Below are 57,671 nucleotides of genomic sequence, written 5' to 3' on the forward strand. Positions count from 1 at the left end.
CCGGCAATTGTTGTATTCTTCGTATCACCCGGAATAGCAATCATATCAAGACCAACTGAACATACACAGGTCATTGCCTCAAGCTTCTCAAGAGTGAGAGCTCCGGCATTAACCGCATTGATCATTCCCTGATCTTCACTTACAGGAATAAATGCACCTGAAAGACCGCCTACATAAGATGAAGCCATTGCTCCACCCTTCTTCACCTGATCATTTAAAAGAGCAAGAGCTGCGGTTGTTCCGGGCGCTCCGGCATGCTCAACGCCAATCTCGTGAAGAATATCCGCAACACTGTCACCGATAGCAGGTGTAGGTGCAAGTGATAAATCAACGATACCAAAAGGGACGCCAAGTCTTTCGGATGCTTCCTTTGCAACAAGCTGTCCTACTCTCGTAACCTTGAATGCAGTCTTCTTAATGGTTTCGCAGAGAATCTCGAAGTTCTCTCCGCGAACCTTCTCAAGCGCAGTCTTAACAACGCCCGGTCCGCTGACACCAACGTTAATTATTCTGTCAGCCTCTGTCACTCCATGGAAAGCTCCCGCCATAAATGGATTATCATCAGGAGCATTACAGAACACTACAAGCTTTGTGCAGCCTGCACTGTCATTATCCTTTGTAGCTTCTGCGGTTTTCACAATAACATCGCCGAGAAGTCTTACGGCATCCATGTTAATGCCTGTCTTGGTTGAACCGACATTTACTGATGAACATACGACATCTGTCTCAGCAAGTGCCTTCGGAATTGACTCTATAAGAAGTCTGTCCGCAGTTGTCATTCCCTTGCTCACAAGCGCACTGTAACCACCGAGGAAATTAATTCCGACGGCCTTTGCCACCTTATCAAGAGTCTTGGCAATAGTTACAAAGTCATCTGAGGTCTTGCAGGCAGCAGCACCTATAAGAGCTATGGGTGTTACTGAAATTCTCTTATTTACGATCGGAATGCCGAATTCCTTGGCAATATCCTCACCGGTCTGAACAAGATCCTTGGCAGATCCGTATATCTTTTCGTAAATATTTTTATTGAGTGTATCCAAATCTGAGCTTATGCAATCTAAAAGGCTGATGCCCATGGTGATGGTTCTGACATCAAGATTTTCCTTTTCGATCATTTCATTAGTTTCTGATACTTCATTTATGCCTATCATATATCCGTTCCCCTTCGGTAATCAGTTGAAAAATCAAAGTCTGTGCATCGAATCAAAAATCTCTTCTCTCTGGCACTTAATAACAACGCCAATGCTTTCTCCAAGGCTCTCAAGAGAATCAGACATGTCCATGAAGTCAACCTGGCTGCCGGCCATGTCAACTATCATCATCATATTAAAATATCCGGATACAATAGTTTGGGAAATATCAAGAATGTTGATACCGTTATCTGCAAGATATGTGCATACCTTGGCAATGATACCAACTGTGTCCTTACCAACAACAGTAATAATAATCTTATTCATAATATTCTCTCCTCACTTTTCTCACACTTCAATAACAGTGGAAAGTTCATTTCTCGCTGCTACCATTATAGGAAAATCATTTCCGTGATATGGATTTTCACCCATTTCTATTTCAACCCGGACTGTCTCATAAGCCAGTTCAGGAAGATTATTTTCTTTACTCAGGTGTCCAAGAAGAATTCCTTTTAGATTATCATGCAGGATTCTGCAAAGAAGCTCCCCGCTCTTTTCATTGGACAAATGTCCCTTTTCCCCAAGTATTCTCTTTTTAAGCTGATACGGATAAGGTCCTGTCTGAAGCATTCTCACATCGTGATTGGCTTCAATAAGTACTGCATCCATTCCCCTAAGATTATCAACTATGTAGTCATTATAGCATCCAAGATCAGTGGCGATTCCGAATTTCTTATTACCACAGGATATTCTGTATCCCACAGGTTCCAATGCATCATGCATTATTGTCATTGGATTTATTATCATGTCCTTGACTGATACCTTTTCATCAGCCCTTATCTCATGAAACTCTGACGAGACCATTTCACCTTTTTTATCACTTGTACGTATTCCCTGGATTGTTCCCTTTGTAGCAAATACGGGAATATCATGTTTTTTTAGTATTGTGTGTAACCCGGCTATATGATCTGAATGTTCATGAGTGACAAAGATTGCATCAATGTCATCAAGTGACAAATCAAGCTTTGAAAGTCCTTCCACTATTCTTTTTTTACTGCATCCTGTGTCTACAAGGATGTGCGTGGTATCGGAACCTACGTAAATACTGTTCCCACTACTACCACTTGAGAGGCTGGCTAGTCTCATTTATGCAATCTCCGTTTCAATATTATAGATAAAGTGTGACGAAAATGTGTTTATTATATTAATAAAAAATTATATTATTTCCAATATACTTCGATTTTATCCCCTTCATGTATAGCCTGCATGTAGTCGGGAGTACCGCCATTAAGCGTAGTTACTATCGATCTGCCGTTAGGTTTACTGAGATCAAAGTCTATTACATCAAAGATATCTACAAAAATATAATCCGATTTTCCGTGAAGCACAATAGGCTCATTGTTAACTATTACATGAAGATCATGTGTAACCACACGTCTGGTGGGGGTTGTCTGCCTTACAGTAGTTGTTGTAGTTGTTCCTCCAGAGAAGCTAAGACTTCCATCTTCATTCTCCTCAAGGTCAAGATCAGCATCCGCATCATAGGAGGATTCTTCATTTTCCTGCTCAATAGCAACTTCATCCGCATCCGGGAAGTTAGCATAATATTCCATGATGGCATCTGTACCGTTTTTAAACTCAACCTTGAAGTTCTCGTATACAGGTGTGTCCCCATCTGCTTTTTCATTATTTACCGTAATAACAGAAAACTCAGTAAGATCAATATCAAGAAGCTGTGCAATTGCAGCAGCAGTCTCATAATCAAGAATCTTGATATCATCGCCGGATTTAATATCATACAGGCCGGTCTGGCGCTCACCGTTAACCTCAGCTGTTCTGGGAACATCGATGTTTTTACCGTCAACTGTGATGTTTAAGCTTTCCTTGAATTCAGGAATATCATTGATTTCACTCTTACCAGCTTTTCCTACGGTAGAGCTGGTAACCTCGATGATATCGTTAGCATGAATCTTGGTATGGATATCAGCAGGTGCGCCGTTAAGAGTAATAACAGCAGCTTCTCCGGGTTCACCACGAACCATTCTCTCCTGACCGTTAACTGTAAATCTGAGTTCCTCACCGCGCTTAGGGAAAAGATCCTCATTAGGGAAGTCCGCCTGCATTGCAGCATCAACTATTGCAAGCTTTCCGTTATCATAGATCTTGGTCTGCTGACCGTTAAAGGAAACAAATACAAAGTTGTTGGACTGTTCATAAAAGCTTATGCATATTCCAAGAGGTGTAACCATGAGTGAGTCATGCTCAATACCGTCATCCTCATTGAGGAAATGAATACTCTTCATTACCTCTTCACCGCGCAGAGCAACACGCTCCTCCGGAATCTTCATCTCCTTTGCAAGAGCCTTGGTATATCCCGGAACGCATCCGCCGCCACCAACTACAAATACAGCGCTTACAGGCTTATTGCCATTAAGCTGCTTAATCTGCTGTGTTACCATCTTGGACATTTTCTCTACAAGAGGCTTTATCATTTTGCCAATTTCTTTTGCAGAGATTGTCTTCTCAAGTCCCATGATATCAACATACTTAACCTGATCCATGTGGCTTGCATCTATCTTGATCTGATCTGCCGTGTTGAAATCAACAAGGCAGTGCTGGGCAATAATCTCAGTTATGGAATCACCGGCGATAGGAAGCATTCCGTAGGATGTAATGGTTCCGTCATCAGTGATACAAATATCGGAAGTTCCGGCACCGACGTCAACAAGAGCAAGATTGAGCATTCTATACTGCTGAGGAATTGCAACCATCATCGCAGCTATAGGCTCCAGAGTCATATTGGCAACCTTGAGGTCTGCTCTTTCACAGGCTTTATATAATCCGTCTACACAGTCATCCGGAAGGAATGTTGCAATGAGGTCAATAGCAACTCTTCCGGCATTATGTCCTTCAAGATTGGCAATCTGGTAATCATCCAGATAATAATGCATTACGGAATATCCAACCAGATAGAATTTCATGTCAGACTGATTCTGCGCAAGAAATTCCTGATATGCTTTTTCAACAGCCTTTGACTCAAGGTTATAGATTTCTTCCTGAGTGAGTTCTCTGTTGTCAGTGTACTCCTCCTCAAAATTCGTCTTCATTGTTCTGAGCACACGACCAGCGGCAGCTATACATACATCCGTCAGATGTATTTCTGTCTGCTTCTCAAGATTTTCCTTGACCTTTCTAATGGTTGCTCCAACTTTGCCGATATCGTGAATCTGTCCATCAAGCATGGCTCTGGTCTCATGCTTTTCCACGCACTGAGCTATAACATTGAATACCTCGTCCTGCATGTATCCAACTGTACCCACCACGCTTCTTGTTCCGATATCAAGACCGAATACTACATTTTTTTCTGATTGTTCTGCCATCGTTGCCATCAGTTTTCCCCCAGCTTTAAATCAATTTGACGTTTCGTTTCCTCTTCATCACCGCTATTATCGATTACAAAATCGGCAAATTTTCTAAATTCTTCGTCACTTAGCTGTCCATTTAAAATATCGTTTATCTTCTCGTCAGAATAGCCTCTGGATGCTTTAAGTCTCTGCCTTCTGACATCCTCCGTGGCGTATATATACCACAGTTCATCAACTATCCTGTCATATCCATTCTCTATGAGAAGCGCTGCTTCAATGAACAGATATTCAAGCTCTCCCAGCTCCCGTTCTCTCCTTATCTCTTCATGAATAAATTCATTCACGGCAGGATGTAATATATCATTTACCTGTTTTAAGAGCTTTTCATCGGAGAATATTTTTGCAGCCATTTTTTTCTTGTCAATTTCCTGATCGCTCCCTAGTATATCCGTTGATAAAAGCTTTACTATAGGTTCATAGCACGGTCTTCCGCGAAGCTTTATATCATTAGCGACATCATCAGAAAAAATAATTCTGCATTTGCACTTTTTTTCTATATATCCGAGGACTGTGCTCTTACCGGCTCCGACTCCGCCGGTAATTCCAATAATCTTAGTCACTTATTTTGCCTCAAACCAGTCAGCGCCTGTATGGCACTCTGCTTCAAGCGGAACAAGGAGATTTGCAGCCCCGGTCATTTCTTCCTCCAGTAAGCTGCTTATCTTTTCCACTTCATCATTAGCTGTCTCAATCAATAGTTCATCATGAATCTGAAGTATCATTCTGGATTTAAGTTCTTCTTTTCTGATGCGTCTCCATACGCGGATCATGGCTATTTTAATAATATCCGCTGCAGTTCCCTGAATCGGTGCATTCATTGCCACCCTTTCACCAAACTGTCTTTGCATGAAGTTGCCGGATTTGAGCTCCGGCATGGGGCGTCTTCTCTTAAAGAGAGTTATAGCATAGCCCTTCTCCTTTGCATCATTCACGGCTCTATCCTGGTATTCCTTAACCCCCGGATAAGTTGCCAGATAATCATCCATATACTTCTTCGCATCTGACCTCGATATGTTTAAATCCTCACTAAGCCCGAATGCGCTGATACCGTAAACTATTCCGAAGTTAACTGCTTTCGCGTTCCTTCTCTGAATATCCGTCACTTCCTCAAATGGAATTCCAAACACCTTGGAAGCGGTTATCCTGTGTATATCACGACCTTCATGATAGGCATCTATAAGTCCCTGATCTCCTGACATATGCGCCAGTATTCTAAGTTCTATCTGAGAATAATCCGCATCTGCAAATATATATCCGTTTTTGGGGACAAATACTTTTCTTATGGCTCTTCCAAGCTCTGTTCTCATGGGTATATTCTGAAGATTAGGCTCTGTTGAGCTTATTCTTCCTGTTGCTGTTATGGTCTGATTAAAACTGGTATGAATTCTCTCATCATCACTGATATAGTTTGCAAGACCATCAGCATAGGTACTCTTAAGCTTCGTAAGTCCTCTGTATTCAAGTATATCCTTAACGATAGGATTCTCAGCAGCAAGCTTTTCAAGGACATCAGCTGCTGTAGAATATCCGGTCTTTGTCTTTTTACCACCCTGGAGTCCTAATTTTTCAAACAGAATCTCGCCCAGCTGCTTGGGTGAATTGATATTAAAATCGGTAACCTCACCATTTGTAGCATTCTTTACAGTATCATGAATGCTTTTTTCAAGTTCATCAATCCTGCCTGAAAGCTTATCTCCGTAAACCTTAAGCTCATCACGCTTAACCAGGATGCCTTCATGCTCCATGTCATAGAGAATGTATGTAAGAGGCATCTCGATTTCATTCATGAGATCCAGCATATCTTCCTTCTCAAGACGACTCTCAAGTATTGGAGCTGCCTTGAAATTCACATAAGAAAGATAACCTGTATATTCCTTTCTTAGCCCGCTGTCTACTTCAGCAGGATTCTCCTTACCGAATATCTGAGCCTTTGATCTTATGGCAAGCTGCAAATATTCTGTAGAAATGTCCTCAGGAAGATAATCATTTTTAAGAGGATTTATAAGATATGCACCAATTAAAGTATCAAAGGATGCCTTTTTCCTCTCCTCATAATTATCTATTTCATAAGGCTTAAAATATCTGTATGCGTGCTTTATATCAAAAAATGAAAGTCTGCAGTCCCTTGAAAGCTCCTCCAGCTTCTCACCTAAAAAGCTCTCCGTCACACTGTCATCCGTTTCAAAATAAACAGCTTTTTTATCTGAAATACAGATAGCAAATCCGATCAGAGTCTTAGGTTCCTCAAAGGTCTCAAATAATGATAGCTGCTGACCTTCCTTAGGTTTTCTGCCACCTGCGGTTAAATCGCTTAGAATACCGATTCCTATAAATCTGTCATCATAGCCTTTTGCATAATCATGTGCATCTGTAAAGGCTTTTAAAACTTCAGCCTTTCCGGAAATTGTTTCTATCTCTAATTTGGTCTCTGTCTTTGTGACATCTCCCTCAAATCTTGATAACAGATTTCTGAAGTTCAGCCTTTTAAACATCTCATAGGCATCTCTGTTAAAGATATCCTCTATGCCGGCATTCTCAAATTCATAGTCAAACTCTGCATTTACATCAATTGTCGCAAGGACCTTACTTAAGTCGCAAAGCTCTCTGTTTGCAGCAAGAGATTCTCTTATTGATTTCTTGCTGATATTATCAAGATTTTCATAAATATTCTCAATTGAACCGTAGGTAGTCATAAGCTCAATCGCAGTTTTCTCACCTACCTTGGGAACTCCGGGAATATTATCCGAGGAATCACCCATAAGTGCCTTAAGCTCAATAAACTGTTGTGGATTAACCTTGTAGAGTTCCTCAACATCCTTCGCAAAATAGTTCTCTATCTCAGTTTTCCCTGCCTTTGTCTTAGGAATTCTGACACAGATATGCTCCGTTGCAATCTGCAGAAGGTCACGGTCTCCGGATACAAGACGTACCTCCATGCCTTCCCTTTCACCGCGTTTTGCAATGGTTCCGAGGATATCATCCGCTTCAAGTCCGGGCTTTTCCATGCGGCAGATTTTCATACTGTCAAGAACCTCCTTCATAAGAGGTACCTGTTCTCTAAGTTCTTCCGGCATGGGCTTTCTGGTGCCCTTATACTCTGCATATATTTTGTGTCTGAAGGTCGGCTCATGAACATCAAAAGCAACAGTCACATAATCAGGCTGTTCCTCGTCCATAAGTCTGAATAGAATATTCAGAAATCCATAAACGGCACCCGTATGAAGGCCTTCGGAATTCGTAAGATCCGGAAGCCCATAGAAAGCTCTATTCAATATACTGTGTCCGTCTATCAGAAGTAATTTCTTCCCCATTCTAAAAATGTCCCCAACTAACTGTATTATTTATTTCGCTATTAGCGAAGTCCTATTGCAAGTACAATCGCAGCAATAATCTCTGCCACAACAATAATCTGCAGAAAAAATGCCGCATTAAGTAATCTCTTCCTGACACGTAGTCTTAGCCAGGCGTCATTCATAGTAGTCTGTAACTCAGTTGCAAGATTAAAAGTACTACCGTCCTCAAGCCTCTGTATACCGGCTTCAATCAGGAACTGTATGGTAAGCTCTTCCTTGCAGCTCTTACATTTTTCCATATGATTCAAAAAAGCTTCAAGAGAATAATTATCCAGTTCATCATCCAAAAATCCCGGAATCATTCTCTGAAATTCCTTACAATCCATAGTATCCTCTATATTTTTATGCGGGGTTTAAAACCCAATATCTTGTATGGACATAATCCTTCTAAGCATACTACTAAGCAATATATAGCATACACCAAAATGGCAAATCCCACAACCTTGTATTGAGGACGCAAGAGGATAATATGTACCGTTCATAAACCTCGTTGCACGGCATAAAAAAGTGGCGCAAATATTTACGCCACTTTGGATTTTATTATTATGCGATTTTTTTCTTTTTGTTTTCGATCTCGCTTGCAATTTCCTCGATTTTCTCATCGGTGAGGATGTACTTCTTACTGAACCAGAAGATTGCAAAAAGGAGTCCTGCTATAGGTATTATTGTCATAGTCATACGAAGTCCCATTTTCTGCATTCCCGACACACCAAGTGAATAGTCAAGTGCAGCTTCTGTTTCTGCAGTATCATTGCTGAGTGCAAGAATCTGAAGTGAAAGTGCAGCAATGAAAGCTGAAACACCTGATGCAAGCTTTACAACGAAGGTCTGCATGGAGAATATAACAGACTCATCTCTTCTGCCATTTTTAAGTTCACCGTAATCTACAGTGTTTGCAAGGAATACTGTTGTTATAACAGAGAGCATTCCGTTTGCTGCAAAGATGAAAAATCCCGGTATGAACAGAAGGTATACGTTAGTCATTGATGTTGATGCAAGTGCAAGGAGTGAAATATATCCGGCAATAGCCATTCCCATGCTTATGTAATAAATCTTTATTGATGTAAAGAATCTTCTGAGGAACGGATAAAGGAGCATCATGGCAAGAATCTGCATTCCGCCACCGAAGGTTGAAAAGAGTGTATAAGCGCCTCTCCAGTCAACACCACCGAAATCGTATTTAAAGAAATAGATTACAAGGTTGGATGTGATATAAATCGAGCAGTTAACAATTACGATTGCAACAACCACTGCCATTGCCTGATCGTTTCTGATAAGTGCACCAAACATCTCCTTTATTGAAGGAGAATCCATATCCACTGTGGATTTTTCCTTTACATTAAGGCAGCAGATAACTGTAAAGAGAATGAACAATACTGCTACTCCAAGTGAGAAGTACGAAAATCCTACTCTCTCTACTTCTCTGTCTGTGATATCATTTCCGCCAAACATGCGTCCAAGTGCTGAAACAGACATAACCGTTACAATTGTAATGAGGGCTGAACCCACACCTGCACAGGAACGTGCAAGAGTTGTAAGTCCTTCTCTTTCTTTTCCGCCCTCAGTAAACGCAGGGATCATTGACCAGTAAGGAATATCCATCATGGTATATGTGACACCCCAGAGGATGTAGGTAACCGCAGCATAAACAATGAGTCCGCTTCCGGAAAGTGTTGGAGGTGCTGTAAACATCATATATAAAATAATGGCGTTTGTTACAGTTCCGATAAGAAGCCAGGGTCTGAATTTTCCGAATTTTGTCTTTGTTTTGGCAACTACCATTCCCATAATAGGATCATTAAAAGCATCAAAAATACGTGCAGCCATAAGAATAGCACCCATTGCAACCGCACTTACACCAAGAATATCCTGGAAATAGTACAAAATATAAGATGCTGAAAGCATGTAAACCATATCCTTACCAACAGCACCAAGTCCATAGGATGCCTTAGCCGCGCCTGAAAGTTTTTTCTTCTCGTTCATTTTTGTTCACACTCTCCTTAGTTCTCTTTTTTCATGCCCATAGCAAGCTCTACTACCTTGTATGCTCCGTCGTACAGGCCTGTTTTCTTATTTTCGATAATGTTCTCGCACATTTCATCAAGAAGCTGAGTATCAAGGAACTGATCCAGCATCTGAATTGTATGCGGGATATCTCTGCATTCAAGAGTTCCGTCTCCGACTTCAGCTGAGTGAATCGCTCCCCACATCTCATGCTTACCTACTCTCTTTATAAAGAGCTTGGGAACCGGATAAAAAGCAAGTTCACTTGGCTTTGTAACAAGTACGTCACAGCTTCTCATAAGAAGATTTGTACAATAAACCGCTTCAAAAATGTTCTCATGCCAAAAGCCGTGAATACCGGTAACATCCACACCCGGATCAAGCGCTTTTTCTGCAAAACTCTCGGTTTCCTTAAAATCTCCAAGATGTTCACAGATATGAGAATTCATTTCAGGTATCTCTTTTTTCAGATCCTCCCATACCTGTTTATAGTCGCCGACATTCACATAAAGAGCAGCTTCCTTAGCAGCGATCTTAGGAAGAAGATATTTGATTATTGCTGCAAAGATTTCCTTCTGGGCGCCTGCTCCTCCGATTGTAAGCAGAAATCTCATGGGCTTTTTATTCTTTCTTCTCTCAATTCTTGCTGCACAATCTGCTTCAATATTTGAAACAAGCTCATGGTCGATGTAGTGACCTGTATATACAAGGTCTTTCTGCGGCATAGGCTTGCATACTTCCTTTTTGTTCATTCCATTCAGGATTCTGTAACCCATATATGCATTTCTGCACTGGATTGTATGTACAGATCCTTCCGCAAAATGAAGCGCCATCGGCCAGTTGTCAGGAATCGCATTTACAACGTACTTCATTCCCGCATGTACAGCTGCCTGAGCAGGCCATACATGAGTACCGATAACAGGTATATCCTTTGGTACATTTTTATATACAGGTGCCATAAGCTCAGCATTTTTCTGGTCTGCGGCATTATAGGATAATGCCCTGAATCCCTCATAGTTCACAGGCTCCCACACAAGTTTATTAAAGATCGGGTTTTTGGAAAGTCTTGATCCAAGTGAATAAAGCTCATTCTGAGCACTTATTACCTTTGTACAGGTTGTATGAGGATAGGAATTCAAATCCATCCAGTATGGTGTATACCCCATATGTTTTGCACAGGATGCCATCGCCATACTGATTCTGTAATGACCAAATCCCATTCTGATATTTCCAACGATTATGCCGTTTTTTGTGTCAAAAGGGATGCTTCCGATATTAGCTGTACCTTCAGGTAAAACCTCTATATTCTGGACTCCCAGGCTTTCACCTATATAATCATTTTTTGAAACCTTTATGGGATAATTCGCCTTGGAATCATCACCGAATTTCTTAATGTTTTTTTCTTTTGTCCTAACAGCCTTGCGATATACACTTTCAGGCATTACATTTCCGAATATAACCTTGGATTTATCAGACATTATTTCCTACCTCTTCGTTTATTTTAAAGTTAATCTCTTTTCTTATTTTCTCTCCTGCCGCATCAAGCTTTATTATGAGCTTACCGGTTGAGCCCTGACGTCTCTTTGATCTTACGTATGTACCTGCCATTCCACCTCTTACAGGAATTGTTTTAGGTCCTATAATTTCAACTGCGCCTTCTGGCTTAAGTCTTACAGGCTCAGCAAAAAACGGAAGTACATTTCCATTTTGATCAACAACTCTGAATCTTACGGATGCCACATCATAGGACTTACCTTCATTTAGCTCTGTATGGCTTACGACTGTCTCAAGTGAAATGCCTTTAACCGTTTCCTTGGTAATCGTCTTTACTACTTTGCCATCCTTAATCGCCTCAAATTTGAAGGATGTTGCTTCACCGCCCCAGTCGCCTATGTATTTCTGATAAAGGTCCACAATATCCTTAACAGACATGTGGTGCAGCAGCATCATTTTTGCACCGGTAACCTTATCACCTACAGTAAGCTTATCCATTCCGTATCTGGCAGCAGTATTTAATGCATGCTTTACATTATCAGCAAAGCTCTTTGAAAACTTCTCATTCTCAAATAGCGTATCTCCAATGAAATCATCTACGAGAATAGGGCCTCTTTTTATATTTTTATATGGTGTATCCTTAGGGAAATACTCCTTTATAAATACATCATTTTTATACATTTTCACGGAATCCGCATTTGTGAAAAGCCATATGTCACCACGTATACATTCCGGATGCTCACCAATATCCATCGATGAAGAAAGCTCAAGAACATCGTGATCATCTCCCTGCATCTCATAGCTTAAGGATGCAAGCTTGGGATTCCTGAACATATCCATAACTCCGTGGTAGCAGATTCTGTCGCCGGATCCGAAATCCTTATGGGTGTTGTAATCAAACATGCACCATCCAAATCCGCCTGATATATCATTTTCACCTGCAATAGCATCCATAACACGAATATGACGAATAGCATGTTCTACTCTTGTATCTTCTGCATCAAAGGTTTTAGTAGGATACATATGTCCGTTGTACTCAGTTACAAGATATGCCTTATCCATATCAGGAGTTGCCTGCTTTTTCTTGATGCATCCCGGTGTCTTTCCATTGTGTGAAAAGTCGTTTAAGGTATATACATCCTCTAAAAGATGCATTTTTGTCGCAGCTCTTACCCCGCCTGTAGGTCTTGAAATATCAAGCTCGTGTGCAACTCTGTTTGTCTCTGAATAAAAATCATCGTCATCTGCGGATTCGTTAATTCTTACTCCCCACATAATAATTGAAGGATGATTTCTATACTGATATATCATCTCTTTTTCATTTTCTATGGCCTGTTTTTTCCAGGCCTCGTCACCGATGTGCTGCCAGCCGGGCATTTCGGTAAATACGAGAAGACCCATTTTGTCACAGGCACTTACAAAGTCCTGTGATTGAGGATAATGCGAGGTTCTTACCGCATTAAGGCACAGCTCCTCTTTTAATATCCTCGCATCCTCTATCTGCATTGAAGCAGGCATCGCATAGCCAACATAGGGATATGACTGGTGTCTGTTAAGCCCTCGTAAAATCAGTTTTCTTCCATTTAAGAAAAATCCGCTGCTCTTAAACGCGGCATTTCTGAATCCAAATACTTCACTCTTTTCGTCTATGAGCTTCTCATCCCTGTAAACCCTGACAACAAATTCGTAAAGCGCAGGATTTTTAATATCCCATAAAATAACCGGGAGTGTATGATAATCAAAACTGTTCTCAGAATTAGCCAGAGCCTTGTTAAGTTCTTTTTCCGCGGCATATTCGTCCTTGTAATCCTGTGGAGCCTCTCCTGCAATACGCCTTAAGGATTCAGTTATGACACATCCCTTAACGTCTCCTGCCAGCTTTATCCTTGCGTGTAGAAAGGCACCTATAGCCTTGGGTGTTATCTCGTTTTCCTTTGTTACATCAGAGAAAACGTCAGAAACTTCGGTATAAACAAAAACATCACTAACATATGTTTTGTCAGTTACTTCGATATAAACATCGCGGTAAATACCGCCGTAAGTCATGTAGTCAACGACAAAGCCAAAGGGCGGCACATTAAGACTTTCTCTGCTATCCAGTCTGACTGCAATAATATTTTCCCCGGAAAAATCAATCAGTTCCGTAATATCAAATTCAAAAGCAGTATAACCGCAGGAGTGAACTCCCAGCTTCTCACCATTAAAATAAACGATAGCTTCATGGGCAGCCCCCTCAAAATGAAGAACAATTCTCTTCCCCTTCCAGGTCTGATCTGCCTTGAATACTCTCCGATAGCCGCTAACCATCTGATAAATAGCGTCATCAAAATAATTAAAAGGTGTCTGCTTTACCGTATGAGGAATTCTCACAAGTTCCATTGATGTATCGCTATACCCCGCACGGATCATATCCTCATCAAATTCATTCTTAAATTTCCACTCATTATTTAGATATATTCTTTTTCTCATTCATTTTTCCTCAAAAAAGCGGAAACGCAAAATACTTTTCTACGTTTCCACTTGCTAAGTTTATCATTTATATAGTTTTACTGCAAGAAACGAACCATCCAAACTTCGTTTCCTTAATTTGTGCAAAAATACCATTATTAGATTATTGCGGTAATATATATGTCTTTCCTTCTGCTGAGATCAATAAAAGAATCGCCGCATTTCACAGTAGGGCGCGCCAAATACTCAGGATTGATATATATGACCTCACCCTCGAGATTATTGCTTAAGCGCACTTTATTTGCCAGAAATGTGTTGGCTATATGATTAAGAAAAGTAAGAATTACATCAGCATCATATTTGATAAGTCCATCAGCCTCAAATGCCTCTATTACCTTAAACGGGCTGACCGGTTCGTGATTTGCTCTTTTGGATGTAAGATCATCGTAAATATCTGCAACTGCAATTATTCTTGCGACAGGAACTATTTTTTCTCCCATTAAACCCAAAGGATAGCCTGAGCCATCATTTCTCTCATGATGCATAAGCACTGCATTTTTTATATGAGGGTCGATATCCTTATCCTTTAAAAGCTGATAACCAAGCCTGGTATGAGTTTTTAAGGTCTCATTTTCGCGTGGTGTAAGCGAACTTGTCTTAGTAAGAATAGACTGCGGAATAATAATTTTTCCGATGTCATGGACGAGACCTGCAGTCGTGATCATTTTGATCTCTTCATCACTTTTCCTCATCCATCTTGCAATCATATTGGAAATCAGGGCAACACTTATAGAATGCATGTAGATAGCATCATCGTAACCGCGCAGATTATGAATCATATCCATTATCCCGGCGCCTGTTTCATTCTGATCAAAAAGCGACAGAACAGGTGCTGCAAGACTTTGTGATTTAATAGCTTCATCAGAAGTGAAGGTCTTTTTCAAGGCAGTTTCAAGGAGCTTTGCATCTTTTTCAAGCGCTCTCTTGAAATCCTGAAATTCCCTGGATTCCTTCAGTCTTTTTCCAAAAGACTCTTTCTTGGAGCTTTTTATAGTCTTTTCTTTGGCATCATCATCATTTATGAAAACGTTGAAAATGTTGTAATTATGAAGTCTTCTTATAGCCTTCGGATCCAGCATAGTTCCTTTGGGAAGCACAAGCTGATCATCAAGCGTATAAACATTTTGCGCAAGTACCATTCCTTGCTGTATTTCATCAACAGAAATAAGCTTCATAATTTCAATCCTTTTTTATTGAAACATGTCAAAGTAAAAGAACTGCAACAAACAAAAAATCCCGGCAATCAAACACGTTAATGCTTGAATGTCAGGATTAATATCGTGCCGGCGGTGGGACTTGAACCCACACGCCCGTGAGGACAACAGATTTTGAGTCTGCATCGTCTGCCATTCCGACACGCCGGCCTATCTGCAAAAATCTGCGACTCACATATGTTAACATATCAAAAATGGATATTCAAGCATTAAATATGTTTTTAGCTATCCCATTCCTCATATTCGAAAGATACTTCTTTTCTTCCTGCCTTTTTCCCAATAAGATAGAATATGCCCGCAACAACTACTACACAGGCAAAAACAGAAAGCCCGATGATTATCATATTTTTCTTATCATTGTCGAGATGATCAAAGCGATCCGAAGCGAAGCAATAGGCATTTTTAGCCTTATTCCCTGTAAATGAAAGCACCTTCTCAGCGCTCTGCTTAATATCGTCTACATCTATGTCCTGAAATTTATTTCCGAATAAGCTACACATAATATGCCCCCTTTTGTGGATCAGTCCACGTTTTCTTGTATAAATGATATCATTTCTTTGCCTGCTTTAACAGCCTCTTTACCATAAAAAACATGCCCTGCATCAGTAATTTGTATTATTTTTGCAGCAGGAAATTTTTTTCTTGCATCAAGACTGTATGACATCGGTACAACCTGATCAATATTGCCATGAAGTATCAGCACATTACCGTGATATTTCTCCATGCAGTCATGAATATCAAGAGAAAAAGCATCTTCATAATACTTTCTCCCTACCGGAAGTCCGAAAACAGTTGTCGATTCTTCAATCATTTCTTTTTTTGGATATTTCCTTTTTGCATCATCAAAAAGGATGTATGCAGGATACAAAAGCACCATCGCCCTGATTTCCTTAGGAGATTGTGCTGCAGCAATTGTTGAAGCTACGCCGCCCTGGCTCTCACCCATAAGAAAGATATTTTTTCTGTCAGCAAACGGAGCCTTCCTGATATTCTCAACGACGGCTTCGATATCTTCGCTCTCAGTTAAGACAGACATCTCTGTCATCTTACCATCACTTTTTGATGCCAGTCCGCCGCCACAAAAATCAAAGATATAGCAGCCGATACCTTCCTTAACAAGCATTTCCGCATATGGTCTTGTTCCCTCACGGCTTCCCCCGAAGCCATGTGCCATGATCACAATAGGATATCTTCCTTTTGAGTCATCCGGCAAATAAATTTCCCCAGAAATGTGATACCCGTCTCGCTCCACTATATATGTCTTTTGCATATCAGCCTCACATATATTACAGAACCACTTTTCCGATAACTATTTTATCAAAATTTCATTAAATTAACAAGTTTTGGCCTATGCATAAACGGTTAAAAAAACATAAAAATAAAATTCATTTTTTCGAAAGAAATTTGTTGCATTAATCCAAATATGTAATACAATATATAGTAGTTGATGGGGACAACTATCAACTATATGTACAAAAACCAAGAATTTAAGTTTATTTTGGGGGTCTTATATGTCAACATTATTCGCTGAAGAATTAAACAATGATGTTCAAAATGAGAAGCTCATTGATTATACTCTTATCAGACACATGCTTCGTTCTATTGGTAATAACCATTGGTCTGTATCCAAGGCAATGGATGAATACGACGTACCTACAGAACAGCGTGACATTTACATGGAAACAATCGCTGACAAGTTTTTTGTTAGCTAAACGTTTATCCCATTTCATGAGAAACAAAAATGGACACATGCTTTTAGCATATGTCCATTTTTGTTGTTTAAATCTTTTCTCCCTCACTTGACAGTAACCTTACAGGTTGCTCTGTGTTTACCATCCTTTGTCATAACCGTAATCGTGCACTTTCCTCTGCGTTTAGCCTTAACAACACCATTCTTGGATATCTTAGCCACTTTTCCATTACTGCTCTTCCATACAAGCGATGCATTTTGAGCATTATCAGGTGAAATTGTTACATCAAACTCGTATTTTTTCCCTTTTTTAAGCTTAAGCTTCTTTTTATTCAGCTTTATCTTCTCTACTTCAGCCTGTTTTTGTGTAACAGTGACATAGCAGGTAGCCTGGAATTTTGCATCAGGTGATGCAACAGTAACAGAGCAGGTTCCACCTGATACACCATGTACATTTCCCGATGAATCAACGGTTGCAACACCTGTATTGCTGCTGGTCCAGGTAAGTACGCTCTTAGCCCTGGCCGGATTTACATTTACTGTAAGAGTTTCGCTTGATCCGGCTTTAATTGTAAGGCTGTCCCTGTTAAGCGTTACAGATTTAATTGAGCCGACAGTCCCTACATCACCTGTATCATAGCTTGATGAGCTCATGGGATAGGCATTATTGAAAGCACTTGTTGAATATTCTGCCCATCTGGTGTGATTGGTAAAATCAGCATCACTCTTCATAAAATATGTGTACTGACTTTTGGATTTGCCTGCATCCCAGGTGGAATCAACATTGTAATATAACCCGTTAACCTTTACTATATTCCAGCCGTGCTGCCCATTACTGGTATTACCTGCAACCATTCTGCAGCCTACACCTGCATCATTAAGGAGTCTGTACATCAAAAGTGCATAACCCTGACATACGGCACTGTTATTTACTGCAGCTGAATAACAGGTGTACTTCATGAGATTTGTACCATAATCGTACTTAACATTGTTGCAGACATATTCATATACAGAGAGGATCTTGTCATATTCTCCCTTCGATGAAAGTCCCAGATTCGATGATATCTGGCTAACCTTCGAAGTAACTGACTGTTCCTGTTCTGCCGAAGTATAGAAGGTCATTGTATAGGAAAAAGTACCCAGCGTCTTTCCATCCTCAACCTTATAAGCGACCTGCATACCTCTGGCACTGTAGCCCCATTTCAGATAATCACCTTCATCACCTTTTCCAGTATGTTCCAGCGCTTTAGTAAATACATTATCAGCAATGGTTACCAATGAAGCGCCATTGTAGGAAGTACCATCAAATGAAAAATTAATTGCGATATTCTTGTTTCTGCTCTTTAATGCTGTTTGCAGTTGCGCAGCAGCTTCATCAGTAGTGGTTGCTTTGTTTTCTGCTTTTACAACCTGTTGCTCAGTTACCTTAAGCTCAGGTCCACGATATATATCTTCAGGTTTAATAACACCTGAATAAAGAGGATTAACGTCGTAAATTGCAGATGTAACAGGAAGATATTCATCCGTGTTATTGCTTGCAGCATTGGAAATCAGAGCTCCGGAACCGGAAAAGCTCAACAAAACAGTTGCGGTCATGGCAACAGCCAATAACCTTATTTTATCCCTCACAAAAAAATATTTCATAAAAACACCCTCAACAACGAAACTTTGTTTTGTTACTGAGGGTATTATAACATATTTTAATAGGCAAACTTTTTTAGAAAAGATAACGATTATATTAAAAATTAGTAAACTTCCGTTTTTTAGAAATTCTTAGCAGGCTATATTTTATTGCTGCAGAGCTTCAACTATAGTCGGAAGGAGCTGCTTCTTTCTTGATACAACGCCCTTAAGAAGTGCGATGTTATCACTTCCTGCAGAAACATGGAATCCCGCATCTATAATGTTTTCTGCTTTATTGCCCTCAAAAGCTACTATTGAGGATTCGGTAAGAATATTGGTCATCATAAAGAAAATCATATCCAGTCCGTCACTGGTCATTATCTCATCAAGCTCAGGAAGCACCTTTTCCTTAATCTCTGCAAGCTCCTCAGCACTCATGGAGTTCACCTGACCGATACCGATAGTCTTATCTTCAACTGTGAATTTCTTGAAATCCTGATGGACGATCTGCTTAGGAGTTTTGCTGCCCATGTTTGATCCTGCACGGAACATCTCTCTTGCAAAATCCTCTACATTGATTTCAGCAATCTCAGCCAGTTCCTGCCCTGCCTTTCTGTCTATATCTGTGCAGGTAGGAGATCTGTACATAAGTGTGTCAGAAATAATCGCTGACAGCATAAGGGATGCTGTTGTCTTATCAACCTCTATACCCGCTTCCTTGTACATTGAATAGATTATAGTACAGGAGGAACCAAGCGGCTGGTTTCTGAAAAATACCGGGTTGGCAGTTTCTATTGATGAACCAAGCCTATGATGATCAATAATTTCAAGAATTTCAGCATTATCGGCACCATCAACGGTCTGACTCTTTTCATTATGATCCACAAGTATAAGCTTCTTTTTCATCGCACCCAGTAAGTTACGACGTGAAATCATACCCACATAATTATCTTCTTCGTCAAGCACAGGGAAATATCTATGTCTTACCTGAGCCATGGTCTGCTGAATGTCCTCTATGAAGTCCTCTGTATGGAATGTGATCAGTTTATCTCTCTTCATTATAGAGCCGACAGGTGCACTCTCATTTATAAGTCTTGCAACAGTAAAAGTATCATAAGGCGTAGTGATAATTCTGCAGCCTCGCTCTTCGGCAAGCTTCTGAATTGTATTGGTGACCTTAGCTTCTATGCATACAACAATACAAGCTGCCTTGTTTTCAATTGCAACAAGCTGTGTCTCGTATCTGTTTCCGCAGATTACAATATCCCCGGGTTCAATAATTTCCTCCATTATCTCAGGAGATGCAGTCGCAATAAGAACTTTTCCTGATGTAATCTGCTCAGCCATATCGCCAACAAGCATCTGACCATCCAGAGTATCTACGATGTTCCCGTAATAGGTCTTCGTTTCTGAAAGAATAGTTGCATCATGAACATCCATACAGGTCTCCATAATATCATTGGTTGTAATAAGACCTGTAAGTTTGCCGTTCTCTGTGACACAGAGAGTTACTACATTCTCATCCTTCATTCTCTCCCATGCACGTTTAAGTGAGATATGATCATCATCTGCTTGAAGATCCCTTATCTCCATATCACAGACCTGAGTTCTCACATCCTTGGTATATTTTGGATAAGGAATTCCAAATCTGTTTAATACAAACTGTGTTTCTTCATTTATATGTCCGCAGCGTCTTGGCTCGCAAACTTCCTCACCTGCTATCCTGTTCTTAAGGTTAGCATAGCAGATAGCTGCGCAGATTGAATCTGTGTCGGGATTCTTGTGTCCTATAACATAAATCGGTCTTTTCTTCATGAACCTCTCCTGGTTACTTAATATATTTGTGATGTTAATTGTACTTTATTTTTATATTTTGCGAAAGTAATAATATTTTAACGCATTTTCGAAATAAGAATCCATTAATAATCTTCAAGGAAGCTATGGCGTTTGCCATCCTTATCCTTATAGCATACTACTGTTGCAAGAGATACGTTTTCGGGGCTTCTGAAAATATTGGACTCAACATAAGGATTAGTTTTTCTAAGTTCTCTTATAAGAGCTTTAACCTCAGCACGTTTACTTGTTAATGAAGGTTGCTCCTCCATAGCGAGCGTCTCAGTCAGTCTGCAGGCGCAGGCTATGAATTTAAGTCCTTCGTAGTCTCTCCACTTTATTATGTCCTCTTCACGAATGAGATACATAGGGCGTATAAGCTCCATACCCGGAAAGTTTGTACTATGGAGCTTAGGCATCATAGTCTGCATCTGTGCTCCATATAGCATTCCCATAAGAATCGTCTCTATAACGTCATCAAAGTGATGTCCCAAGGCAATCTTGTTACAGCCAAGCTCCTGAGCCTTGGAATATAGAGAGCCTCGTCTCATTCTGGCACAGGGGTAACAGGGCGAGCCTTCTATAGTATCAGTTATATTAAAAATCTGAGATTCGAAGGTTATTATGGGAACACCAAGTATCTCCGCATTATGAAGGATGTTCTGATAATTTTCGTCATTATAGCCCGGATTCATAACAAGGAACTTTACTTTGAAATTATGCTTTCCATGTCTTGCAAGCTCCTGAAAAAGCTTTGCCATAAGCATGGAATCCTTGCCGCCTGAAATGCAGACTGCGATCACATCACCATCAAGTATAAGCTGATACTCGTTTATTGCCTTGGTGAATTTGCACCATATTTCTTTTCTGAATTTTTTAATTAAGTCATGTTCGACCTTCTGCTGGAAGGTTTGTGGTTCTTTCTTACTCATAATACCTCATTAGTGTTCAAACTGGCTCTTGTAGAGCTTACTGTAAAATCCGCCATCAGCAAGAAGCGACTCGTGGTTACCCTGTTCTATTATATGGCCATCCTTCATAACAAGGATTCTGTCAGCCTCTTTTATAGTTGATAATCTGTGGGCAACAATGAAGCTTGTTCGTCCTGCCATCAGCTTCTGGAAGGCTCTCTGGATTCTCATCTCGGTTCTGGTGTCAATGGAGCTTGTCGCTTCATCAAGTATCAGCATAGGCGGAATGTTAAGCATGATTCTCGTAATGCAAAGAAGCTGCTTTTGTCCCTGTGAAAGCATTCCTCCATCCTCACCGATTACAGTATCATAGCCATTTGGAAGCTTTTTGATAAAGCTGTGAGCGTGTGTTTTCTTTGCTGCCTCTATAATCTGTTCGTCGGTAAAGTCCGCTCTTCCTAGAGTAATATTATCCTTTACGGTTCCGGTTCGGAGCCATGTTTCCTGAAGAACCATTCCGTAGTTGGATCGCAGTTCTCCTCTTCTCAGCTTTCTTATATCATTTCCTTCAACACTGATGCTTCCTTTATCCACATCATAAAAACGCATAAGGAGATTTATTATTGTGGTCTTGCCGCTTCCGGTAGGACCGACAATGGCAACTCTCTGCCCTTCCTTAACTGAAAGAGTTAAGTCCTTAATAAGCTCTCTTTCCTTATCATATGAGAATTCCACATTCTCAAGTTCAATATTCCCCTTAACGATTCCCATATCAGGAGCATCCGATACATCAGGAGTCTCAGGCTCTTCGTCAATAAAATCAAATACTCTTCTCGCACAAGCAAGAGCATTCTGAAGTTCCGTTACCACGCCTGATATTTCATTGAAGGGCTTTGTGTACTGAGTAGCATAGCTTAGGAAAATTGTAAGTTCACCAACACTCATTTTGCCGCTTATGCATACGAACGCTCCAAAGAGAGCCACAAAAGCGTAAACGGTATTATTTACAACTCTTGTGCTTGGATTTGTAAGTGATGAGAAAAATGAAGCCTTAAGACTTGTCTTTGCAAGATTTTCATTTATTTCATCAAACACAATCTGGTTTTCATCCTCATGCCCAAAAGCCTTAACCACCTTAAGATTGCCAATCATTTCATCTATAAGAGCTGTCTGATCGGCTCTAGCAACTGACTGATCCTTAAAAAGTGAGTAAGATCTTGAAGCAATAAATCTTGCCACAAACAATGATACAGGCGTTAGTATAACAACCAGAGCTGCTATCTGCCACTGCAGGTAGAACATAAATGCAAGTGTCCCCAGAATAGTAACTATGCCTGTAAAAAGCTGAGTAAATCCCATAAGCAATCCGTCAGCAAACTGATCCACATCAGCAATTATCTTACTTACAACCTCTCCCTGCGGATGAGAATCCAGATACTCAAAGGGTAAAATCTTAAGCTTATCAAAAGCATCATTCCTGACATCACGCACAACACCAAATGTAATCCTGTTGTTAACTCCGTACATAAACCACTGGCAAAGTGCTGAAATCAAAACAACAAGCCCCATCCTGATAAGCAGTGCCTTGACCTTAACAAAATCAACATCACCTTCACCAATTATGCAGTCAATAACATTACCTGCAATTATAGGTGCATACAGTGCAAGCAGTGCTGAAACAACCGCAAAAGTAATTGAAAAGAAAATCAATATTCTGTAGGTGGAAGCATATTTAAATACTCTCTTTAATTCACGCATTTGCAGCCTCCTTTCCGAACTGAGACTCATATATTTCTCTATAGGTCTCGCTCTTTACAAGGAGCTCTTCATGCGTACCTATTCCGTCAACCTTGCCATCATCGAGAACAATTATCTTATCACAGAATCTGACCGAAGCTGCTCTCTGAGACACAATGAAGGTTACCGGTTTATATGCCAGCTCGGAAATAGCCTTTCTCAAATTCTTATCAGTCATATTATCAAGCGCGGAGGAACTGTCATCAAGAATGAGAACTTCCGGCCTTCTGACCAGTGCTCTGGCAATAGTAAGTCTCTGCTTTTGTCCTCCGGAGAAATTTCTTCCGCCCTGAGTAATCTCGGCAGAAAGTTCGCCCTTCTTTTCCTTAACAACCTCTGTAGCCTGCGCAGTTTTTACAGCTTCCCAAATTTCCTCATCCGAAGCTTTATCATTTCCCCATTTTAAGTTATCACGGATAGTTCCTTTGAAAAGAACTGCCTTCTGAGGTACTACGCCTATGACTTCTCTCAGGGATTCAGTGGTATACTCAGCAACATCATGCCCCTTGTACTTAACGCTTCCTCCGGTTGCATTATAAAATCTGGGAATCAGGTTGATCAGTGTAGTCTTTCCTGCGCCTGTACCGCCTATTATTCCAACAGACTCTCCTTTCCTGACGTCAAAGGATACACCCTCAAGAGAGTCTTCACTGTCACCTGCATAGCGCATGCATACATTTTCAAAACTGACAACAGGTGCATTAGCACTAATATCGGCTTTTCTGGCATCAAGACTTCCTTCAGACATTGATCCCTTTTCCTCAAGCATCGTCTGAATTCTGTTACCACAGGCAAATGAACGTGTGATATTTATTATAAGATTTGCGAGCTTAACAAGCTCCACAAGAATCTGAGACATGTAATTGTATAAAGCAACTACAGCTCCGGTTGTGAGAACTCCTGTATAAACCTTATCCGCTCCGGTTTTTAATAAAATAATAATTGCGAGATTTAAAACCACATAGGTTATGGGATTCATAAGAGCAGATATTCTGCCTACATATTCCTGAAGCTTTGTAAGAGTTTCATTTTTCTCCTTAAAATTTACGGCTTCCGAATTTTCAAGTCCAAAGGCTCTTATCACCCTGACACCTGAAAGATTCTCCCTTGTAAGCCCGAGTACTCCGTCAAGAAGCTCCTGAATATGCTTATATCTTGGGATTCCCCACAACATAATTCCAAAAACAACAACAGACAAAACCACAATGGTTACAAGAAAAATAAGCGCCTGATGAAAATCTATGGTAAAAGCCATTACCATAGCACCAAACACAACAAAAGGAGATCTAAGGAGCAGTCTTAATGTAAGATTGACGCCCTGCTGTACCTGGTTTATATCACTTGTCATTCTGGTTATAAGTGTCGTGGTACCCATGGTATCAATCTGCTCATATGACAGACTCTGTATATTCTTAAAAAGGTCTCTTTTAACAGAAGCTGCAAAATAGGAAGCTGCCTTAGCTGCAAAATACTGAGCAGTCACAGCGCAGGCATAGCCAACAACGGCAAGGAGAATAAGCACCAGACTCATTCTGATAACATAGGGCTTATCACTTCCGCCGATTCCCTTGTCAATTATTGCAGCAACAACAAGAGGCACTATAAGTTCAAAGGATGCCTCCAACAATTTGAAAAGCGGCCCCAGGACCGCTTCCAATGAATACTTCTTCAAATATTTCAGTAGCTTAATCATGTATAAATTCTAAGTCCTTTCGGATAATGATTTTTTAAAATCCCTCCGGCATACTTAGCCCATCCAAGGCTAAAACCATCTATGGTAATGAGGTACCAGCCCTTTTCAAGACCGGGTACCCGCGAGCTCATACCGCCAATAAAAGACATTGCTTCTGAAACAGAACCTGCTTCATGGCAATGCTTAACATTCTCTTTAGATAATGCAAGTGCTAAAGAATGAGATGGTTCAAATCTTCCATTCTTCATTGTTCCAAGGTGGAGCCCCGGTCTCATAACTGTTATGCCGCCAATGCCGGGCATACCTTCAGGCGCGAGATATAGCTGATCTCCAAACATAAAGGGAACACCTTTAAGTTCTCCCACAAGTCTGCAGGATGCCTTTTTTCTTTTTCCATTCTCATCTGGAACAATGCAAATATCTGATAAAAATTCATCTGCAAATTCAGAAAAAGGTTTTATATCATCTACGTTAACCGTACGAACTTTTCCGTTGATACCATATAGATCTGCGTTAAGACTAATATCGCCTTCTTTTTCAAATATGGCAAAGAAATGACCTTCACCCTTTATTCTATGTGGCCAAAGCCTTCCTGAACAAATCTTTATCTCTTCTTGTGTTTCTTCGGATAGAGTATCTATAACCGCCCTCGTTTCGAGAAGGTTTTCTCCTGTATCCAGTATTCTCTGAAGATTGGTGATATCACCGCTCACCATTCCTTCGAAAAGCTCTGCCTTAACAGGCTTCATCCCCCAGGATAAAAGCATAGCCGCCTGATATTCATCCTCTTCCGGTGCAAAGGTACAGGTTGAATAAACAAGTCTCCCTCCGGGAGCAAGCATCTTAACTGCTTGTTTTAATATATCTGTCTGTCTCCTTGAGCAAAGTCTGACATTTTCAGGGCTCCAGTTATCTATAGCCTCATCATTTTTTCTGAACATTCCTTCGCCCGAGCAAGGTGCATCTACAAGAATCTTATCAAAGTATCCCTCAAACACTTCGGATAATCCGGAAGGTTCCATATTGGTAACAAGAGCGTTCCGTATACCACATCTCTCAATATTAAGAGATAATATCTGAGCCCTTTTCTTATCAATCTCATTTGAAACCAGAATACCCTCGTTGTTCATTTTGGAAGCAATCTGAGTACTCTTTCCTCCGGGTGCTGCACAAAGATCAAGTATTTTCTCACCCGGTTTTGGGTCAAGATAATATACAGGAGACATTGCGCTTGGCTCCTGGATATAATAAGCACCTGCTTCATGTAACGGATGCTTTCCCGGAGCACCGCCTGCATATATAATGCCATTTTGTTCCCAATTTATTTCGGAGGAAAAATCCGTTCCATCTTCTGATAAGGCAGTCTTTATCTTTTCAATACGCTCAGAAGTATTTGCCTTTAGCAAATTTACTCTCAAAGCTGTAATCTTTTCAGTAGAAAGAGAAGTCATGAAAGCATCAAACTCTTCTCCAAGTATTGCCTTAATTCTATTTTCAAATGACTTATCAAAACTCATCTTTATGCTCTTTTAAATACTTTTTAATTCCTTTGAAGGTCTCGGAACTGATTATATGCTCAATTCTGCAGGCATCATTTTCAGCCGTTTCTTCACTTACACCGGCAGTAATCATAAGAAACTTAGTAAGATTCTTATGCCTGTCATACACGCTCTTTGCCTTCTTCACCCCTTCTTCAGTCAGTTCAAGACTTCCATCTGAAGCAACATTAAGATAGCCGTCATCCTTAAGTATTCCAACAGCCCTTGATACACTGGGTCTTGAAAATCCGAGTTCATTAGCAACATCTATAGATCTGACATAACCTTTTTTCTTCTTTAAGAGGTATATGGTTTCAATATAATCTTCACCTGATTCCTGCATAACTCCTCCTTACTAATTCATACAACTAGTTATTTCCTACTTAATTGATTATATATATTCTTTGCATAGAGGTCTATCAATTATTTCAAAATACAGAAATATTGGTAAGTGTACATTGATCTCCCGTAAGGGAAACAAGCACGTTACTGTTTCCGGGTGGTATCATGATGGTACATTTTATTGATATCATATGAAAGTGTATACTTTATATTTATCAACCTTCTTCATAGAATGTATTCTTTCCTAAAAATAATCATATCTGGTACTATTATCATCTAAATATCGTTTATTTTGCAATAAAACACTTATAAAAAAATATAAAAAAACCGACACACACAAATGCATGTCGGTTTTTACTTAGCTTTTCAAGTAATTTACTTAGCGTAATCAGTTGCTCTGCTTTCACGAATGATATTAACCTTGATCTGTCCGGGATATTCCATCTCGTTCTCAATCTTCTTAGCAATATCTCTTGCCATCAATACCATATCGGAATCGCTTACCTGCTCAGGAACAACCATTACTCTGACTTCTCTTCCGGCCTGAATAGCGAAGGAATGATCAACGCCCTTAAAGCTGTTTGTGATCTCCTCGAGTTCTTTTAATCTGCTGGTATAGGTCTCAAGTGTTTCTCTTCTTGCGCCAGGTCTTGCTGCAGAAATTGTATCAGCAGCCTGTACTATAACAGCTATGAGTGACTGAGGTTCTACATCTCCGTGATGTGCCTCAACTGCGTTGATGACGGTCGCAGATTCTTTATATTTCTTACAAATATCAACACCAAGTGATATATGTGAGCCTTCCATTTCATGGTCAACAGCCTTACCGATATCATGTAAGAGACCTGCTCTCTTAGCAATTCGAACATCAAGCTCCAATTCAGAAGCCATAAGTCCGCAAAGCTGTGATACTTCAACGGAATGCTTAAGTGCATTCTGTCCATAACTGGTACGGAAACGCATACGGCCAAGTAATTTTATGATTTCAGGATGGAGTCCGTGAACACCTGCTTCAAGTGCAGCATTCTCACCCTCTTCCTTAATCTTATTGGCCACTTCCTTCTGTGCCTTCTCAACCATCTCTTCAATTCTTGCAGGATGGATACGACCATCTACAATCAGCTTCTCAAGAGCGATACGGGCAACTTCTCTTCTGATCGGATCAAATCCGGAAATAACAACAGCCTCAGGTGTATCGTCTATAATAAGATCAACACCTGTCATTGTCTCAAGAGTTCTGATATTTCTGCCCTCACGTCCGATAATGCGTCCCTTCATCTCGTCGTTAGGAAGCTGTACAACTGAAATAGTTGTCTCGGAAACATGATCTGCAGCACATCTCTGGATAGCATTTACAACTATCTCCTTAGCGCGCTTATCTGCTTCTTCCTTAGCCTCCGCTTCCATGTTTTTTATCATGACTGCGGATTCATGTTTAACGTCATCTTCAACAATCTTTAAAAGATACTCTTTTGCCTGCTCGGAGGTTAAGCCTGAGATTTTCTCAAGTTCCTGTCTTCTCTGCTCATCAAGCTTTGCAACCTCTTGCGTTTTCTTGTTCAATGCATCTTCACGTGCATTTAAACTGGCCTCTTTCTTCTCAATTGCTTCTGATCTCTTCTCGACGTTCTCTTCCTTCTGCTGAACTCTTCGTTCTGAACGTTGAACCTCCGCTCTCCTATCCCTCACTTCTTTTTCAAGTTCATTTCTTGCCTTCAGTGATTCTTCTTTTACTTCCAGGAGTTTTTCGCGCTTCGATTCATCGGCAGCTCTTACAGCATCGTCGATGATTTTTCTTGCCCTTTCCTCTGCGCTTCCGATCTTACTCTCATTCTCAGCGTCAATTTTCTTTTGACGGGAACTCATAACTAATACGGTTGCTGCTATCGAAACGACAAGAGTTGCTGCTATTGCTATTATAACTGGTAGCATACAGGAGCACCTCCTTATTTAATTTTCATTGTACGATATTTTGTATAAAATGATATAAATTTGCTTTATTTCATACAATATAACAACATATTTAGTTTACGCTCAGATGCTGTCTATGTCAAGAGACATCGCTCTTGTGATGACACCATTTTCAAAGCCTTTGCGGTATAAAAAGGCCATTATTTTCTGTTTCTCTTCGTAGGTTGTGTTGTCCTTATCGTAATGCTTTTTCTTAAGGAGTTTTACGCATAATAAAAGCTCAGGTTCATTGCTGTTCTCTTCGTAGGCATCAGCAAGCAATCTGTCTATTACATCTCCGCTGATTCCCTTTTGAAGAAGGTCCTGCCTTATTCTGTTCCTGCTTCGCAATTCCAGATGATACCTTATGTACTCATCGGCAAATCTCACATCATCGATATACCTGTATGATTTGAGGTACTCAATTGTATCTTCAATAATCTCTGATGAATATAAGCCTTCTTTTAGTTTTTCCCTAAGCTTGTGTTCAGTATAATCTCTCTTTTGCAAAAGATTCATTGCACGGAGCTTTGCCCTTTTGGGAATAACAATGCCTGTTATTTCATCAAAAACAGGCGAAGAAATCTCTTCGCCTGTCTTTAGCTTATAGTCTCTAATTTCACCTCTGTATAGGATAAAAGCGAATTCACCGTCTATATATATTTTTGATCTCTTATTGTCAAACGGTACTATATCCGTAACAGTCATGATAATTAAGCCTCTTCAGTTTTTGATGCTTTTGATTTTTTACCGGTAGCAGGAGCTTCTTCTGCCTTCTCTTCTGCGCCGCCCTCAAGTCCATAATGAGCACGAACCTTAGCAGCAATCTCATCAAGAATATCCTGATGCTCCTCAAGGTAGTTCTTGGCATTCTCACGTCCCTGACCAATCTTGTCAGTTCCGTACTGATACCATGCGCCACTCTTATTAACAATATCAACAGCAGCTGCAAGATCAAGAACATCTCCTGTATAAGAGATTCCCTTACCATACATGATATCAAACTCTGCCTCTTTAAACGGAGGTGCAATCTTATTCTTAACTATTTTAACTCTGGTACGGTTACCGATAGACTCGCCACTCTGCTTAAGTGTCTCGATTCTTCTGACATCCATACGAACCGATGAATAAAACTTCAGTGCACGACCACCTGTTGTAGTCTCAGGATTACCAAACATAACACCAACCTTCTCACGAAGCTGGTTGATAAATATTACTGTACAATTAGATTTGCTGATCACAGCAGTAAGCTTTCTCAGAGCCTGAGACATAAGTCTGGCCTGCAGACCAACATGGGAATCACCCATATCACCATCAATCTCGGCCTTGGGTACAAGTGCTGCTACAGAGTCTACTACAACAATATCAATAGCACCGGAGCGAACCATTGTCTCACAAATCTCAAGTGCCTGCTCACCTGAATCAGGCTGAGAAATGTAAAGATTATCAACATCAACTCCTATATTTTTAGCATAAACGGGATCTAGAGCGTGCTCTGCATCGATGAAGCCTGCTATTCCGCCTCTCTTCTGAACTTCAGCTATCATATGAAGTGTAACAGTAGTCTTACCACTGGACTCAGGTCCATATATCTCTACTATACGTCCCTTAGGAATTCCACCAAGTCCAAGTGCTATGTCAAGGCTGAGTGATCCTGTAGGTGTAGTCTCTACACTCATCTGCGCTGCAGGATCTCCAAGCTTCATAACCGCACCCTTACCAAACTGCTTCTCAATCTGACCAAGTGCTGCTTCCAATGCTTTCTGCTTATCTTCTCTTTCCATACTGTTCCTCTCTCCTTTTCTTAACAGAACAAGCGTTCTGATGTAATAATAAAACAAATGTTCGTTTGTGTCAACAAAAAAGCTCAAAAAATGTCCAATAAAAATAAATAGGAAAAAATCTGGCGACACGCCGGAATTAAGACTTTCGTATATTACACATCCCAAGCAGAAAAGTCAAGTCCAAAAATCATCAATAGATAAATCATATAGAAAATGCAAGAAGTGCCAGTTTTGAAATAACCAGTTCTCTTACTATCATTCCTGCCTTTTCTTTTTCTTCGGCAGAAATTGAAGCAAGCTGATTCATTGTATAGACCTTCTCCTGATAATGATCTTCAGAGCCCTTCCTCAGCTGACTGACTCTTACTTTCGCCTTGAGCTGTTTGTATACACGGTACTCAAAGTCTTCTTCAGTCAAATGATAAAGGTGACTTTCCAGTGTTGTGGAGCTGTCGATATCCTTAATAATATATCGCTCCAAAATAGTCTTAAACTTAAAGGGCGCCATTTCTTCGGCGAGAATCTCAGAATAACTAAGTCTGGCTCCAAGGTAATACCTTGAAACATCCTGCATTGTGTATTTAAAATCGTCCTCGTTTACTATGTTGTACAAGCGCCATTCCCTTTCGTTTCGCTCTGATAAGATAATATCAGATTTGGTGTCCTATAAATTCCCCTCATCAATTATTTCTTCTCAGGTTTGTAGTCTATATCTTCTATCTGATTGCCGCAGGCTTTTATAGCCTCAAGTATTTTTTCTTTTTCCCAGCCTGTCTCCTCGGCAAGCTCCTCTACAGTACAGCTTCTTCTGAGTTCATCAGCAAGCTCCTTAGCCTTGTCAGCGACTTCCTGAACAAGCTGGACAGCCTTCTGTACCCTTGCGGATTCGGCAGCATCATCCTCGATAAGGCTTTCCATTGCATCCATTACGCGCTGAGCGAGATAACCGTCACATTCCTTATGATCATCCAGCGAAGATAACTCCGATACAGCCTTCATAAGGGCTATGTTGCCTTCACCGATAAGATCTTCAATAAGAACGCCCTGCTCTGCATAAAGTTTGGCCACATCAGTAACCATGGACAGACTAAGCTCAACCAGACGTTTCTGTGCATCTGTTTCTCCTGCCATTGCGGAAATTATAATTGCTTCCTTTTCACCATCGGAAACAGTCTCCAAAAGACTGATTTCTTCCAGATAGTTCTCAAGATAGCCTGCCTCTTCTTTTGATAGATATTCTGAAGAATCGATTACTTCTCCGATACCAATATTATGTTTTTTCAGATACTCATATATGAGCTCATATTGTGAATCACTAAGCTCAAGTTCATCAAATGTATCCCTTATTTCATCCTCAGTAACCGTTCCGCCCTGTCTTCTGGCATGTTTGGTGAGGTCGCTGAGTCGTTTAGCAAATTCCTGTTCTTTATTTTCAAGGTTTGACATATAGTTCTCCTATTTTTTTGATCCCCTCATCCGTCAGCTTCGCTGACACCTTCCCCCCAATGGGGGAAGGCTTTAATATATTTTTACTTACACATCCAGCTTTAGTTCATTTTACATGTGTGTGGGTAAAGAGATGCTCCTGGCAATACTCGTAATTTCCGTTGCATTTTGAGCAGAATCTGAATTCCAAAGTAGGATCATCCTTTTCTGATCTGCCGCAAACAGCACACTTATGCCTTGTAATCCCGGGAGGTGTCATCTTTACGGATCTCTTAAACTCATTTCTGCGTTTAACCTCTTTAGGCCTGAGATGCATGAGTCTACCGCCTGAAAACCAGAATATTGCAAAGGTTAAAAGTGATGCCGTAATTGCAAAGAACAGATAAATATTGCCGTTTACAGCAGCGGATATAGCCTCGAAAGCAAGCCAGACACCATAAACAATTCCAAGCCACTTCATCTTAAGCGGAATAATAAACATGAAAAGTACGACATTATCAGGAAATGTTGCTGCAAATGCAAGCAAAATTGACATGTTTATATAGTACGTACTGAATACATACGAAACAGTCTGCATTGCAACAGCAATCTGAGCATTACTGTAATGACTGCCATATCTTACATACAAAAATGCATATGAAAGAAATGCAGCTACAATCATAAGCAACAGTCCGGTAAATATATAGAGATTATACTTATATTCTCCCCAGACTCTCTCCATTGTGGTGCCTATTGAATAATAAAAGTACAACATGATAAGAACAAAAAACAGATTGCTCTCAGTGGGCGGTATCAGAATCCATGTAATAAGTCTCCATACCTGTCCCTGCAATATAGCAGCAGGATTTAGAGTAAAATAATCAAGTATTCCCGAGCCTACAGGCGCAAATCTGAAAATGTAGCCGATAATATAGCAGATAATAAGAACAATAGTAAGATTCTTAATGGCATATTTGCCGAATTTCTTTTCAAAATTACTCATAACTCTCCCATAAAACCAAAAATTATTTTTTAGTTTCTTCAGCTTAGATTTTTAGATGTCTTTTAGAACATTCTTATAGAGTTTATCATATTTCATGCCCTTTTGCATCGTTATTTGAATAATTGATTTTTGGAACCTGTTCGATTATAATGTAGCGTAATGCGCAAAAATATTTTGTACATATAAATAAGTAATAATATTATTGATTTTTTATTGTTAGAGGTTTTTTATGATTTCAAAGGATTACACACTGGGTATTGATATCGGTTCAACTACTGTCAAAATCGCACTAATGGATGCTGACAGAAATATTGTGTTTTCGGATTATCGAAGACATTTTGCCAATATTCAGGAGACTTTGCTTTCACTCCTTCAGGATGCAGCCAAGGTTAGCGGAAATGTAACACTGCATCCCGTTATTACCGGTTCAGGCGGACTCACACTTGCAAGCCATCTTGACGTTCCTTTTGTTCAGGAAGTTATAGCTGTATCTACTGCACTCAAGGCACTAGCACCCAAAACAGATGTTGCAATTGAGCTTGGTGGTGAAGATGCAAAGATCATCTATTTTGAAGGCGGTAACGTTGAGCAGCGAATGAATGGTATCTGCGCAGGTGGTACCGGATCCTTTATTGACCAGATGGCATCTCTTCTTCAGACTGATGCATCAGGTCTTAATGAATATGCCAAAAATTATCAGTCACTTTACACCATAGCTGCACGCTGCGGTGTATTTGCAAAATCTGATATTCAGCCTCTTATAAATGAAGGAGCTACCAAGGAAGATCTTGCCGCTTCTATTTTCCAGGCAGTTGTTAATCAGACCATCAGTGGACTTGCCTGTGGTAAGCCTATCAGAGGACACATTGCTTTTCTTGGAGGTCCTCTTCATTTCCTGTCTGAGCTTAAGCAAGCATTTATCCGTACTTTAAAGCTGGACGATGAACACATAATTGATGCTGATAACTCTCACCTTTTTGCAGCAATGGGTTCAGCCATGAATGCAAAAGAGGATTGTTACTACTCAATGGTAGACATGATCGGTAAGCTGTCTCATAAGATTACCATGGCTGCTGAGGTTTCACGCCTTGAGCCTCTCTTTGATTCCGAGAGCGAATACAAGGAATTCCTTGATCGCCAGAATAATTACCGTGTTAAGACAGCTAAGCTTGATAATTATAAAGGTAACGCATTCCTCGGTATTGATGCAGGCTCCACTACAACAAAATGTGCCCTTGTATCTGAGGATGGTGATCTTCTTTATTCTTTCTATTCAAGTAATAACGGAAGTCCCTTAAAAACAGCAATCAGTTCCATCCAGGAGATATATAAACTGATGCCTGAGGGAGTTACTATTGCACGTTCCTGTTCTACAGGTTACGGCGAAGCACTTCTTAAGTCAGCTCTCATGCTCGACGATGGAGAAGTTGAAACAATTGCCCATTACAATGCAGCTGCATTCTTTGATCCCGAGGTTGACTGTATTCTTGACATCGGCGGTCAGGATATGAAGTGTATTCATATAAAAAATGATACCGTTGACAGTGTTCAGCTCAATGAAGCATGTTCATCAGGTTGCGGAAGCTTTATTGAGACCTTTGCAAAGTCCCTTAATTACAGTGTTCAGGACTTCGCTAAGATTGCTCTTTTTGCAGAAGCTCCAATTGATCTTGGAACACGCTGCACTGTTTTCATGAATTCACGAGTTAAGCAGGCTCAGAAGGAAGGCGCTTCTGTTGCAGATATTTCAGCAGGTCTTGCTTACTCTGTTATAAAAAATGCTCTCTTTAAAGTTATCAAGGTATCAGATGCCAAGGAACTCGGCGATCACATCGTTGTTCAGGGTGGTACCTTCTATAACGATGCTGTCCTTAAGGCTTTTGAGAAAATCTCAGGAGCACAGGTTACCCGCCCCGATATTGCAGGTATCATGGGCGCTTTTGGTGCTGCTCTTATTGCAAGGAATCGTTTCCATGAAAAGACCAGCTCAAAAACAACAATGCTTACAATTGATCAGATCAATAAACTTGAGTATTCAACAAGCATGACCACCTGTCAGGGATGCACAAACCATTGTCGTCTTACCATAAATAAGTTTACGGGTGGTCGTCAGCACATTTCAGGCAACAGATGTGAGCGCGGAATTGGTAAAGTTAAGAATGCCGCAGGAATTCCTAACCTTTTTGAGTATAAATACAAGAGAATATTTGACTATAAGCCTCTTACCGAGGTTGAAGCAAAGCGAGGAACCGTTGGTATTCCCAGAGTTCTTAATTACTATGAGAACTATCCTTTCTGGTTTACTTTCTTTACAAAGCTCGGATACAGAGTTGTTCTTTCACCCAGATCAACTCACCAGATTTATGAACTTGGCATTGAGTCAATTCCCAGTGAATCCGAGTGTTATCCTGCCAAGCTGTCACATGGTCATATTGAATGGCTTATAAAAAATAATGTGGATTTCATCTTCTACCCCGGTCTCTTCTATGAGCGCGATGAAGTTGAAGGTGCTACAAACCACTATAACTGCCCTATTGTTACTTCATATTCAGAGAATATAAAGAACAACGTTGAAGCAATTACTGAAGGTAAGGTTAAGTTCAGAAATCCTTTCATGTCATTTTCAAGCTTAAAGACTGCTACGGATGCTCTTGTTAAAGAGTTTTCTGAAATTTCCGCGAAAGAAATCGTAGAAGCTGCAAAGTGCGGATGGGATGAGATGGAGTCTGCCCGCGATGATATCAGAAAGAAGGGCGAAGAAACTCTTCGCTGGATGAAGGAAAACAATAAGCACGGTATCGTTGTTGCAGGTCGTCCTTACCACGTTGACCCTGAAATCAATCATGGTATACCGGATATGATTTGCTCATATGGTGTTGCAGTCCTTACCGAGGATTCAATCTCACATCTTGGATCACCGGAGAGACCTCTTATTGTTTCTGACCAATGGATGTACCATTCACGTCTCTATGCTGCAGCAAGCTTTGTCCGTACCAGAGACGATCTTGACCTTATTCAGCTAAACTCCTTTGGATGTGGTCTTGATGCAGTAACAACCGATCAGGTTAATGATATCCTGTCCGGTTCTGATAAGATTTATACATGTCTGAAGATTGATGAGGTTAATAACCTCGGAAGTGCAAGAATACGTGTACGTTCTCTTCTTGCAGCAATTCGTGTACGCAAGCAGAAAGAAAACAGGGAACGCACTATTGGTTCAACAGCAATTAACAGAAGACTATTTACTGAGGATATGCGTAAGAATTACACCATTCTTGTTCCTCAGATGTCTCCTATACACTTTGATATCTTGGAGCCTGCTTTATCAGCCTGCGGATATAATATTGTAGTCATGCAGAATGATAACAAGCATGCTATAGATATGGGTCTTAAATACGTTAATAATGATGCCTGCTACCCTTCACTCTGGGTTGTAGGACAGATTATGGATGAGCTTCATTCCGGAAAGTATGACCTTAACAAGACTGCCGTTCTCATGAGTCAGACCGGTGGCGGATGCCGTGCGACAAATTATGTCGGATTCATAAGACGTGCACTTAGAAAAGCCGGCATGGAACAGGTACCTGTAGTATCTGTAAACTTAAGTAAGCTTGAGCATAATCCCGGCTTCCATATAAACTTTGAGATGCTTGAGAGAGCCGCTTATGCTGCTGTTTTCGGAGATATTTTCATGAGATGCGTATATCGTATGCGTCCTTATGAAAAGGTAGCAGGTTCTGTTAATGCTGTTCATGATAAATGGAAAAAGGAATGTATAGAATTTGTAAAGGCTAAACACCTTAGCTTTTCTAAATTCCAGCATATGTGCAAAGAGATTGTCGAAGATTTCGATAGAATTGAGATTACAGATGAAGTTAAACCTCGCGTAGGTATTGTAGGAGAGATTCTTGTTAAGTTCGCTCCCGCTGCCAACAACCATCTTGTAGAACTCCTTGAATCAGAAGGTGCTGAAGCAGTTGTTCCTGATCTTCTGGACTTCATGCTCTACTGTTTCTATAATCAGGTTTATAAGGCAGATCAGCTTGGCACAAGCAAGAAAACAAAAGCATTTTGCAAAGCAGGAATCTGGGCACTTGAGAAGCTTCGCGGCGGTGCATCAAAGGCATTTGAAAAGAGTGTTCATTTCGAAGCTCCCACAAGCATTTACAAGCTTGTTGAATATGCTAAGCCTATTGTATCAATCGGCAACCAGACAGGTGAAGGATGGTTCCTTACAGGTGAAATGGTTGAGCTTATAAAGGAAGGTGCGTCCAATATTGTCTGCACACAGCCCTTCGGATGTCTTCCGAACCACGTTGTGGGTAAGGGTGTAATCAAGCAGATGAGAAAGCTTTATCCCGGTTGTAATATTGTTGCGATTGACTATGATCCCGGTGCAAGTGAAGTTAATCAGCTTAACAGGATTAAGCTCATGCTCTCCACGGCACATAAGAAAGCTCATGAAGAGGAGGCGGTTGAGAGTAAAGCTATTTCTTAACCCCTCATACGTTAAAAGCCTTCCCCCAGGGGAAGGCTTTTAACGTATGAACATAAAGGTCGTTCGGCGGAATGCAGATCCTATTCTCATAAGTCCTGAATAGATAAGTCCAATACAGTATATATAAATAGCAGTATTCTGGTGTTTTACAAAAATTATACAAAAGGCTGCCATCATTATATTTACTAATCCATGTATCATTTTGAGGCGCCACGATTTTGCACCATAGCTTTTTGCTTCCTTAGCTCTCAGTATTTCTATCAGGCCTGAGAAAGCATGTATTACAGCCAGATATAAAAGTATATATATTTTCGGAACATTTGTTATGGACGAGGACATAACGCCAAAATTGAATAAAATAATTCCTTTATAAAAAATAACCTTCCCATCAACCATATTTTTTGCCATAAAAATATAATACAGCAGCAAATTTATTCCTGTGCACATAAAACCAATCGCAAGCACAAATAGAATAAGCTCATAAGCAAAGCTTCTATACCTTATGAGAAATATCGCCCCTATTATTGTAATTAAGCCTATAAGAAATGTTCTAATCCGCTGACCTCTGCTCATCTTCACCTTCCTGCTGCATTTCCATCTGTTTTTCTATCTGCTTTTCCTTCCGCATCAACATTAGTGAAAAACCGGCAAGCATATTCTTTGAAGCAAATATTTCGTGTGTTACCATACCCTTTTGCGCTATGGCCCCTATAATAAACTTGCCCAAAAAAGTCTTGTTCTTTCTTGCAATAGAAGTCCTCATGTATTCATATTTATATTTGTCAAAATCAAAGTCCTCGATTTTTTCTCCGGATAATTCTTCTCCAAAAGCCTTCCAATCTTCTGATGCTATAAGCTGTCTCCTTTTAAGGATTCCTTTTATTCTGTCTTCATAAGGGCGTGCCACATCATACGCATAGGTATCCTTCTCGAATTGCTCGATTTCGCCCCTTATATATTTCATCGCATAAATCATTTGCGCAAAAGCCTTATAGTAATCACTGGGATTGTCTTTTACTATTTCCTTATAATCGTTCCAGGCAGGTAAATATCTATATTTAGCAAAGGAATAATCAGGTAAATGTCCTGCTCTTCCATGTCCTAAATTCATTACCGAGTCTTCAGTCCCCTGATATAAGCTGTTTGTATAAATACCATTGGCCAAATCATCAGGTGTTGACCTTTTATGAACGAACTTAACCCTTCTTTCGATCTCATTTTCTATTCCGGGCAGAATTTCATAAAATTCTCTGTTTGTATTATTTATAACAAGTGAAGGATTTCCTGCAAAATAAGCATGAGCCCATGTATCAGCCAGAACATGCATTGCTATTCCTACTGCCTGAAGGCTTTTCCCTTTTGCAAGCTCTACTGTTTTAACAAGAAGGTCTCCATTGGGCTTGCAGATCAGCCTGTATTTGTTCAAATAGTATTTTGAACAGCCACTTTTCGTAGCATACAGATCATACGGTAAAAAATGAAAAGAAGCCCATATTCTTGTTATTTCCTGAAGACCGATAATATCGGTTCTTGAATCCATCATCTCCAGTTGAAGCTGTGTTGTTGCAGCTATAAGAGGTGCCTTTATTCTTGTTAAATATGTCTTGGAACACAGATCCACAAATTGAGCGCTGTAGCAGATAGTCATACACTCTTTATGTGTATACCCTGCCAGATATGCAGCACAATATGTAGCATAATAATGAAAATCCTCCTGCATATTCTATACCTGCTCCCTTTTTATAGTTAATCGTGCCATAATCATGGAATATACCATATCAAATAAAATAAAAAGTGTGGTAGTATCAGCCAAAAGCTCAGCCATTCTTTCATCAAACATATCTTCCTGATTTATTATATCCAGCACAATAAAAATCAAACTTAACAGAGCAAGAATAACAGCCCATATAACAAAAGTCTTTTTCTTGCGGTTTCCCCTTCCATACATAATTGCAGAAATACCTACATAAACATTTACTATAATTATGCTAATACAAAGAACCCCTGCAGTCACAAAAACTACCTGCAAATAAAAATCAATCGGCTCGTCATGAGAATCCATCCCTTGCTTAATTGTATCTACATTAACCATTAGATTGATCCAGATTTTTATTGCAGTCCATAATCCAAAGGCAATTATTCCCCTGCCACTCATCTCAATATTACTGTTATAGCGTCTGATTTTAGCCTTGGTTTCTTCAGTCATCAGTTACTCCCGAAAGTTCTTATCTAAAAGTATTAAAGGGCCGCCAAAAATGTGGCAGCCCCTGGCTCAGCATAAATTATTTATAGTATTGTATCAATTATGCTATTTAGCTTTTTCATTTAATTTATCTATATCGTCCTGGAGACGTTCCATTGCAAATTCATTAGATCTTAAAGCAAGATGAGCCTTTAAAGATCTGTTATGGACATCATTCCTCTTCTTAAAATAATCGAGAAGTTCTTCGTCATCTATCTTAAGATATCCATCAGCAATAGCACCCGGAAGCACAAACTTTTTTACTACATCGGAAAACTCAACCTCAATATATTTTCCGTCCTGTTTAATAATAGTTCCTGCTCCGAATTTCTCATGAGTGATCTTTAAATTAAGTGCATCCATGTTGCCAAGGCCGGTAGCTTCCTTATCAAGAGCTTCGATTTCCTTCTGCATGTTTTCGTGCTCGTCCTTAAGCTCCTGCATCCGTCTTGTACTTTCTTCAAGCAGTTCTTTTGTTCTTTTAGTTCTGGTTTTAGTAGTGGTCTTTACCTCAGTTTCTTCCTCTTCAAGTTCTAAGCCCATTGCATACCCCTTTTCCGCAGATTAAAAATCTGCTTGTTCCTCTATCTTCGATATATTATATTTTATCTTATTTTTTATCGTTTGCGGCAGTTCTTAACTAATTTTTATAAATCTTTTATATAAAGTTATTATTGTTTATCATCAGTATTTTGTAATATCCGTCAGAGGCACCTTACCTATTTTTCTAAATGATATGGAGTTGATCAAAGCAGCAAACGCAAAGCAGCTAAGGCCTGCCAGCGCCCAGGCAGAGGGATAGATTCGGGACACATACATAAATCCATCTGTTTCCATTGTTTTAATACATAAAAGAGTTATGGGGATTCCTGTAGCCACGCCAAGTATAATGCCCATGGAAGTAGTCACTATTATTTCTCTTGCAAGGTACCCGATTACCTGTCCGTTTGAAAAACCATTTACTCTCATAGTAAGCAGTTCTCGCATCCTACGAAGTACAAGGATATTACTAAGGTTTAGAAGAATCATAAACGATAATATAAGCGAAAATGCCAGCACAAGATAGACAATTATATCAAAAAGGTCTATCAGAGTCTTGTTCTTTTCCTTTAGACTATCCACCTTGTCTATAGTTTCTATAGCAGGATATTCCTGTAGTTTTTCATATAAAGCATCTGTATTGTTTCCTGCCTTTATAAAATAGCAGTTATCTTCTACAGTATCCTCGAAGATTTTTACAAAATAATCCCGGGACATAATGCCGCATTTGCCAAAATATTGAAGGAAATTATCCTTTACATATACCTTTGATATCTTTAGATCATCGGTAACCATTGTGAATTCCGTTCCGGGTGGAAGCTCATCCTTTTCCTTCATTTCCTCCGTAACAAGAACACCTTCTTTGGGTATATCAATTTCGTCCCCCTTTTTATTTTTCAACGTAATAAATTCTTTAAAATAATTACTATCGTCAACACAATATACCTCCGCAAGTGCCTGCTCTTTTTCAGCCTGCATTACAGTGCCTACTCTGTATACAGGGCAATAATCATACCCTTGTATTGCATCCAGGAAATCTGTTTTTTCTGTATCAGTCGCATTCTTTTGCATGACAATTTTCAGGTCGTATTTCCATAAACTATTCATCTGCTCCTTCAATGTTGTATCAAATGTATCCTTAAGCGTTATTCCAAGTCCTATCAGCATACAACAGGAAAGAACAATAACTACCGAAATAATTACCCTTCCCAGATCAGTGTAAAAATTATTTATTATCATTCTGATATATATACTTCCACGGTCGGATTTTGCAGCCCTTTTCATAATTTTGTTTTCCGGCTCGCTACCGTTAAGCAGTCCTGTCGCACTGCAGGAAATATATTTTTCACAAGACCATATAACCACAAAGGTAGTAAGAATAACTGTAGCTCCAAAGGTTATTGCTACAGGAATGGGATTTGTTTTGTGGCTTAAGTCCTCAAACAAAAAGGTTTCTTTTAATGAATTAACAATAAGAGCTTCAAGCGCAAAGCCACCTGCAACTCCTATGATTACGCCAAGCATCGCTGCTGAAACACCAAATATTATATATTTGTTTCTTATTTCGTTTTTATAACCGCCAAAAGCCTTTACAACACCAATTTGTTTTTTCTGTTCTTCCACTATAATTGCAATTGTAAAGAAACACACGATTACTGTTATACTGCAAAAAATAGGCATGAAAACAAAAATGAATCTTGTAAGTACATCCACATAAGATTTTAGTTCTATAAAATTAAGATTCGCTTCTCTCATCTGTACCAGAAGATGAACATCTATATTCTTGGCATTTTCTATAACTTCTTTTGCATCATCAAGCTTAGCATATGCTTCCTTTTTTTCTTTTTCATATTCATCCCTGGCTTTCTTTAATTCCGCTTCGCCTTTTTTCTTTTCTGATTCAAATTCAGCACGGCCGTCAGCAAGCTCTTTTTCAGCTTTAGCAAGCTTGTCTAAAGCCTCCTTCTTTTTCTTTTTAAACGTTCTTTTTGCCTCGGCAATCTGTCTGGCGCCTTCCTCTTTTTTTTCCTCGAATTCGGCCTCCTTATCAGAGAGTAGCTTCCTTGCTTCAGGTTCCTTCCTTTCCAGCTCTGCCTGACCATCCGCAAGCTCCTTTTTACCCTGTTCAAGCGAAAACCAGCCCTGATCCAGTAGTCTCCTTCCTTCATTAAGTTCTTCAGCGCCACTTCTTATTTTATCTTCTGCGTCATTAAGTTTGTCTTCCGCACCCTTTAACTGATTATATTTATCTCTTAGGCTCCCTTCATCCTGGTCAAAATCAAAAGCATTCATAAATTCATTTTTTATGTCATTAGGAAGTCTGTCCAAAAGACTTACTACTTTGCCAAATCTTTTTATTGTTCCGCAGTCTTTCATAGAGCGTATCTCTGAAATGACATCACCTGGAATTTGTATTTCAGAATTCTCATTTACAAGCTCCAGAAAGCTCACTGCCGAATCGATATTTGAATCATTGAGATAGGTCTCTATCTGATAAAGACCATCATCATATTCATCCCAGCCCTTATTCAGTTCTTCTCTTCCTGCATTAAGCTGTATAACACCGTTAGTATACTCCTGTTCTTTTTCGATTAAAGTTTTCTCAGCATTATCAAGCTCTAGAAAGCCATAAAAGAGCTTATATTTTGCATCATTAAGTTCATCCTCCAGCTGCTTTTTTGCATCCGCAAGCTGTTTTTCGCCATCCGCTATCTGCGCATTATATTCTGCTTCACCGTCACGAATCTTTTTCTCGCCATCAGCCAGCTCTTTTTCTGCCTTTTGTTTTGCGTCAGCAAATTCACTCTCACCATCTTCAAGCTCTTTTTCAGCTTTACTTATCTTTTCATCAAATTCTTTTTGAGCATCATCCAGCTTTGATTTTCCGTTAGCCAGTTCATCCTCAACCTTTTTGACAGCCTTCGCATATTCATTATCCAGATCCTCTATATACTGCCCTTTTCTCCTGGCAGCTATTTCATCCCCTTCCATTTCCAGTTCATCTTTTAATTCGGCAGCCTTATCAAGATATTCTTTTTGCATCGTATTCAGGCTATCCGGTATATCCGCATCCACAAATATACTTGTATAATCGAAGGATAACGCGTCAGTATTAAAGACATCATGAGGAACGATGCAAAATCCATCGCGGTCAGCACCAAAAAAATCAGGATGTCCTGCTATGCCTGTTACCTTAAAGCTTTTTTCATTTAAAGCATCCTCAAAACGTGAATTAGACATTTCAAAGGATAGCTCATCTCCTATGTCTATACTTAGAGCATCAGCTATTTCCTTACTTATAGCACATTCATTTATTGCTGCGGGAAGTTCGCCTTTTATTGCATAAGGCACACTAACCTTTTCTGTTAATGATATTATTTTTGCACTGACAGTTATTTTTCCACTGCTTACAACGCCTGGAAGAATAATCGCACCTTCCGCTTCCTTTACCTTGCAATTGTGTTTTATTATATCGACATCGGATGCTTTTACTCCAACGCTCGATGCTATATCAGCATCCTTGAAATTATGAGCTTTAAAGTATTCATCACTAGTCTTTTTTAATGTGTACATAGGAAAACAAATGCCCAGAATAATTCCGGCACTTATGACAACAATCGTGACAATTGAAAGCCACGAGATTATTCTTTTTCTGATATTTCGCAGAGCGTCCTTACGCCAGGACTCTTTCATACTCCCCGGTTCCCCTCATTTTTGCTCTTTTACCATACCAAATCAGCCGCATGCATCGGCCATGAATTAATCCTTATACTTGAAATTTTACCATTTTTTAAATGCACAACGCGGTTGGCCATCTTGGCTATCTCGACGTTATGTGTAACCATTACAACTGATGTCAGTCCCTCTTCAATAATACTCTCTATTAATTTCAGAACCTCCTGTCCTGTTGTAAAATCAAGTGCTGCTGTAGGCTCATCAGCAAGTATTATTCTAGGGTTCTTTACTATAGCTCTGGCAATTGATACTCTCTGCTGTTGCCCGCCACTCATCATGGAGGGATAGCTATTTGCCCTATCCGCAAGTCCAACCATCTTCAGGGCATTTTTTGAGTCTCTTGGATTTTTGCAAATTTCAGCTATAAACTTTACATTTTCAAGAGCAGTAAGATTCGGCATCAGATTATAAGCCTGAAAAATAAAGCCTATGTCATCCCTTCTGAATTTAATCAGTTCCTTTTCTGTAGGATGGGAAAAATCCCTGCCATCTATCGTGATTTTACCTTCAGTAGGCGAATCCATTCCTCCTATTATATTCAAAAGTGTTGATTTACCACAGCCGCTTTCACCGAGAATAACAAGAAGCTCTTTCTCGTAAATATCAAGATCTATTCCCTTAAGAATATGTGACACCCCCGCCCCTGTAGTAAAATCCTTCTTTATGCCACGGAGTGTCATGACTGAATTTTTATTAGTGCTTGGGGAATATGAAAAACCACGTTCCTCAATTATCATTGCACAGAGGCCGGCAAAAGAATGTATTATGGAGATCTCATCCTTTGAGTAATCGTCTATAAGAGTACGATTAAGCAGCTCAACACATCCCACAACCTGGCTCTTTAAAAACATGGGATAATACAAGGCATTATGGGTAATTATACCCGTCGCTTCATTTTTACCGCCCGGAAATCTGTCATCGTTTAACCCGTCTTTAACATAAACCATTTCTCCGGTCTCGCAGACTTTTCCTACAATTCCTTTTCCGTATGCGATTCCATAACCCGTTGCGTCAATATCGCCTGTGGAAATGACACTATACAAAGTTCTTGTTTGAGAATCCTTGATCCACATAATGCCGGAGCTGGTATGAACAGCATCACTAAGGGCTTCAAAGGCTTCTGTAAGAGCATCTTCAATCTGCTCTTCCTCCAGCATTTGCATAATATTCCATAATACCTTGATCACATTGCCCTGAATTGCCATATAAACCTCCGGTTGTCGGAAAAAATCTGATATATTACAATTATAGCAAAACCATTTTGCGTAGTGTTGCAAACAGTATTTTGTTAATTGTTTTTTTATTATTTCCCACAAGAAAATAGCCGTAATGCTCTCCAAACATCGAAAGCATTACGGCATCTGATTGTTAGTTTAATTATTCTGCCAAACTTGTAAGAATAGATTTTGCTTTATTTTTTCTGTCATCATCAAGTATCTGACCCCATTTATATGGTGTAGCCTGATATACATAATAGTCCAGCCAGTTGGAATAAAGGTTGTTGCAGTGTGATCTCCAAATCAGCTTAGGCGTATTGTCCGGATCATCATCCGGATAATAATTCTCCGGAACATGTATCGGCAAATCCTTACTTAAGTCTCTGACGTATTCGTTGTGAAGTGTAAGTCTGTCATACTCAGCATGTCCCATTACAAAAATATTTTTTCCATCTCTGGACATACAGAGGAACACTCCGGCTACAGTTGACTCTGCAAGAACTACAAGGTCTTTACATGAATGTATCTCAGCAGCAGGTGATTCGGTATGTCTTGAATGAGGCATCCAGAAGACATCATCAAAACCTCTTACAAGCGGAACCTTGCGATTTTCAACATGATGCTCAAATAATCCGAAGAGCTTCTCAGCCAGTGGTCTCTTTTGTATGCCATAGTGGTAATATAAGCCTGCCTGCGCTCCCCAGCATATATGGAATGTTGAAGTTACATTTGTCTTGGACCATTCAAATATTTCGCATAGCTCATTCCAATAATCAACCTGTTCGAATTCCATCTGTTCTACAGGAGCTCCGGTAATAATTAGTCCATCATACGTATTATCCTTCAATTCTTCAAAGGTATGATAGAACCTGTTCAGATGGTTGGGCGAAGTATTAAGGGATTTATGGCTGCTTACCCTCATGAAGGAAACATCTATTTGCAGTGGTGTATTTGAAAGTGAGCGCAGCAGCTGCAGTTCTGTATCTTCTTTAAGAGGCATCAGATTCAAAATACAAATATTCAAAGAACGAATATCCTGATGCATAGCCCTGTTTTCATCAACCACAAAGATATTTTCTTTTTCAAGAATTTCCCTTACGGGAAGGTCGTTCATAATTTTAATAGGCATTTCTTTCTCCTCCTTGGCCTCGTATCAGTATCAGGTATTATTTAAGCAATTCCAGAAATTCTGCTTCGTTTATAATTCTAATGCCAAGCTCCTGCGCTTTTGTAAGCTTACTTCCTGCAGCTTCTCCGGCAAGAACCATTGTAGTTTTCTTGGAAACACTGCCTGCAGCCTTACCACCGTTTTTAGTAATAAGAGCCTCCGCATCCTTTCTTCCAAGTGTAGGAAGCGTTCCTGTTACTACAATTGTCATTCCGGCAAGCTTATCTGAAGCTCCTTCATCCTTAACAACAGTCATATTAACGCCTGCGTCCTTCATTCGAAGAATAAGCTGTCTGTTCTCTTCACTGTGGAAAAATTCATATAAATCTCCCGCAGTCGTCTCTCCAATATCGGGCATTGATAAAAAGCCGTCAACCGTAACATTAAATAATTGCGTAAGGTCATCCACATGCTTCATTATTTCTCTTGCGGTAGCCTTTCCTACATTCCTTATGGCAAGACCGGTAAGAAGCATGACAGGGTCATTTTCCTTGGACTTTTCTATTTCACCAAGAAGCTTATCGGTGTTCTTCTCTTTTCCGATAATTCCTTTTTCAATCATCTCATCACGATAATTCTTAAGATCATAGATATCAGCATAATTCTTAAGATATCCGTCTTTTGTAAGTGCCTCTATAAGAGTATCACCAAGTCCCATAATATTCATGGCATCTCTTGATGTAAAATATGCGATAGTCCTTGTAACCTGTGCAGGACAAGTAGGATTGACACATCTGATATCTGCTGTATCTTCTTCTCTTACCAGCTTATGTCCGCATACAGGGCAGTTCTCAGGAGCGACATAAACCTGTTCAGGCTCTTCAACACAGCCATTAAGCTTTGGAATAATCTCACCGGATTTAAAGAGCTTATAAGCTCCACCGATTCCTATTTTCATATCCCGGATGTAATCCTGGTTGTGAAGTGTTGCCCTGGAGACAGAGGTGCCACACAGTCTTGCAGGTTTTCCTGTCTCTTTATCATGAAAGCTTCCCGTAAATGTGAGCTTACCTGTCCTTCCAACGTCAACAAGAATCTCATCCATTACAACAACCTTTTCTTCCGGCGGATACTTATATGCTATATGACCGCTTGAGTACTTGCTTCCTGCGGGGAAATCATCTCTCCATCCAGTATGATCAACTTTTACAACAGCTCCATCAAGATCAAAGGTCAGATCAAATCTGTCATCGCCAATAGCATCTATTGCCTTAAGAACATCCTCTGCCGTTTTGCAGCAGCTGTGTTTTACAACAGGTATTCCAAGTCCTTCAAGAGTATCCAAAGCCTTACAATGGCTCTCCATAAGTTCTTCGGGTCCATCCTGAACATTGAATACAAACATCCGAAGGCCGCGCTCCTTAGTAACCGCACTGTCGAGTTGTCTTAAAGTACCGGCTGCAAGGTTTCTGGGATTGGCCGCGGTCTTTTTACCAAGCTTTTCCTGTTGTTCATTAAATCTGTCAAAATCCTCGTGCGACATATAGACTTCGCCTCTAAGCTCCAAATATCTCGCATCGTATTTAATTTCTCTTTTGACATCGGGAATTACAAGCGCATTTATTGTAACATCCTCACCTACTCTGCCGTCTCCTCTGGTCTCAGCGAGGGCAAGTCTCATGTATCCCGGCTTATCAGGATTTTCTTCATAGCGTAGAGTCATGCTCAGTCCATCAATTTTATATTCGACTGAAAACTCAGCATCCGGATGTTTTACATGTACCTTATTAACCCAGGCGGTTACATCGGCTTTGTCAAAAACATCCTCTATCGAAAGCATAGGCACATTGTGTGTAACCTTAACGCCTGCTTCTCTCTTGGCAGTTCCGCCAATTATCTGGCTTGGGGAATCTTTTGTAATAAGCTCCGGATACTCTGTTTCCATCTGCTTTAATTCCTGCATCATCTGATCATATTCATAATCAGAAATCTCAGGAGCATCCTGATTGTAGTATCGATCCATGTGATAGCGGATTTTCTCCGCAAGATCGTTGTATTTGGAAATTATTTCATTTGTAGCCATTTATGTCTCCCCTGAATTTCTTTTTCTTTATACCTCGTAAGGCTATTATAAGCCGGCTTCCTTATAGAGCATTCGTAGCTCATCTCCACTAATTATACGGTACTCGGAATGATTAAGCCCTGCCAGCTCAATATTTAAAATTCGTATTCTCTTAAGCTTAGTTACTGTGTATCCAAATGCATCACACATTCGTCTGATCTGTCTGTTCAACCCCTGTGTGAGTATTATCTTAAAGCAGTTATCATCAAGCCTTTCAAGCTTACATGGTTTTGTAGTCCTATCAAGTTCAGAAAGATAAACTCCTTTTCCCATATCTCTGATAAACTTGTCTGTAACAGGGTGATCCACTTCAACAATATATTCCTTCTCATGTCCGTTTCTGGATTTCATCATCGCCTGAATGAGGTCACCATCGTTAGTGAGGATCATCAGTCCCTCAGAATCTTTATCAAGTCTTCCCGCATAGGTAACACGGCCTTCATATTTGAGATCTTCAATAATTGTTCTCTCAGCATGCTCATCCCTCTCGGTACAAACTACCCCTACCGGCTTATTGTAGGCGAGAACAACCTTCTCCTCTACGGGACTTATTATTTTATCATCAAATAAAACCTCGTCCCACGGTGCAACTTTGGTTCCCGTAAGCGCTGTGGTCCCATTTACCTTGATACGGCCTGCTTCGATAAGCTTATCTGCTTCTCGCCTGGAGCAGATGCCGCACATGGATATGTATTTGTTTAATCTGATTTCGTCGTTCTGTGGCACTGTGTCCCCTCATCCGCCCTTCGGGCACCTGTCTTCGCTCCGCTTCGGTCCGCGCTATACCAACGTCCCCCGGACGTTGAGCGCCCCCTAGGGGAAAGCTATAATAATAATTCTTATCTAAAAAAAACCTCCAAAACCATATATAAAACGGAACGTCCTTCCATAGAAGTCGTCCCGTTAAGAAATCCTATAAATCCGCAGACAATTGCTATTTATTATAGTTTTATAAGCTGCAAAGTGTTTCTATTGCCTTATCCTTTAGAACAGTATCAAAGTTCTCATCCATATGGCAGATGAGATTATCTTTTGTTGTTACAAACTTACCAAACTCATAGCATATTGAAAATACTGCCGCAAAGGTCTTTGCATTCTCATCTTTTCTGTCAAATACGATGTAGTAAGCATTATTGGAAGGATTTCTGTAAAGAGTACTTCCCATCTTAATCTCACCGGGTATCTGTTTGCAAAGTGAAATAACAGTTCTAAGATCCTTTATTTCAAATGCAAAGGTCTTAAAGCCAATCTGTTCAAGCTGTGCTCTTGCAGGATTAGAATCAGCCTCACTCTCAATCCTTGTGCGTCTTGCAGCACCCTCTTTTTTCTTAGCTGGAATGCTGTTAGAATCCTCTATAGTATCCTTATCGGAATTAACCTTCTCAACCATATTCTTAACTGAGTTCGTGAAATCCTTAAGACTCTGAAGGTATTCACTAAGCTTGGGAATTCTGTCCTCCTCGGGAACATCTCCCAGTTCCTCAAGAAAGTTCTTTGGAAATCTCAGTCCGGCCTTCTCTGTAAGATTCTTAAGCATATCGGCAAAGGCACCATCCGTATTCTCCGATAATGTAAGAGAAATTGAGTGATCGGGAAGAACCGTTATCTGCATAGGAGTAAATGCTCCCTGCGGCTTATAATCTACCTCTTCCACAGCCTTCTCCATTACATCATGAAGAAAGTCCATTGCTTCCTTGCTCTTATCAAAAAGATCTTCGAGCTTAAGTCCCTGCTCGTCCATATCATCTTCTGTGATTATGCAATTAATAGTATCCTTATTAACTCTTGTAAACTTCATAAAAATAAACTCCGCGTTACATCAAACTTGTAACGTATTTGAATCTGAATACAACATATAGGGCATTATACCACAAATATTGATTATTTCAAAAAAGTTATTAATTTTTTCTTAATAATCAGCAAATCCTCGGAAGACCTTCTCCGTAAAGCGGACCAATGAGTCTCTCTCCTCCAATTGCGGTATGTAATATTACACCATTATTATCGGCTTTTTTTACTTCACCTATTATAGCTGCGTTATCACCATATTCAGATGTTTTGATAATAGAAAGAGCCTTATCCGCATCCTTTCCGTTTACCACACATATCATCTTGCCTTCATTTCCCATATAAACAGGATCAAGACCAAGCATCTTACAAAAATCCTTAACTGCAGCACTTACAGGTAGTTTTTCCTGATACAGATGTATCTCACATTCAGAAGCTCCTGCAAACTCATGGAGAACAGTACCAAGTCCGCCTCTTGTAACATCTCTCATGGCATGTACATCAATATTCTGCTCTATTAAGCCTGTAACCATCTCTGTTAGCGGTGCATTATCAGACATGATACTGTTTTTAATGTTCATTCTGTCAGATAAAATTGCTGCATGATGGTCTCCAAGGTTACCTGATACGATCAAAACGTCGCCATCTTTACAGCCTGCAGGTGATAAAGCTACTCCCTCAGGCATAAAACCAACACCTGAAGTATTTATCATAATTCCTCCAAAATCACCGCGTTTTTCTACAACCTTGGTGTCACCTGTGACAACTGTAACTCCGGCTTCCTTTGCCGTCTCAGCCATTGATGAGATGATTTTATCAAGATCATCAATATCCATCCCCTCTTCAAGAATGCATCCACAAGTAATGTATTTTGGCTTAGCGCCGCTCATTAACAGATCATTAACTGTTCCGCAAACAGAAAGACGACCTATATCCCCGCCGGGGAAAAAATAAGGAGTGACAACAAAGCTGTCAGTTGTTACCGCAAGTCTTTTACATCCCGGAACAACAGCAGAATCCTCCATCCTGTCAAGGTATTCATTCTTAAAATGCTTTGCAAATATATTTTCAATAAGCTCAGATGTAGAAGCGCCACCGCTTCCATGTGCCATTGTTACTTTCATTATTATCTCTTCTTTCGTCCTGAAACATAGTAGTTATAACAGCTTCCTTCGGTAGAAACCATACAGGCGCCATGAGCATTCTCCGGGGAGCATGCTTTTCCAAACAAAGGACATTCATCCGGAGATATTTCTCCCGTAAGCACCCTGGCGCAGCTGCATCCGGGTGGCATATGGTCCTCATCAAGGCCATAGCTTCCGGCATCATATTCCATATACTCTTTTCTGAGTCTCATACCGGATCCCGGAATCTTTCCCATACCTCTCCAGGAAGCATCGCATGGCTCAAAAAACTTGCCTACTTCCCTGGCAGCATCTGCATTTCCCTTTTCACTTACAGCACTCTTGTACAGGTTCTTAATACCTGAGTGTCCCTTCATTTTTACCAGCGCATAAATAGCTGTAAGAAGGCCTGCCCCTTCAAAACCTGCAACAGCAAAAGGAAGCCCGGTTTCCTCTGACAGTTCTTTGAACAGATTCGAACCTGTTATGACCGATACGTGTCCCGGTGCAATGAATCCATCTATATTATTTGTGTTTTTACACACCCACCTTATGACTTCCGGCATAGTTTTCAGAGATGTCAAAAGCTTAAGATTATGAACCTTAGCCTCAATTGCATTTTCCAAAACCATAGCATAAACAGGTGTTGTAGTTTCAAAACCAATTGCAGCAAAAACATAATTCCTGTCAGGATTATTCTTTGCAAGTTTTATAGCATCCATAGGTGAATACAGCATCTCAACGCTTCCGCCACGTGCTCTTGCATCAGAAAGGCTCATCTCAGACCCCTTAACCCTGATAAGGTCTCCAAAGGTCAGTACTGTTGTGTTCTCAGTAAGTGAAATTTGTGTCAGTTTGTCTATTACAGCTGTTACCGTAACACAGACAGGACACCCCGGGCCTGAAATCAGATGTATTTTGGGTGATAACAAATTCGGTATCCCGTTCTCGGAAATAGCAGCTGTATGTGTACCGCACACCTCCATAAAACGCAGATCATCACCGTCGTAATTTTTCAGTTGTTCTTTTATAAATTCAAGTTTATCCATAAGTATAATTACAGGTCCTCTATTTCACGAAACAATTCTTCAATCTCATCCGCCTGCGCATCACTCATTGTCTGAATAATGCAGCCAGCGTGTACAAGTACCCTGTCACCTATCTTAATCTTAACAAGGCCTGCCTCAGCTTCAACGGTATTCCCTGAAAAATCAACCGTTGCCTTGGTTCCGTTTATTTCTGTTACGCGTCCCGGTAATGCTACGCACATAATCTGTTTCCTCTCGTTTTTTAAACTACTGTCATATATCCTTATGACTTATTCAGTAAGCCGGCCAGATATATCTGTCCTGCGCTTATTCCACCATCATTTGTCGGTAAAATGCGGTTATAGTATACCACAAAACCCTCTTCCTTAAGGAATTTATTGCACATATACAATAGAAGTCTGTTTGCAAACACGCCTCCCGAAAGACAAATATCATTTAATCCGCTCTTTTCCCTTAATGACAAGGCTATGCTTTTAACTGCTTTTGCTATCGCCTTATGAAAAGCATATGCAAGCTTTCCTGTATCTTCATTCGCTTTTAGTTTAATCAGTTTATCAAGCATGTTTGCAGTATCCATAACATAAGATGAAGTATTATTTTCACCTGTCGCATTCTCAATATCAAGAAAAATATCCAATTCATCCGCATCATCAGATAAGACATCTTTATCTGTTCGATCTAAATACTCCTCAGCTGCATTCTGCAATTTTATGGCACATTCTCCCTCATAGGAATTATATGAGCAAATGCCTAAAAGACAGCTCACTGCATCAAATAATCGTCCCATACCCGAATTAGGAAAAGCATTTATATTGTTATTCAGTGCTGCTTTTATCAGTGACAATTCTGAATCCTGAAGAATTCCTTCAGGTATATTTACATTGCCTTCTAACAGATAGCAGGCAGCAGACAGGGCCGCATTCTTCATACCCTCATCCTGTCCGACAATTCTCACAGGTTTAAGGTGTCCTGCTCTCTCAAACTCACCACCTCTGCATATCAGGAATTCGCTTCCCCAGATCTTTCCATCTGTTCCATAGCCTGTTCCGTCAAAAGCAATGCCAATGCACTCATTTATTGAATATTCAGCCATCACAGAACCGATATGAGCATGATGATGTTGAATAGCCAAAAGCTCAGTTTTGTTTTTATCAGAGTTATTATAAACATCCTGTGCAAGCTTAGTAGAATGGTATCCCGGATGCATATCCGATATTATTATTTTTTTATCTGCATCAAGATTATCTACTCTGAAAATATCCCTAAAATCGGCATATTCTCTCTTTTGTAATTTAAGTACAGAATATTCCTCCATATCTCCAAGAAACTGGCTTGTGATTATTCTATCACCATATCCCAGTGAAAAAGTGTTTTTTAAATCTGCTCCAAAAGCTTCATAAATATTCTTATCTGTAAGAGCTTTTTCCAGAAAAAGAGGAAGTGGCACATAACCTCGTGACCTTCTGATAAATCTCGCTTCTTCATTTTGGCAATCATCCCTGAAAATCTGAATTACCGAATCATCAAGTGGTCTTAAAATCTCTCTCTCATACCATAGTATCCCATCAATCTTATCTGCAAATTTTTCTCTGAAAATATCATCAGCTACAATCATTGGATCACCTGAGATATTACCGCTTGTTACAATAATTTCACCGGTCTTTTCAGTCAGCAGCTTATGTAATCCGCTTGATGGTAAAAATGCACCAATCTGCCTTGATGCACCACAAACATTATCCGCATATTCCTTTTTATTGTCAGACCTATGTATATTGGCATAATGCCTGTCAAGAAGGACAATGGGCCTGACAGATGAAGTAAGTAGTTCCTCCTCTTTTGGCGACACATTACAGCATTCCTTAATAGCTGACATATTGGGATACATGATGGCAAAGGGCTTTTTCTCTCTTCCCTTTATTTCCCTTAGACGTCGTACAGCATCGTAATTACAAGGATCAACGGCAAGCTGATAGCCTCCGATTCCCTTTATTCCTATGATTCCACCACTTTTGATGATAAATGCAGCTCTCTCTATACCAGAATCATCTGACTCATCTGTCCTTTTTTCAGGCTCATCAAAAATAATCTGTGGTCCGCAGCTATGACATGATATAGTCTGCGCATGTCTTCTACGTCCTTTTTTATATTCACTGCTGCATTCAGGACACATTGAATAGACGTCCATGGTGGTCGTCTCTCTGTCATAGGGAAGTTTCTTTAAAATACTGAATCTTGGTCCACAGGAAGCGCAGCTTATAAGAGGATATTCGTACCTTCTGTCGTTCTCATCCCCCATCTCCTGCATGCAGACTTCACAGATACCTATATCAGGTGGAAATACAGTAAGATATGATTTATCGAATTTTTCACTGCTCTCTACAATACGAAAACCGGAACAGTCATTTAGACCTTCCGGTTCATTTTCTTTAAGATATTCCAAAGATACATTTATAACAATGCTTCCGGAGGGTGAGGAAGTCTTTAGTTTGTCAGCAAATAAACTAATTCTGTCCTCATCTCCAATAGCTATTATCTCTACAATACCACCAAGATTCTTCACTTCTCCTCTGAGCTCATATTTAGTTGCAAGCTCTGCTACAAATGGTCTGTACCCTATACCCTGTACAGCACCTGTAACACGGATAAGTGCATACATTATTTATTCGTCCTTTTTCTCAGCCTCTGCCTTCGCTGCTGCGGCTGCTACCTGCTGTACACCAGTAGGTGCTGCATTAGCGGGCTTTGCTGCGGGTGCAGCTCCGGCTACCGGTGCAGCATTTCCTGCTGCAGCTGCCTTTGCTGCCGCTGCGGCTGCCGCACGCTCTTTTGCTGCCTTCATAAGAGCTTCCTGAGCTGCTATAGCCTTTTCAGACTGCTTAAATGTCTTAGTAACCTTCTCGGAACCGGGTTCTGTAAAGTGTGTGTCCATTGAAAGACATTTCTTAGGACAGTTATCTACACAGCATCTGCACTGTATGCAGCTCATGGGTCTTATAGACCAGGTCTTAGCTGCCTTATCTACAGTGATGGCATGTGTAGGACACTTTATTGAGCAAAGTCCGCAAAGTACACAAACGTCCATATCATTTTGTACATGACCGCGTGTGCGCTCGGGATAATTCTTTGGTTCAAAAGGATACTTACGAGTCGCAGGTTTTGAGAAAAGGTTTTTAATTACTTGTGTATTAAAATTAATGAGACTCAAATCTTCCTACCTTCTTTCTATAACTTTAGCGTTCTGTACAACTGATACAAGGATCAATAGTAAGTACAAGGATCGGTACGTCTGCAAAATCACAGCCTGCAAGGACATCAACAAGTGCAGGAATATTGGCAAATGTGGGAGTTCTTACTCTCATACGATCAATAAACTTGCTTCCGTTAGCCTTTACATAGTAGAGAGCCTCACCTCTGGGCTGCTCTATTCTGGCCATATATTCACCATTAGGGAACTGGTTGGGCTTTACAGGAACATCAACAGGACCTGAAGGCATCTTGTCTATACACTGACGCATGATATCAATTGATTGATAAATCTCTTTAATACGTACTTCTGTACGTGCGTATGAATCGCAGCCTGTGCTGATAATAGGCTCAAATTCAATATCACCGTAAGCACAATAGCCTGTTGATCTGATATCCCTTGCAATACCACTTGCACGAAGGAAAGGACCTGCTGTTCCGAGAAGATCTGCCTTCTCAGGAGTAAGAATACCAACATCTACAAGACGATTCTTTACTGCCACATCATCGATAAAGGGCTTTGCAACAATATCAAGACCTTCCTTGATACTGTCAAGTCTCTGTCTGAAATCCTTAAGCATATCATCAGGAATATCTCTTCTTAATCCGCCGATTTTCATAATTGAAAAGATAACGCGACCACCTGTTGCAATTTCAAACATATCGAGAACCTCTTCACGGATTCTCCAGCATTCCATATAAAGTGACTCAAAGCCGAATGCATCAGCAAGAAGTCCAAGCCAAAGCAAATGTGAATGCATTCTTGAAAGCTCTGAAAGCATAGTTCTTAAATATTTAGCTCTGTCCGGAACCTCAAGATCCATGATATGCTCAACAGCATCACAATATCCAAGGCCATGTCCAAGTGAACAGATACCGCATATACGTTCTGCAACATAAACCATTTCATGGAAATCTTTTTTATCTACAAGCTTCTCCAGTCCACGATGAATAAATCCAATGGAAGGAATAGCCTGTACAACCTTCTCATCCTCAAGTACCAGATCAAGATGAATGGGCTCCGGCAATACGGGATGCTGAGGTCCAAAAGGAATAACACTTCTAGTTGACATAGAATCTCCTCTTTCTACCAATTATTTTATAAGGAAGTTACTTAAATGGTGTTTCTATAGCTGTTCTATAGAATGAACCCTTATAGTCAAGACTTATCATCTGAATATCTATTCCAAACAGATCATGCATCTCGTTTTCATAAAGAAAAGCACAGGGAAATACATGGCTTATACTGTTAATAGACTGATCTTCAGCAAGAATTATCTTAACCTGGCAAACCTCAAGTGCCTTGCCAAAGCTGTAAACAAGTTCATAGCCTTCAGCGGTTCTTGTAGCGCACTGCTGCATAAGATGATAGCCATCGAACTTAAGCTTCTGTGCTTCGTCGATGATTTCTTCCGCCTTAACAATCTTAAGATCCATATTCATCAGGCGTTTCCTCCTTCATCTTTTTTAGGCGCTGCAGCTGCCGGAGCTGCCGGTTTAGCTGCTGCAGCAGGTGCAGCCGGCTTAGGTGCAGGCTTTGCTGTCTGTGCTATCTTAGCTTCAGCCTGTTCACGAAGAGCTTCCTCTGTAAGAACTGCATCATACTGATTTGCAGGATCATAATCCTCAGCCTTCATACGTACTGCAATCTTAGAATAATCAACTGTACAGTAGCCCTGCTTCATTGATTCCTTAACCTTAACTCTCTTTTCCTCAAGAATTGCAAGAGCCTTAACAACTCCATCAATAAGGGCTTCAGGTCTTACAGCACATCCGGGAACATATACGTCAACCGGAACAACCTTATCCGAACCGCCCAATATGTTATAGCACTCCTTGAAAATACCACCGTCACATGAGCAGATACCGCAGGCAATTACTACCTTCGGGTCAGGCATCTGATTGTAAAGCTGTCTGACAACCGGTGCGGTCTGAGCATTGATACCACCTGTAAGAAGAAGAATATCAGCATGCTTGGGGTTTCCTGTATTTATAATTCCGAATCTCTCTACATCATAAAGAGGAGTCATTGTTGCAAGAACCTCAATATCACATCCGTTGCAACTGGATCCATCATAATGTAATACCCAGGGTGATTTTGAAATTTTCATAGTTTCTCCTTTTATTTACCTATTACACTGAGAATAAGAAGGTTGGTTCCTGCTGTTACAAGAATTACAACCCAGCTGCTTATCAGCATAGCCATGTATTTAACACGAGGAAATACATTATCAATCAGTGTTTCCATAAGATAGAATACAACACATGCAATAAGTGCCCATACGATA

At 40.1% G+C, this 57,671-nt stretch carries 46 protein-coding genes, 1 tRNA gene and 1 pseudogene (2 of these 48 only partly in view); 2 read left to right on the forward strand and 46 right to left on the reverse strand.

Features of this window, described 5'->3' with window-relative positions:
• From G602_RS0118490 to G602_RS0118555, 14 genes are all read right to left on the reverse strand, one after another.
• On the reverse strand, positions 1–1,151 hold the 5' portion of the coding sequence (locus G602_RS0118490) for a PFL family protein (protein ID WP_026660300.1). Its footprint begins 214 nt before the window's first position; only the first 1,151 of its 1,365 coding nucleotides appear in the window; its start codon is at positions 1,149–1,151; its stop codon lies beyond the left edge, outside the window.
• A 33-nt stretch (positions 1,152–1,184) separates the two neighbouring features.
• The gene (locus G602_RS0118495; protein WP_026660301.1) at positions 1,185–1,457 is read right to left on the reverse strand and encodes an ACT domain-containing protein; all 273 of its coding nucleotides are present in this window, start codon (positions 1,455–1,457) and stop codon (positions 1,185–1,187) included.
• Positions 1,458–1,478: 21 nt separating this feature from the next.
• A complete protein-coding gene (locus G602_RS0118500) occupies positions 1,479–2,276 on the reverse strand; it encodes an MBL fold metallo-hydrolase (RefSeq protein WP_026660302.1) in 798 nt (265 codons plus the stop codon).
• Positions 2,277–2,350: 74 nt separating this feature from the next.
• Positions 2,351–4,519, reverse strand: coding sequence for a cell division protein FtsA (locus G602_RS0118505; RefSeq protein WP_242835663.1), 2,169 nt, complete (start codon positions 4,517–4,519; stop codon positions 2,351–2,353).
• Positions 4,519–5,115 (reverse strand): dephospho-CoA kinase, encoded by a 597-nt coding sequence (coaE, locus tag G602_RS0118510; RefSeq protein WP_026660304.1) that lies wholly within the window; start codon positions 5,113–5,115, stop codon positions 4,519–4,521. The genes G602_RS0118505 and coaE overlap by 1 nt, the downstream gene beginning before the upstream one ends.
• The gene (polA, locus tag G602_RS0118515; RefSeq protein ID WP_026660305.1) at positions 5,116–7,866 is read right to left on the reverse strand and encodes a DNA polymerase I; all 2,751 of its coding nucleotides are present in this window, start codon (positions 7,864–7,866) and stop codon (positions 5,116–5,118) included.
• Positions 7,867–7,907: 41 nt separating this feature from the next.
• Positions 7,908–8,234 carry a zf-HC2 domain-containing protein gene (locus tag G602_RS0118520; protein WP_026660306.1) on the reverse strand — a complete coding sequence of 109 codons (327 nt, stop codon included), beginning with the start codon at positions 8,232–8,234 and terminating at the stop codon, positions 7,908–7,910.
• Positions 8,235–8,451: 217 nt separating this feature from the next.
• A complete protein-coding gene (locus tag G602_RS0118525) occupies positions 8,452–9,891 on the reverse strand; it encodes a glycoside-pentoside-hexuronide (GPH):cation symporter (protein ID WP_026660308.1) in 1,440 nt (479 codons plus the stop codon).
• Positions 9,892–9,908: 17 nt separating this feature from the next.
• The gene (locus tag G602_RS0118530; protein ID WP_026660309.1) at positions 9,909–11,390 is read right to left on the reverse strand and encodes a DUF6937 domain-containing protein; all 1,482 of its coding nucleotides are present in this window, start codon (positions 11,388–11,390) and stop codon (positions 9,909–9,911) included.
• Entirely contained in the window at positions 11,383–13,875 is a 2,493-nt protein-coding gene (locus tag G602_RS27460; protein WP_044932737.1) for a glycoside hydrolase family 2 protein, read from the reverse strand. The genes G602_RS0118530 and G602_RS27460 overlap by 8 nt, the downstream gene beginning before the upstream one ends.
• A gap of 137 nt (positions 13,876–14,012) precedes the next feature.
• Positions 14,013–15,089 (reverse strand): HD-GYP domain-containing protein, encoded by a 1,077-nt coding sequence (locus G602_RS0118540; RefSeq protein WP_026660310.1) that lies wholly within the window; start codon positions 15,087–15,089, stop codon positions 14,013–14,015.
• A 106-nt stretch (positions 15,090–15,195) separates the two neighbouring features.
• A tRNA-Leu gene (locus G602_RS0118545) sits at positions 15,196–15,278 on the reverse strand.
• A gap of 71 nt (positions 15,279–15,349) precedes the next feature.
• On the reverse strand, positions 15,350–15,628 hold the full coding sequence (locus G602_RS0118550) for a hypothetical protein (RefSeq protein WP_026660311.1): 279 nt from the start codon (positions 15,626–15,628) through the stop codon (positions 15,350–15,352).
• Positions 15,629–15,648: 20 nt separating this feature from the next.
• Positions 15,649–16,398 carry an alpha/beta hydrolase family protein gene (locus tag G602_RS0118555; protein ID WP_049945330.1) on the reverse strand — a complete coding sequence of 250 codons (750 nt, stop codon included), beginning with the start codon at positions 16,396–16,398 and terminating at the stop codon, positions 15,649–15,651.
• 241 nt (positions 16,399–16,639) lie between these two features.
• On the opposite strand from G602_RS0118555, the gene G602_RS0118560 reads away from it, so the two are divergent.
• Positions 16,640–16,840, forward strand: a complete 201-nt coding sequence (locus tag G602_RS0118560) for a hypothetical protein (protein ID WP_026660313.1) — start codon at positions 16,640–16,642, stop codon at positions 16,838–16,840.
• 83 nt (positions 16,841–16,923) lie between these two features.
• Here G602_RS0118560 and G602_RS29300 read toward each other — a convergent pair whose 3' ends face one another.
• The 13 genes and pseudogenes from G602_RS29300 to G602_RS0118625 all read right to left on the reverse strand — a co-directional run bounded on the left by G602_RS29300 (position 16,924) and on the right by G602_RS0118625 (position 32,717).
• Positions 16,924–18,462 (reverse strand): Ig-like domain-containing protein, encoded by a 1,539-nt coding sequence (locus tag G602_RS29300; protein ID WP_049945331.1) that lies wholly within the window; start codon positions 18,460–18,462, stop codon positions 16,924–16,926.
• 144 nt (positions 18,463–18,606) lie between these two features.
• A complete protein-coding gene (locus G602_RS0118570; protein ID WP_026660314.1) occupies positions 18,607–20,256 on the reverse strand; it encodes a putative manganese-dependent inorganic diphosphatase in 1,650 nt (549 codons plus the stop codon).
• 104 nt (positions 20,257–20,360) lie between these two features.
• Positions 20,361–21,161 (reverse strand): annotated as a pseudogene (locus tag G602_RS30680) (tRNA lysidine(34) synthetase); the annotation flags it as partial.
• Positions 21,162–21,215: 54 nt separating this feature from the next.
• Complete coding sequence (locus G602_RS0118580) at positions 21,216–22,943, reverse strand: ABC transporter ATP-binding protein (RefSeq protein ID WP_242835665.1); 1,728 nt, start codon at positions 22,941–22,943, stop codon at positions 21,216–21,218.
• Positions 22,936–24,675, reverse strand: coding sequence for an ABC transporter ATP-binding protein (locus tag G602_RS0118585; RefSeq protein WP_026660318.1), 1,740 nt, complete (start codon positions 24,673–24,675; stop codon positions 22,936–22,938). The genes G602_RS0118580 and G602_RS0118585 overlap by 8 nt, the downstream gene beginning before the upstream one ends.
• Entirely contained in the window at positions 24,672–26,192 is a 1,521-nt protein-coding gene (locus tag G602_RS0118590; RefSeq protein ID WP_026660319.1) for an RsmB/NOP family class I SAM-dependent RNA methyltransferase, read from the reverse strand. The genes G602_RS0118585 and G602_RS0118590 overlap by 4 nt, the downstream gene beginning before the upstream one ends.
• Positions 26,182–26,556 (reverse strand): metal-dependent transcriptional regulator, encoded by a 375-nt coding sequence (locus G602_RS0118595; protein WP_026660320.1) that lies wholly within the window; start codon positions 26,554–26,556, stop codon positions 26,182–26,184. The genes G602_RS0118590 and G602_RS0118595 overlap by 11 nt, the downstream gene beginning before the upstream one ends.
• A 374-nt stretch (positions 26,557–26,930) precedes the next feature.
• Positions 26,931–28,487, reverse strand: a complete 1,557-nt coding sequence (rny, locus tag G602_RS0118600; RefSeq protein ID WP_026660321.1) for a ribonuclease Y — start codon at positions 28,485–28,487, stop codon at positions 26,931–26,933.
• A gap of 102 nt (positions 28,488–28,589) precedes the next feature.
• On the reverse strand, positions 28,590–29,213 hold the full coding sequence (locus G602_RS0118605; RefSeq protein ID WP_026660322.1) for a regulatory protein RecX: 624 nt from the start codon (positions 29,211–29,213) through the stop codon (positions 28,590–28,592).
• A 5-nt stretch (positions 29,214–29,218) separates the two neighbouring features.
• Positions 29,219–30,289 carry a recombinase RecA gene (gene recA, locus G602_RS0118610; RefSeq protein WP_026660324.1) on the reverse strand — a complete coding sequence of 357 codons (1,071 nt, stop codon included), beginning with the start codon at positions 30,287–30,289 and terminating at the stop codon, positions 29,219–29,221.
• A 202-nt stretch (positions 30,290–30,491) separates the two neighbouring features.
• Complete coding sequence (locus G602_RS0118615; protein ID WP_026660325.1) at positions 30,492–30,902, reverse strand: hypothetical protein; 411 nt, start codon at positions 30,900–30,902, stop codon at positions 30,492–30,494.
• Positions 30,903–30,973: 71 nt separating this feature from the next.
• Complete coding sequence (locus G602_RS0118620) at positions 30,974–31,735, reverse strand: RNA polymerase sigma factor region1.1 domain-containing protein (protein ID WP_026660326.1); 762 nt, start codon at positions 31,733–31,735, stop codon at positions 30,974–30,976.
• 106 nt (positions 31,736–31,841) lie between these two features.
• Entirely contained in the window at positions 31,842–32,717 is an 876-nt protein-coding gene (locus G602_RS0118625) for a hypothetical protein (RefSeq protein ID WP_026660327.1), read from the reverse strand.
• A 229-nt stretch (positions 32,718–32,946) separates the two neighbouring features.
• On the opposite strand from G602_RS0118625, the gene G602_RS0118630 reads away from it, so the two are divergent.
• Positions 32,947–37,215 (forward strand): 2-hydroxyacyl-CoA dehydratase, encoded by a 4,269-nt coding sequence (locus tag G602_RS0118630; RefSeq protein WP_026660328.1) that lies wholly within the window; start codon positions 32,947–32,949, stop codon positions 37,213–37,215.
• Positions 37,216–37,254: 39 nt separating this feature from the next.
• On the opposite strand, the gene G602_RS0118635 is transcribed toward G602_RS0118630, so the two are convergent.
• The 19 genes from G602_RS0118635 to G602_RS0118725 all read right to left on the reverse strand — a co-directional run.
• The gene (locus G602_RS0118635) at positions 37,255–37,788 is read right to left on the reverse strand and encodes a DUF308 domain-containing protein (RefSeq protein WP_026660329.1); all 534 of its coding nucleotides are present in this window, start codon (positions 37,786–37,788) and stop codon (positions 37,255–37,257) included.
• Positions 37,766–38,935 (reverse strand): DUF6765 family protein, encoded by a 1,170-nt coding sequence (locus G602_RS0118640; RefSeq protein WP_026660330.1) that lies wholly within the window; start codon positions 38,933–38,935, stop codon positions 37,766–37,768. Before G602_RS0118640 ends, G602_RS0118635 begins: the two co-directional genes overlap by 23 nt.
• A gap of 3 nt (positions 38,936–38,938) precedes the next feature.
• Entirely contained in the window at positions 38,939–39,421 is a 483-nt protein-coding gene (locus G602_RS0118645; protein ID WP_026660332.1) for a hypothetical protein, read from the reverse strand.
• Between the two features lie 102 nt (positions 39,422–39,523).
• Entirely contained in the window at positions 39,524–40,000 is a 477-nt protein-coding gene (locus tag G602_RS0118650; RefSeq protein WP_026660333.1) for a hypothetical protein, read from the reverse strand.
• Between the two features lie 141 nt (positions 40,001–40,141).
• Positions 40,142–43,690 carry an FtsX-like permease family protein gene (locus tag G602_RS0118655; RefSeq protein WP_026660334.1) on the reverse strand — a complete coding sequence of 1,183 codons (3,549 nt, stop codon included), beginning with the start codon at positions 43,688–43,690 and terminating at the stop codon, positions 40,142–40,144.
• 29 nt (positions 43,691–43,719) lie between these two features.
• Positions 43,720–44,937 carry an ATP-binding cassette domain-containing protein gene (locus G602_RS31120; RefSeq protein ID WP_196808725.1) on the reverse strand — a complete coding sequence of 406 codons (1,218 nt, stop codon included), beginning with the start codon at positions 44,935–44,937 and terminating at the stop codon, positions 43,720–43,722.
• 172 nt (positions 44,938–45,109) lie between these two features.
• A complete protein-coding gene (gene metA, locus G602_RS0118665) occupies positions 45,110–46,078 on the reverse strand; it encodes a homoserine O-acetyltransferase MetA (RefSeq protein WP_026660336.1) in 969 nt (322 codons plus the stop codon).
• Between the two features lie 37 nt (positions 46,079–46,115).
• Positions 46,116–48,140, reverse strand: a complete 2,025-nt coding sequence (ligA, locus tag G602_RS0118670; protein WP_026660337.1) for an NAD-dependent DNA ligase LigA — start codon at positions 48,138–48,140, stop codon at positions 46,116–46,118.
• 45 nt (positions 48,141–48,185) lie between these two features.
• Positions 48,186–48,905: a pseudouridine synthase gene (locus G602_RS0118675; RefSeq protein ID WP_256374995.1), complete on the reverse strand. Its 720-nt coding sequence runs from the start codon at positions 48,903–48,905 to the stop codon at positions 48,186–48,188.
• Positions 48,906–49,128: 223 nt separating this feature from the next.
• Positions 49,129–49,977, reverse strand: a complete 849-nt coding sequence (locus G602_RS0118680) for an adaptor protein MecA (RefSeq protein ID WP_026660340.1) — start codon at positions 49,975–49,977, stop codon at positions 49,129–49,131.
• A gap of 118 nt (positions 49,978–50,095) precedes the next feature.
• The gene (hypE, locus tag G602_RS0118685; RefSeq protein WP_026660341.1) at positions 50,096–51,091 is read right to left on the reverse strand and encodes a hydrogenase expression/formation protein HypE; all 996 of its coding nucleotides are present in this window, start codon (positions 51,089–51,091) and stop codon (positions 50,096–50,098) included.
• A 2-nt stretch (positions 51,092–51,093) separates the two neighbouring features.
• Positions 51,094–52,140 (reverse strand): hydrogenase formation protein HypD, encoded by a 1,047-nt coding sequence (gene hypD / locus G602_RS0118690; protein ID WP_026660342.1) that lies wholly within the window; start codon positions 52,138–52,140, stop codon positions 51,094–51,096.
• An 8-nt stretch (positions 52,141–52,148) separates the two neighbouring features.
• Positions 52,149–52,361 carry a HypC/HybG/HupF family hydrogenase formation chaperone gene (locus G602_RS0118695; RefSeq protein WP_026660343.1) on the reverse strand — a complete coding sequence of 71 codons (213 nt, stop codon included), beginning with the start codon at positions 52,359–52,361 and terminating at the stop codon, positions 52,149–52,151.
• Between the two features lie 41 nt (positions 52,362–52,402).
• Positions 52,403–54,796 carry a carbamoyltransferase HypF gene (hypF, locus tag G602_RS0118700; protein ID WP_044932743.1) on the reverse strand — a complete coding sequence of 798 codons (2,394 nt, stop codon included), beginning with the start codon at positions 54,794–54,796 and terminating at the stop codon, positions 52,403–52,405.
• Between the two features lie 3 nt (positions 54,797–54,799).
• Entirely contained in the window at positions 54,800–55,345 is a 546-nt protein-coding gene (locus G602_RS31125) for a 4Fe-4S dicluster domain-containing protein (protein WP_081676075.1), read from the reverse strand.
• A gap of 25 nt (positions 55,346–55,370) precedes the next feature.
• On the reverse strand, positions 55,371–56,456 hold the full coding sequence (locus G602_RS0118710; RefSeq protein ID WP_026660346.1) for a hydrogenase large subunit: 1,086 nt from the start codon (positions 56,454–56,456) through the stop codon (positions 55,371–55,373).
• 37 nt (positions 56,457–56,493) lie between these two features.
• Positions 56,494–56,826 carry an NADH-quinone oxidoreductase subunit C gene (locus G602_RS0118715; protein WP_026660347.1) on the reverse strand — a complete coding sequence of 111 codons (333 nt, stop codon included), beginning with the start codon at positions 56,824–56,826 and terminating at the stop codon, positions 56,494–56,496.
• A complete protein-coding gene (locus G602_RS31945; protein WP_026660348.1) occupies positions 56,826–57,494 on the reverse strand; it encodes an NADH-quinone oxidoreductase subunit B family protein in 669 nt (222 codons plus the stop codon). The genes G602_RS0118715 and G602_RS31945 overlap by 1 nt, the downstream gene beginning before the upstream one ends.
• Before the next feature lie 11 nt (positions 57,495–57,505).
• On the reverse strand, positions 57,506–57,671 hold the 3' portion of the coding sequence (locus tag G602_RS0118725; protein WP_044932745.1) for a respiratory chain complex I subunit 1 family protein. Its footprint extends 704 nt past the window's final position; the window shows 166 of its 870 coding nt (coding positions 705–870); its start codon lies beyond the right edge, outside the window — the gene reads right to left on this strand; it ends in the stop codon at positions 57,506–57,508.

This window comes from Butyrivibrio sp. AC2005 (assembly GCF_000424145.1).
Lineage (GTDB): Bacteria > Bacillota > Clostridia > Lachnospirales > Lachnospiraceae > Butyrivibrio.

What these genes read in the sequence shown, in the direction of transcription:
- G602_RS0118495 (WP_026660301.1), bottom strand. Translation starts at nt 1,457, where the DNA reads ATGAATAAGATTATTATTACTGTTGTTGGTAAGGACACAGTTGGTATC.
- G602_RS0118500 (WP_026660302.1), bottom strand. Translation starts at nt 2,276, where the DNA reads ATGAGACTAGCCAGCCTCTCAAGTGGTAGTAGTGGGAACAGTATTTAC.
- G602_RS0118505 (WP_242835663.1), bottom strand. Translation starts at nt 4,519, where the DNA reads ATGGCAACGATGGCAGAACAATCAGAAAAAAATGTAGTATTCGGTCTT.
- polA (WP_026660305.1), bottom strand. Translation starts at nt 7,866, where the DNA reads ATGGGGAAGAAATTACTTCTGATAGACGGACACAGTATATTGAATAGA.
- G602_RS0118520 (WP_026660306.1), bottom strand. Translation starts at nt 8,234, where the DNA reads ATGGATTGTAAGGAATTTCAGAGAATGATTCCGGGATTTTTGGATGAT.
- G602_RS0118525 (WP_026660308.1), bottom strand. Translation starts at nt 9,891, where the DNA reads ATGAACGAGAAGAAAAAACTTTCAGGCGCGGCTAAGGCATCCTATGGA.
- G602_RS0118530 (WP_026660309.1), bottom strand. Translation starts at nt 11,390, where the DNA reads ATGTCTGATAAATCCAAGGTTATATTCGGAAATGTAATGCCTGAAAGT.
- G602_RS27460 (WP_044932737.1), bottom strand. Translation starts at nt 13,875, where the DNA reads ATGAGAAAAAGAATATATCTAAATAATGAGTGGAAATTTAAGAATGAA.
- G602_RS0118540 (WP_026660310.1), bottom strand. Translation starts at nt 15,089, where the DNA reads ATGAAGCTTATTTCTGTTGATGAAATACAGCAAGGAATGGTACTTGCG.
- G602_RS0118550 (WP_026660311.1), bottom strand. Translation starts at nt 15,628, where the DNA reads ATGTGTAGCTTATTCGGAAATAAATTTCAGGACATAGATGTAGACGAT.
- G602_RS0118555 (WP_049945330.1), bottom strand. Translation starts at nt 16,398, where the DNA reads ATGCAAAAGACATATATAGTGGAGCGAGACGGGTATCACATTTCTGGG.
- G602_RS0118560 (WP_026660313.1), top strand. Translation starts at nt 16,640, where the DNA reads ATGTCAACATTATTCGCTGAAGAATTAAACAATGATGTTCAAAATGAG.
- G602_RS29300 (WP_049945331.1), bottom strand. Translation starts at nt 18,462, where the DNA reads ATGAAATATTTTTTTGTGAGGGATAAAATAAGGTTATTGGCTGTTGCC.
- G602_RS0118570 (WP_026660314.1), bottom strand. Translation starts at nt 20,256, where the DNA reads ATGAAGAAAAGACCGATTTATGTTATAGGACACAAGAATCCCGACACA.
- G602_RS0118580 (WP_242835665.1), bottom strand. Translation starts at nt 22,943, where the DNA reads ATGCGTGAATTAAAGAGAGTATTTAAATATGCTTCCACCTACAGAATA.
- G602_RS0118585 (WP_026660318.1), bottom strand. Translation starts at nt 24,675, where the DNA reads ATGATTAAGCTACTGAAATATTTGAAGAAGTATTCATTGGAAGCGGTC.
- G602_RS0118590 (WP_026660319.1), bottom strand. Translation starts at nt 26,192, where the DNA reads ATGAGTTTTGATAAGTCATTTGAAAATAGAATTAAGGCAATACTTGGA.
- G602_RS0118595 (WP_026660320.1), bottom strand. Translation starts at nt 26,556, where the DNA reads ATGCAGGAATCAGGTGAAGATTATATTGAAACCATATACCTCTTAAAG.
- rny (WP_026660321.1), bottom strand. Translation starts at nt 28,487, where the DNA reads ATGCTACCAGTTATAATAGCAATAGCAGCAACTCTTGTCGTTTCGATA.
- G602_RS0118605 (WP_026660322.1), bottom strand. Translation starts at nt 29,213, where the DNA reads ATGACTGTTACGGATATAGTACCGTTTGACAATAAGAGATCAAAAATA.
- recA (WP_026660324.1), bottom strand. Translation starts at nt 30,289, where the DNA reads ATGGAAAGAGAAGATAAGCAGAAAGCATTGGAAGCAGCACTTGGTCAG.
- G602_RS0118620 (WP_026660326.1), bottom strand. Translation starts at nt 31,735, where the DNA reads ATGTCAAACCTTGAAAATAAAGAACAGGAATTTGCTAAACGACTCAGC.
- G602_RS0118625 (WP_026660327.1), bottom strand. Translation starts at nt 32,717, where the DNA reads ATGAGTAATTTTGAAAAGAAATTCGGCAAATATGCCATTAAGAATCTT.
- G602_RS0118630 (WP_026660328.1), top strand. Translation starts at nt 32,947, where the DNA reads ATGATTTCAAAGGATTACACACTGGGTATTGATATCGGTTCAACTACT.
- G602_RS0118635 (WP_026660329.1), bottom strand. Translation starts at nt 37,788, where the DNA reads ATGAGCAGAGGTCAGCGGATTAGAACATTTCTTATAGGCTTAATTACA.
- G602_RS0118640 (WP_026660330.1), bottom strand. Translation starts at nt 38,935, where the DNA reads ATGCAGGAGGATTTTCATTATTATGCTACATATTGTGCTGCATATCTG.
- G602_RS0118645 (WP_026660332.1), bottom strand. Translation starts at nt 39,421, where the DNA reads ATGACTGAAGAAACCAAGGCTAAAATCAGACGCTATAACAGTAATATT.
- G602_RS0118650 (WP_026660333.1), bottom strand. Translation starts at nt 40,000, where the DNA reads ATGGGCTTAGAACTTGAAGAGGAAGAAACTGAGGTAAAGACCACTACT.
- G602_RS0118655 (WP_026660334.1), bottom strand. Translation starts at nt 43,690, where the DNA reads ATGAAAGAGTCCTGGCGTAAGGACGCTCTGCGAAATATCAGAAAAAGA.
- G602_RS31120 (WP_196808725.1), bottom strand. Translation starts at nt 44,937, where the DNA reads ATGGCAATTCAGGGCAATGTGATCAAGGTATTATGGAATATTATGCAA.
- metA (WP_026660336.1), bottom strand. Translation starts at nt 46,078, where the DNA reads ATGCCTATTAAAATTATGAACGACCTTCCCGTAAGGGAAATTCTTGAA.
- ligA (WP_026660337.1), bottom strand. Translation starts at nt 48,140, where the DNA reads ATGGCTACAAATGAAATAATTTCCAAATACAACGATCTTGCGGAGAAA.
- G602_RS0118680 (WP_026660340.1), bottom strand. Translation starts at nt 49,977, where the DNA reads ATGAAGTTTACAAGAGTTAATAAGGATACTATTAATTGCATAATCACA.
- hypE (WP_026660341.1), bottom strand. Translation starts at nt 51,091, where the DNA reads ATGAAAGTAACAATGGCACATGGAAGCGGTGGCGCTTCTACATCTGAG.
- hypD (WP_026660342.1), bottom strand. Translation starts at nt 52,140, where the DNA reads ATGGATAAACTTGAATTTATAAAAGAACAACTGAAAAATTACGACGGT.
- G602_RS0118695 (WP_026660343.1), bottom strand. Translation starts at nt 52,361, where the DNA reads ATGTGCGTAGCATTACCGGGACGCGTAACAGAAATAAACGGAACCAAG.
- hypF (WP_044932743.1), bottom strand. Translation starts at nt 54,796, where the DNA reads ATGTATGCACTTATCCGTGTTACAGGTGCTGTACAGGGTATAGGGTAC.
- G602_RS0118710 (WP_026660346.1), bottom strand. Translation starts at nt 56,456, where the DNA reads ATGTCAACTAGAAGTGTTATTCCTTTTGGACCTCAGCATCCCGTATTG.
- G602_RS0118715 (WP_026660347.1), bottom strand. Translation starts at nt 56,826, where the DNA reads ATGAATATGGATCTTAAGATTGTTAAGGCGGAAGAAATCATCGACGAA.
- G602_RS31945 (WP_026660348.1), bottom strand. Translation starts at nt 57,494, where the DNA reads ATGAAAATTTCAAAATCACCCTGGGTATTACATTATGATGGATCCAGT.